Origin of the sequence: Microcella sp., from assembly GCF_040286215.1 — a bacterium.
Lineage (GTDB): Bacteria > Actinomycetota > Actinomycetes > Actinomycetales > Microbacteriaceae > Microcella.
The window spans coordinates 285,113-340,255 of record NZ_JAVKCK010000017.1; the positions used below are offsets into that span (position 1 = coordinate 285,113).

Annotated in this window: 57 protein-coding genes, 1 tRNA gene and 1 pseudogene (1 of these 59 running past the window's edge); 34 read left to right on the forward strand and 25 right to left on the reverse strand. The window is 69.6% G+C overall.

The genetic code is table 11. The features are described 5' to 3' along the window. The 3 genes from glgA to RJQ01_RS09135 all read left to right on the forward strand — a co-directional run. Positions 1 to 267 carry the final stretch of a glycogen synthase gene (gene glgA, locus RJQ01_RS09125; RefSeq protein WP_350476410.1) on the forward strand. It extends 918 nt beyond the left edge of the window, so 267 of the gene's 1,185 nt are visible here — the last part of the coding sequence; the start codon falls outside the window, past its left edge; its stop codon occupies positions 265 to 267. 26 nt (positions 268 to 293) lie between these two features. After that, complete coding sequence (locus RJQ01_RS09130; protein ID WP_350476411.1) at positions 294 to 1,076, forward strand: ABC transporter ATP-binding protein; 783 nt, start codon at positions 294 to 296, stop codon at positions 1,074 to 1,076. A 127-nt stretch (positions 1,077 to 1,203) separates the two neighbouring features. After that, complete coding sequence (locus RJQ01_RS09135) at positions 1,204 to 1,452, forward strand: type B 50S ribosomal protein L31 (protein ID WP_152582814.1); 249 nt, start codon at positions 1,204 to 1,206, stop codon at positions 1,450 to 1,452. A 110-nt stretch (positions 1,453 to 1,562) separates the two neighbouring features. On the opposite strand, the gene RJQ01_RS09140 is transcribed toward RJQ01_RS09135, so the two are convergent. Continuing rightward, a complete protein-coding gene (locus RJQ01_RS09140; RefSeq protein WP_350476412.1) occupies positions 1,563 to 2,255 on the reverse strand; it encodes a 3'-5' exonuclease in 693 nt (230 codons plus the stop codon). Between the two features lie 9 nt (positions 2,256 to 2,264). Beyond that, positions 2,265 to 3,986, reverse strand: coding sequence for a maltose alpha-D-glucosyltransferase (gene treS, locus RJQ01_RS09145; RefSeq protein ID WP_350476413.1), 1,722 nt, complete (start codon positions 3,984 to 3,986; stop codon positions 2,265 to 2,267). A gap of 93 nt (positions 3,987 to 4,079) precedes the next feature. Here treS and RJQ01_RS09150 point away from each other — a divergent pair, with 93 nt between their 5' ends. Together RJQ01_RS09150 and RJQ01_RS09155 are read left to right on the forward strand one after the other, a co-directional pair. Next, on the forward strand, positions 4,080 to 4,964 hold the full coding sequence (locus RJQ01_RS09150) for an alpha/beta fold hydrolase (protein ID WP_350476414.1): 885 nt from the start codon (positions 4,080 to 4,082) through the stop codon (positions 4,962 to 4,964). Beyond that, positions 4,961 to 6,052, forward strand: a complete 1,092-nt coding sequence (locus RJQ01_RS09155; protein ID WP_350476415.1) for a glycosyltransferase family 4 protein — start codon at positions 4,961 to 4,963, stop codon at positions 6,050 to 6,052. The genes RJQ01_RS09150 and RJQ01_RS09155 overlap by 4 nt, the downstream gene beginning before the upstream one ends. Before the next feature lie 4 nt (positions 6,053 to 6,056). On the opposite strand, the gene RJQ01_RS09160 is transcribed toward RJQ01_RS09155, so the two are convergent. The 3 genes from RJQ01_RS09160 to RJQ01_RS09170 are packed head-to-tail and all read right to left on the reverse strand — an operon-like array spanning position 6,057 to position 8,060. After that, on the reverse strand, positions 6,057 to 6,521 hold the full coding sequence (locus tag RJQ01_RS09160; RefSeq protein WP_350476416.1) for a YbaK/EbsC family protein: 465 nt from the start codon (positions 6,519 to 6,521) through the stop codon (positions 6,057 to 6,059). Beyond that, the gene (locus tag RJQ01_RS09165; RefSeq protein ID WP_350476417.1) at positions 6,521 to 7,171 is read right to left on the reverse strand and encodes a histidine phosphatase family protein; all 651 of its coding nucleotides are present in this window, start codon (positions 7,169 to 7,171) and stop codon (positions 6,521 to 6,523) included. The genes RJQ01_RS09160 and RJQ01_RS09165 overlap by 1 nt, the downstream gene beginning before the upstream one ends. Positions 7,172 to 7,211: 40 nt before the next feature. Further along, complete coding sequence (locus tag RJQ01_RS09170) at positions 7,212 to 8,060, reverse strand: Sir2 family NAD-dependent protein deacetylase (protein WP_350476483.1); 849 nt, start codon at positions 8,058 to 8,060, stop codon at positions 7,212 to 7,214. Positions 8,061 to 8,173: 113 nt separating this feature from the next. Here RJQ01_RS09170 and RJQ01_RS09175 point away from each other — a divergent pair, with 113 nt between their 5' ends. Continuing rightward, entirely contained in the window at positions 8,174 to 9,004 is an 831-nt protein-coding gene (locus RJQ01_RS09175) for a TrmH family RNA methyltransferase (protein ID WP_350476418.1), read from the forward strand. Positions 9,005 to 9,014: 10 nt separating this feature from the next. Then, entirely contained in the window at positions 9,015 to 10,241 is a 1,227-nt protein-coding gene (locus RJQ01_RS09180; RefSeq protein ID WP_350476419.1) for a D-alanyl-D-alanine carboxypeptidase family protein, read from the forward strand. Positions 10,242 to 10,262: 21 nt separating this feature from the next. Here RJQ01_RS09180 and RJQ01_RS09185 read toward each other — a convergent pair whose 3' ends face one another. After that, positions 10,263 to 11,039 carry an SGNH/GDSL hydrolase family protein gene (locus RJQ01_RS09185; protein WP_350476420.1) on the reverse strand — a complete coding sequence of 259 codons (777 nt, stop codon included), beginning with the start codon at positions 11,037 to 11,039 and terminating at the stop codon, positions 10,263 to 10,265. Positions 11,040 to 11,210: 171 nt separating this feature from the next. On the opposite strand from RJQ01_RS09185, the gene RJQ01_RS09190 reads away from it, so the two are divergent. The 4 genes from RJQ01_RS09190 to RJQ01_RS09205 all read left to right on the forward strand — a co-directional run bounded on the left by RJQ01_RS09190 (position 11,211) and on the right by RJQ01_RS09205 (position 15,954). Further along, the gene (locus tag RJQ01_RS09190; protein WP_350476421.1) at positions 11,211 to 11,474 is read left to right on the forward strand and encodes a GlsB/YeaQ/YmgE family stress response membrane protein; all 264 of its coding nucleotides are present in this window, start codon (positions 11,211 to 11,213) and stop codon (positions 11,472 to 11,474) included. 90 nt (positions 11,475 to 11,564) lie between these two features. Then, positions 11,565 to 12,863: a DNA polymerase IV gene (locus RJQ01_RS09195; protein ID WP_350476422.1), complete on the forward strand. Its 1,299-nt coding sequence runs from the start codon at positions 11,565 to 11,567 to the stop codon at positions 12,861 to 12,863. A 35-nt stretch (positions 12,864 to 12,898) separates the two neighbouring features. Further along, on the forward strand, positions 12,899 to 14,674 hold the full coding sequence (locus tag RJQ01_RS09200; RefSeq protein WP_350476423.1) for a DEAD/DEAH box helicase: 1,776 nt from the start codon (positions 12,899 to 12,901) through the stop codon (positions 14,672 to 14,674). A 206-nt stretch (positions 14,675 to 14,880) separates the two neighbouring features. Then, positions 14,881 to 15,954, forward strand: coding sequence for an alanine racemase (locus RJQ01_RS09205; protein WP_350476424.1), 1,074 nt, complete (start codon positions 14,881 to 14,883; stop codon positions 15,952 to 15,954). Here the strand turns inward: RJQ01_RS09205 and RJQ01_RS09210 are convergent. Genes RJQ01_RS09210 through imuA' form a run of 3 tightly spaced genes read right to left on the reverse strand, consistent with a single transcriptional unit; the run spans position 15,951 to position 21,895 of the window. Continuing rightward, positions 15,951 to 19,493, reverse strand: coding sequence for an error-prone DNA polymerase (locus RJQ01_RS09210; RefSeq protein ID WP_350476425.1), 3,543 nt, complete (start codon positions 19,491 to 19,493; stop codon positions 15,951 to 15,953). The two genes, RJQ01_RS09205 and RJQ01_RS09210, sit on opposite strands and share 4 nt — an antisense overlap. Before the next feature lie 45 nt (positions 19,494 to 19,538). After that, complete coding sequence (locus RJQ01_RS09215) at positions 19,539 to 21,122, reverse strand: DNA polymerase Y family protein (protein WP_350476426.1); 1,584 nt, start codon at positions 21,120 to 21,122, stop codon at positions 19,539 to 19,541. Then, positions 21,122 to 21,895 (reverse strand): DnaE2-dependent mutagenesis accessory factor ImuA', encoded by a 774-nt coding sequence (gene imuA' / locus RJQ01_RS09220; protein WP_350476427.1) that lies wholly within the window; start codon positions 21,893 to 21,895, stop codon positions 21,122 to 21,124. The genes RJQ01_RS09215 and imuA' overlap by 1 nt, the downstream gene beginning before the upstream one ends. A gap of 198 nt (positions 21,896 to 22,093) precedes the next feature. Between imuA' and RJQ01_RS09225 the strand changes: the two genes are divergently transcribed. After that, entirely contained in the window at positions 22,094 to 22,351 is a 258-nt protein-coding gene (locus tag RJQ01_RS09225; protein ID WP_350476428.1) for a hypothetical protein, read from the forward strand. Between the two features lie 118 nt (positions 22,352 to 22,469). Here the strand turns inward: RJQ01_RS09225 and RJQ01_RS09230 are convergent, their stop codons facing one another. Beyond that, positions 22,470 to 23,348 carry a hypothetical protein gene (locus tag RJQ01_RS09230; RefSeq protein ID WP_350476429.1) on the reverse strand — a complete coding sequence of 293 codons (879 nt, stop codon included), beginning with the start codon at positions 23,346 to 23,348 and terminating at the stop codon, positions 22,470 to 22,472. Here RJQ01_RS09230 and RJQ01_RS09235 point away from each other — a divergent pair. Continuing rightward, positions 23,337 to 23,690: a DUF2834 domain-containing protein gene (locus tag RJQ01_RS09235; protein ID WP_350476430.1), complete on the forward strand. Its 354-nt coding sequence runs from the start codon at positions 23,337 to 23,339 to the stop codon at positions 23,688 to 23,690. The two genes, RJQ01_RS09230 and RJQ01_RS09235, sit on opposite strands and share 12 nt — an antisense overlap. 92 nt (positions 23,691 to 23,782) lie before the next feature. Here the strand turns inward: RJQ01_RS09235 and RJQ01_RS09240 are convergent. Further along, a tRNA-Leu gene (locus RJQ01_RS09240) sits at positions 23,783 to 23,867 on the reverse strand. A gap of 92 nt (positions 23,868 to 23,959) precedes the next feature. Between RJQ01_RS09240 and RJQ01_RS09245 the strand changes: the two genes are divergently transcribed. Both RJQ01_RS09245 and RJQ01_RS09250 read left to right on the forward strand, forming a co-directional pair. Continuing rightward, positions 23,960 to 25,285 carry a M20/M25/M40 family metallo-hydrolase gene (locus tag RJQ01_RS09245; RefSeq protein ID WP_350476431.1) on the forward strand — a complete coding sequence of 442 codons (1,326 nt, stop codon included), beginning with the start codon at positions 23,960 to 23,962 and terminating at the stop codon, positions 25,283 to 25,285. 46 nt (positions 25,286 to 25,331) lie between these two features. Then, complete coding sequence (locus RJQ01_RS09250) at positions 25,332 to 26,168, forward strand: undecaprenyl-diphosphate phosphatase (RefSeq protein ID WP_350476432.1); 837 nt, start codon at positions 25,332 to 25,334, stop codon at positions 26,166 to 26,168. Here the strand turns inward: RJQ01_RS09250 and RJQ01_RS09255 are convergent, their stop codons facing one another. Next, positions 26,169 to 27,098: a proteasome assembly chaperone family protein gene (locus tag RJQ01_RS09255; RefSeq protein ID WP_350476433.1), complete on the reverse strand. Its 930-nt coding sequence runs from the start codon at positions 27,096 to 27,098 to the stop codon at positions 26,169 to 26,171. A gap of 78 nt (positions 27,099 to 27,176) precedes the next feature. Between RJQ01_RS09255 and RJQ01_RS09260 the strand changes: the two genes are divergently transcribed. The 10 genes from RJQ01_RS09260 to RJQ01_RS09305 are packed head-to-tail and all read left to right on the forward strand — an operon-like array spanning position 27,177 to position 37,666. Then, the gene (locus RJQ01_RS09260; RefSeq protein WP_350476434.1) at positions 27,177 to 27,866 is read left to right on the forward strand and encodes an HAD family hydrolase; all 690 of its coding nucleotides are present in this window, start codon (positions 27,177 to 27,179) and stop codon (positions 27,864 to 27,866) included. Next, positions 27,863 to 28,852: a tRNA (adenine-N1)-methyltransferase gene (locus RJQ01_RS09265; protein WP_350476435.1), complete on the forward strand. Its 990-nt coding sequence runs from the start codon at positions 27,863 to 27,865 to the stop codon at positions 28,850 to 28,852. Before RJQ01_RS09260 ends, RJQ01_RS09265 begins: the two co-directional genes overlap by 4 nt. Before the next feature lie 35 nt (positions 28,853 to 28,887). After that, positions 28,888 to 29,865, forward strand: a complete 978-nt coding sequence (locus RJQ01_RS09270) for an FKBP-type peptidyl-prolyl cis-trans isomerase (protein WP_350476436.1) — start codon at positions 28,888 to 28,890, stop codon at positions 29,863 to 29,865. 23 nt (positions 29,866 to 29,888) lie between these two features. Beyond that, positions 29,889 to 30,866: a helix-turn-helix transcriptional regulator gene (locus tag RJQ01_RS09275; protein WP_350476437.1), complete on the forward strand. Its 978-nt coding sequence runs from the start codon at positions 29,889 to 29,891 to the stop codon at positions 30,864 to 30,866. Next, the gene (locus RJQ01_RS09280) at positions 30,859 to 31,836 is read left to right on the forward strand and encodes a helix-turn-helix transcriptional regulator (protein WP_350476438.1); all 978 of its coding nucleotides are present in this window, start codon (positions 30,859 to 30,861) and stop codon (positions 31,834 to 31,836) included. Before RJQ01_RS09275 ends, RJQ01_RS09280 begins: the two co-directional genes overlap by 8 nt. 42 nt (positions 31,837 to 31,878) lie before the next feature. Then, a complete protein-coding gene (locus tag RJQ01_RS09285; RefSeq protein WP_350476439.1) occupies positions 31,879 to 32,118 on the forward strand; it encodes a twin-arginine translocase TatA/TatE family subunit in 240 nt (79 codons plus the stop codon). Between the two features lie 3 nt (positions 32,119 to 32,121). Then, positions 32,122 to 32,916: a twin-arginine translocase subunit TatC gene (tatC, locus tag RJQ01_RS09290; protein ID WP_350476440.1), complete on the forward strand. Its 795-nt coding sequence runs from the start codon at positions 32,122 to 32,124 to the stop codon at positions 32,914 to 32,916. A gap of 6 nt (positions 32,917 to 32,922) precedes the next feature. Next, positions 32,923 to 35,370, forward strand: a complete 2,448-nt coding sequence (locus RJQ01_RS09295) for a DEAD/DEAH box helicase (RefSeq protein WP_350476441.1) — start codon at positions 32,923 to 32,925, stop codon at positions 35,368 to 35,370. Beyond that, entirely contained in the window at positions 35,370 to 36,932 is a 1,563-nt protein-coding gene (gene lnt, locus RJQ01_RS09300) for an apolipoprotein N-acyltransferase (RefSeq protein WP_350476442.1), read from the forward strand. The genes RJQ01_RS09295 and lnt overlap by 1 nt, the downstream gene beginning before the upstream one ends. Next, positions 36,929 to 37,666 carry a polyprenol monophosphomannose synthase gene (locus tag RJQ01_RS09305; protein WP_350476443.1) on the forward strand — a complete coding sequence of 246 codons (738 nt, stop codon included), beginning with the start codon at positions 36,929 to 36,931 and terminating at the stop codon, positions 37,664 to 37,666. Before lnt ends, RJQ01_RS09305 begins: the two co-directional genes overlap by 4 nt. A 12-nt stretch (positions 37,667 to 37,678) precedes the next feature. Here RJQ01_RS09305 and RJQ01_RS09310 read toward each other — a convergent pair whose 3' ends face one another. The 4 genes from RJQ01_RS09310 to RJQ01_RS09325 all read right to left on the reverse strand — a co-directional run bounded on the left by RJQ01_RS09310 (position 37,679) and on the right by RJQ01_RS09325 (position 40,307). After that, a complete protein-coding gene (locus RJQ01_RS09310) occupies positions 37,679 to 38,047 on the reverse strand; it encodes an RNA polymerase-binding protein RbpA (RefSeq protein WP_350476444.1) in 369 nt (122 codons plus the stop codon). A 101-nt stretch (positions 38,048 to 38,148) separates the two neighbouring features. Next, positions 38,149 to 38,910: a glycerophosphodiester phosphodiesterase family protein gene (locus RJQ01_RS09315; protein WP_350476445.1), complete on the reverse strand. Its 762-nt coding sequence runs from the start codon at positions 38,908 to 38,910 to the stop codon at positions 38,149 to 38,151. A 3-nt stretch (positions 38,911 to 38,913) separates the two neighbouring features. Continuing rightward, positions 38,914 to 39,831, reverse strand: a complete 918-nt coding sequence (locus tag RJQ01_RS09320) for an SPFH domain-containing protein (RefSeq protein WP_350476446.1) — start codon at positions 39,829 to 39,831, stop codon at positions 38,914 to 38,916. Next, complete coding sequence (locus RJQ01_RS09325) at positions 39,828 to 40,307, reverse strand: NfeD family protein (protein WP_350476447.1); 480 nt, start codon at positions 40,305 to 40,307, stop codon at positions 39,828 to 39,830. The genes RJQ01_RS09320 and RJQ01_RS09325 overlap by 4 nt, the downstream gene beginning before the upstream one ends. Before the next feature lie 86 nt (positions 40,308 to 40,393). Between RJQ01_RS09325 and RJQ01_RS09330 the strand changes: the two genes are divergently transcribed. From RJQ01_RS09330 to RJQ01_RS09345, 4 genes are all read left to right on the forward strand, one after another. Then, positions 40,394 to 41,164 (forward strand): SDR family oxidoreductase, encoded by a 771-nt coding sequence (locus tag RJQ01_RS09330; RefSeq protein WP_350476448.1) that lies wholly within the window; start codon positions 40,394 to 40,396, stop codon positions 41,162 to 41,164. Next, complete coding sequence (locus RJQ01_RS09335; RefSeq protein WP_350476449.1) at positions 41,164 to 41,622, forward strand: NUDIX hydrolase; 459 nt, start codon at positions 41,164 to 41,166, stop codon at positions 41,620 to 41,622. The genes RJQ01_RS09330 and RJQ01_RS09335 overlap by 1 nt, the downstream gene beginning before the upstream one ends. Before the next feature lie 234 nt (positions 41,623 to 41,856). Beyond that, complete coding sequence (locus tag RJQ01_RS09340; protein WP_350476450.1) at positions 41,857 to 42,219, forward strand: DUF2200 domain-containing protein; 363 nt, start codon at positions 41,857 to 41,859, stop codon at positions 42,217 to 42,219. A gap of 3 nt (positions 42,220 to 42,222) precedes the next feature. Beyond that, positions 42,223 to 42,600, forward strand: coding sequence for a YchJ family protein (locus RJQ01_RS09345; protein WP_350476451.1), 378 nt, complete (start codon positions 42,223 to 42,225; stop codon positions 42,598 to 42,600). Positions 42,601 to 42,742: 142 nt separating this feature from the next. Here the strand turns inward: RJQ01_RS09345 and trpD are convergent, their stop codons facing one another. Continuing rightward, a complete protein-coding gene (trpD, locus tag RJQ01_RS09350; protein WP_350476452.1) occupies positions 42,743 to 43,807 on the reverse strand; it encodes an anthranilate phosphoribosyltransferase in 1,065 nt (354 codons plus the stop codon). A 78-nt stretch (positions 43,808 to 43,885) separates the two neighbouring features. Here trpD and ctaE point away from each other — a divergent pair, with 78 nt between their 5' ends. The 4 genes from ctaE (at position 43,886) to qcrB (ending at position 48,107) form a co-directional block, all read left to right on the forward strand. Continuing rightward, on the forward strand, positions 43,886 to 44,515 hold the full coding sequence (gene ctaE / locus RJQ01_RS09355; RefSeq protein WP_350476453.1) for an aa3-type cytochrome oxidase subunit III: 630 nt from the start codon (positions 43,886 to 43,888) through the stop codon (positions 44,513 to 44,515). Positions 44,516 to 44,588: 73 nt separating this feature from the next. Next, positions 44,589 to 45,389: a cytochrome bc1 complex diheme cytochrome c subunit gene (qcrC, locus tag RJQ01_RS09360; RefSeq protein WP_350476454.1), complete on the forward strand. Its 801-nt coding sequence runs from the start codon at positions 44,589 to 44,591 to the stop codon at positions 45,387 to 45,389. 34 nt (positions 45,390 to 45,423) lie between these two features. Then, the gene (qcrA, locus tag RJQ01_RS09365) at positions 45,424 to 46,488 is read left to right on the forward strand and encodes a cytochrome bc1 complex Rieske iron-sulfur subunit (protein WP_350476455.1); all 1,065 of its coding nucleotides are present in this window, start codon (positions 45,424 to 45,426) and stop codon (positions 46,486 to 46,488) included. Then, on the forward strand, positions 46,485 to 48,107 hold the full coding sequence (gene qcrB, locus RJQ01_RS09370) for a cytochrome bc1 complex cytochrome b subunit (protein WP_502885254.1): 1,623 nt from the start codon (positions 46,485 to 46,487) through the stop codon (positions 48,105 to 48,107). The genes qcrA and qcrB overlap by 4 nt, the downstream gene beginning before the upstream one ends. An 82-nt stretch (positions 48,108 to 48,189) precedes the next feature. Here the strand turns inward: qcrB and RJQ01_RS09375 are convergent, their stop codons facing one another. From RJQ01_RS09375 to RJQ01_RS09405, 7 genes are all read right to left on the reverse strand, one after another. Then, positions 48,190 to 48,873: a GNAT family N-acetyltransferase gene (locus tag RJQ01_RS09375; protein WP_350476456.1), complete on the reverse strand. Its 684-nt coding sequence runs from the start codon at positions 48,871 to 48,873 to the stop codon at positions 48,190 to 48,192. Then, positions 48,762 to 49,190: a GNAT family N-acetyltransferase gene (locus RJQ01_RS09380; protein WP_350476457.1), complete on the reverse strand. Its 429-nt coding sequence runs from the start codon at positions 49,188 to 49,190 to the stop codon at positions 48,762 to 48,764. Before RJQ01_RS09380 ends, RJQ01_RS09375 begins: the two co-directional genes overlap by 112 nt. A gap of 1 nt (position 49,191) precedes the next feature. Continuing rightward, positions 49,192 to 49,608, reverse strand: coding sequence for a cytochrome c oxidase subunit 4 (locus RJQ01_RS09385; RefSeq protein ID WP_350476458.1), 417 nt, complete (start codon positions 49,606 to 49,608; stop codon positions 49,192 to 49,194). 10 nt (positions 49,609 to 49,618) lie between these two features. Next, positions 49,619 to 51,355, reverse strand: coding sequence for an aa3-type cytochrome oxidase subunit I (gene ctaD, locus RJQ01_RS09390; RefSeq protein WP_350476459.1), 1,737 nt, complete (start codon positions 51,353 to 51,355; stop codon positions 49,619 to 49,621). Positions 51,356 to 51,361: 6 nt separating this feature from the next. Further along, positions 51,362 to 52,231 (reverse strand): aa3-type cytochrome oxidase subunit II, encoded by an 870-nt coding sequence (gene ctaC, locus RJQ01_RS09395; protein WP_350476460.1) that lies wholly within the window; start codon positions 52,229 to 52,231, stop codon positions 51,362 to 51,364. Between the two features lie 168 nt (positions 52,232 to 52,399). Next, a complete protein-coding gene (locus tag RJQ01_RS09400; protein ID WP_350476461.1) occupies positions 52,400 to 52,747 on the reverse strand; it encodes a HesB/IscA family protein in 348 nt (115 codons plus the stop codon). A gap of 44 nt (positions 52,748 to 52,791) precedes the next feature. Continuing rightward, positions 52,792 to 54,231 (reverse strand): dipeptidase, encoded by a 1,440-nt coding sequence (locus RJQ01_RS09405; protein ID WP_350476462.1) that lies wholly within the window; start codon positions 54,229 to 54,231, stop codon positions 52,792 to 52,794. 46 nt (positions 54,232 to 54,277) lie between these two features. Between RJQ01_RS09405 and RJQ01_RS09410 the strand changes: the two genes are divergently transcribed. Beyond that, positions 54,278 to 54,880 (forward strand): DUF3043 domain-containing protein, encoded by a 603-nt coding sequence (locus RJQ01_RS09410; protein ID WP_350476463.1) that lies wholly within the window; start codon positions 54,278 to 54,280, stop codon positions 54,878 to 54,880. On the opposite strand, the pseudogene RJQ01_RS09415 reads toward RJQ01_RS09410, so the two are convergent. After that, positions 54,877 to 55,143: pseudogene (locus RJQ01_RS09415) on the reverse strand (quinone-dependent dihydroorotate dehydrogenase); the annotation flags it as partial. The gene RJQ01_RS09410 and the pseudogene RJQ01_RS09415 overlap by 4 nt on opposite strands.

Genomic DNA, 55,143 nt, shown 5'->3' on the forward strand with positions numbered 1-55,143 from the left:
ACCGCCACGGGCGGCATTCCCGAAGTGGTCGACGACGGCGTGACCGGCCTGCTCGTTCCCATCGACCAGGTGCACGACGGCTCCGGTACTCCTCTCGATCCTGAGCGCTTCGTCGCCGATCTCGCCGCGGCCCTGACGCAGATCGTGAGCGATCCGGCAACGGCATCAGCGATGGGTGCCGCTGGCCGCGAACGGGCCGAACGCGAGTTCTCGTGGTCGAGCATCGCCGAGCGCACGAACGCGCTCTACCGCAGCCTCGTGCACTAGCCCGGGTGCTCTACGCTGGAGTCATCATGGCTGGCGTTCTGCACTTCGACGATGTCTCTCTCACCCGCGATGGTTCGGCGATCCTCTCGGAGATCACGTGGCAGGTCGGCTCCGAGCAGCGCTGGGTCGTGCTGGGGCCCAACGGTGCGGGAAAGACCACGCTCCTTCAGCTTGCCTCCTCTCTGCTGCACCCCTCGAGCGGTAGCGCCACTGTGCTCGACGAGCGACTCGGCTCGAGCGACGTGTTCGAGCTGCGTCCGCGCATCGGCTTCGCCTCCACGGCGCTCGCGCGGCGTATTCCGCAGGACGAGCGCGTGCTCGACGTGGTGATGACGAGTGCGCATGCCGTCACGGGACGGTGGAACGAGAGCTACGACGACGTCGACGTCCGGCGTGCTCAGCGCGTGCTGCGCGAGTGGCGCCTCGACTCGTTCGAGGACCGCCGCTTCGGCAGTCTCAGCGACGGGGAGCAGAAGCGGGTCCAGATCGCTCGAGCGATCATGACCGATCCCGAGCTGCTGCTGCTCGATGAGCCGGCCGCGAGCCTCGATCTCGGTGCGCGTGAAGAGCTGCTGCAGCTGCTCGGCGCCTATGCCTCCTCGTCGGAGTCGCCCGCAATGGTGATGGTCACCCACCACGTGGAGGAGATCCCCGCAGGCTTCACCCATGCGCTTCTGCTGACCCACGGCTCGATCACGGCGAGCGGACCGCTCGCCGAGGTCATCACGAGCGAGAAGCTCACGAGCGCCTTCGGCCTCGACCTCGTCGTCCAGCGCGACGGCGATCGCTTCACTGCGCGCGCCGCGTAGCGCCCCCGCTGGTTCCTGCTCTGCTATCGTTGACCCTTGGCTCTGCCGCTGGCGCGGCGCCACCGAGACCCTGTCTCATCCCAGACCTGCAGCACCCTGATTTCGAGTGAACACAAGGACAACCAGCATGAAGACTGACATCCACCCCGAGTACGCGCCGGTGGTCTTCCGCGACCTCGCGTCGGGTGAGACCTTCCTGACCCGTTCCACGGTCAGCAGCGAGAAGACGATCGAGCTCGACGGCGAGACCTACCCGGTGATCGACGTCGAGATCTCGTCCGCCTCGCACCCGTTCTACACGGGCAAGCAGCGCATCCTCGACAGCGCCGGCCGCGTCGAGAAGTTCAACCAGCGCTTCAAGGGCTTCGGCAACTAGTCGGCGTTCAGCGCCTCTCGAAGGGTCCCGCCGAGAGGCGGGGCCCTTCGTCGCTCCCGCCATCCGCACTCAGCCGACCTCATCCGGTCGCGCACTGACGCTGCAGCGGGCTAGGAGCGGCGCACGGGCCAACCGCGATCGGCCGTGAAGTGCCGGTCACGCTGCCGGCGCATATAATCCTCGAAGCTGTCGGCCTGGGCATCATGCCAGGCGACCTGAGCAGCGTGGAGTTCGGGGAGAGTGCCGGGCAGGGCCGCAGCGTGCTGCGCAACGATGGCGCGCGCGACGTGCCCTGCCGCGATCGCGTCGATGCTCGCGTCGTGCGCGCCTTCCAGCAGAACGCCGTAGTGCGCGCAGGCCGCTTCGAGTGTGCGCTTGCCCCGACGGTACCGGTCGACCGCCTTGTCGATCACGAGCGGATCGATGACGGGGGAGACGGCCGGGATCGGCTCGAGGCCGTGCCGCCCAGCCTCGTGCGCCAGGAGCGTCAGGTCGTACGGGGCGTTGTAGACGACGAGGGGCAGGCCTCGGCCGAGGTGCGCGCGCAGCTCGGCGAGAATCTCACGCACGACCTCTGCGGCGGGGCGCCCATCAGCGCGCGCACGCTCGGTCGTGATGCCGTGCACGGCCGCGGCGCCCTCCGGGATCTCGATGCCCGGGTCGGCGAGCCAGGACCGCGAGGAGGCGACGGCGCCCGTGGCGTCGAGAACCCCCAGGTAGGCGGTCACGATGCGCGCCGTGCGCACGTCGACCCCCGTCGTCTCGAGATCGAATACGGCGAGGTCGCCCAGAAGATCGGTCACGGGGCCAGCCTAGGCGGGGCCGGCGACACCCCGTTCGCCGACATGCAGCCAGTAGAAGCTCTGGCTGCCGAGCGTCAGCGTGAGCCGGCCGTCGTCGCCGATCGCGGGGAAAGCTGAGCCTCCGAAGAGATCCGAGAGCATCCGGCCCTCGAGACCGGGCAGATCGATCGTCGCCGAGACTGGATTGTGGGCGAAGGAGAACACGCAGAGGATGCGCTCGGCGGGATCGCCGAGCTGGCCGCCGGAGCCCTCGTACTCGCGCACGAAGGCGAGCACCGACTCGTGGTCAGTTTCGAGCACGCGCATGGTGCCCAGACCGAAGGTCGGGTGGGCCTTGCGCACGTGGATGACGTTGCGAATCCAGTGCAGGAGCGAGCGCGGCTGCGCGAGCATACTCTCGACGTTGATCTGGTTGTAGTGGTAGACGAGCGACTGCACGACGGGGAGGTAGAGCTTTCCCGGATCGGCATGGGAGAAGCCCGCGTTCCGGTCGGGAGTCCACTGCATGGGCGTGCGGGAGCTGTCACGGTCGGGGAGCCAGATGTTGTCTCCCATGCCGATCTCGTCCCCGTAGTACAGGAACGGGCTGCCGGGGAGGGCGAAGAGCAGGGCGTGCGCGAGCTCCAGCTCGGCGCGCGAGTTGTCGAGCAGGGGAGCCAATCGGCGTCGGATTCCGATGTTCGCGCGCATGCGCGGGTCGTACGCGTACCAGCCGTACATCGCCTGCCGATACTCCTCGCTGACCATCTCGAGGGTGAGTTCATCGTGGTTGCGCAGGAACACGCCCCATGCGCTGCCGGGGGGCGCCGCGGTCTCCTCGCCGAGCTGACGCCGCAGCTCCGTCGCCTGCTGCGAGCGCAGCGCGTAGAAGATGCGAGGCATGACGGGAAAGTCGAAGGCCATGTGGCACTCCGGCTCCTCAGCCGTGCCGAAGAATTCCGCGACCTCGTTCGGCCACTGGTTCGCCTCGGCGATGAGCACTCGGCCGGGGTACTCGGTGTCGACCATGGTGCGCAGCTTTTTGACGAAGTCGTGCGTGGCCGGCTCGCCCTCGCCGTTGCCGCCGTCGCTCTCGTAGAGGTACGGGATGGCGTCGAGCCGGAAGCCGTCGACACCCAGATCGGCCCAGAAGCGCAGCACGTTGAAGATCTCTTCGTGCACCTTCGGGTTCTCGAAGTTCAGGTCGGGCTGGTGGGAGAAGAAGCGGTGGAAGTAGAACTGGCGGCGCTCGGCATCGAATGCCCAGTTCGACTCCTCCGTATCCACGAAGATGATGCGGATGTCCTCGTACTTCTCATCGGTGTCGCTCCACACGTAGTAGTCGCCGTACGGGCCCTCGGGGTCCTCGCGGGAGGCGAGGAACCACGGGTGCTGGTCGGAGGTGTGGTTGATCACGAGGTCGATGACGATGCGCATGTTGCGCTCGTGGGCCTTCGTGACGAGCTCGCGGAACTCGTCGATCGTGCCGAACTCAGGCAGCACCGCGGTGTAGTCGCTCACGTCGTAGCCGCCGTCGCGCAGCGGCGACTGGAAGAAGGGCGGGAGCCACAGGGCGTCAACGCCGAGCCACTGAAGGTAGTCCAGCTTGGAGATGAGCCCCGCGAGGTCTCCGGTTCCATCGCCGTTGCCGTCCACGAACGACCGAACCATGACCTCGTAGAACACGCTCCGGCGATGCCAGTTCGGGTCGAGGGTCAGGCCGGGAAGGGTGATCGGTGCAGTGAAGTTCACAACGCTCCTCGGCGCCGGGGGCGGACAGTGCTCACCACTGTAGACCGGCTCGAGAACCGCTTCCACATCCCGGGCCGACCTAGACTGATTCGGATGTCCGCCCCGTCTCCCTACGCAGCCCGCCTCGAGCGCATCCCGCGCCGCGGCCGCGAGGTCGATGTGCTCGGATCCCGCACTCATCTGGTCGAGTACGGACCGGAGGACGCGGAGCGCACCGTTGTGCTCGTGCACGGATTCCGCGGCGACCACCACGGCCTTGAGCCGGTGGTCGCGTACCTGCCCGAGTTCCGCATCCTCTCGCCCGATCTGCCGGGTTTCGGTCTGTCGGCGCCGCTCGTCGGCCGCCCCCACGACATCGCCTCGTACGCGACCTGGCTCGATGCACTGCTGCAGGAGCTGGGAGTTCGCGGTCAGGCGACCGTCCTCGGCCACTCGTTCGGATCGATCGTCGCGAGCGCGGCGATCGCAAGCGGCACGCCCACGCCGAGGCTGGTGCTCGTCAACCCGATCGGCGCCCCCGCGCTCTCCGGACCTCGCGGCATCCTCACCCGGCTCGCGGTGGCCTTCTACCGCGCGGGTGCGGCACTGCCGAGCCGACTCGGCTTCGCGGTGCTGCGCAGCCGGGCCGTCACCCGCATCATGAGCGTCACGATGGCGAAGACGCGGGACCGCGAGCTACGACGTTGGATCCACGCCGAGCACGATCGCTACTTCTCGGGCTTCGCGACGCGGGACATGCTGTTGGAGGCGTTCCGCGCGTCGGTGTCGCACGACGTCTCCGAGTTCGCCGCGTCGGTTGCCGTGCCGAGCTTGCTCGTGGCGGCCGCCGATGACGACATCACGCCGATCGCGCGGCAACGGGAGCTCGTGACGCTCTTCCCCGAGGCCCGCCTCGTCGAGATTCCCGACGTCGGCCATCTCATCCACTACGAGACTCCCGAGGCGGCGGCCACAGCGATCCGCGAGTTCCTCGCGTGAGGATCATCGTCGACTGCCGCTACGTGCGCTTTCCCCGCCACGACGGCATCAGCCGATTCACCGCCGGCATCGTGGATGCCCTGCTCCCGCTCCTCAGCGCATCCGAGTCGCTCGAGCTGCTGGTGAGCGACGAGCGCCAGCTCGCCATGCTGCCCGAGGGTCTGCCCTGGCACCGGGTGAGCGGGCCGACGAGCGTCCGAGAGCCGGTCGTCGCGCTGCGGGTGAACCGCTTCGCCCCCGACGTCGTGTTCTCGCCCATGCAGACCATGGGAGCGCTGGGTCGGCGCTATCCGCTCGTGCTGACCCTGCACGACCTCATCTACTACGCGCACCCCACGCCGCCGCGCGACCTGCCCTGGCCGGTGCGCCTCGGATGGCGCCTCTACCACCTGGCCTGGTGGCCGCAGCGTCTGCTGCTCAACCGCGCCGACGCGGTCGTCACGGTGAGCGAGACAACACGATCTCTCATGCTCGAGCACCGACTTACGCGGCGAGACATCACGGTCGTGCCGAACGCCGCAGGTCGGCCGGAGACGGTGGAGCCGCGCATCCTGCCCACGGGTATCGAGCTCGTGTACATGGGGTCGTTCATGCCCTACAAGGGCGTCGAGACCCTCGTCGCCGCCCTCCACCTCCTGCCGGGTGCACGCCTGCACCTGCTGAGTCGCATCCTGCCGACAGATCGCGCGCTCCTGGAGAGCGCGGCGCCGCGGGATGCGCTCGTCGTGCACGACGGGGTGAGCGACGAGGAGTACGCGGCGCTGCTGGACCGCGCCACGGCGCTCGTGAGCGCTTCGCGCGACGAGGGCTTCGGCATCCCGCTCGTGGAGGCCATGGGGCGCGGTACACCCGTCGTCGTCAGCGACATCCCGATCTTCCGCGAGATCGGCGGCGAGACGGCGCTGTATGCGACGGTCGGGGATGCTCAGGCTTTCGCCGCGCGCATCCGCGAGCTTCTCGAGCCGGGGGAGTGGGAGCGGCGATCCGCCGCCGCACCGGTGGAGGCCGCGCGATTCGACTGGAGTCGCTCGGCCGCTGTGCTGCTCGAGCTGCTGCGTGAGCAGGCCGAGCACGGCAGGAGCAGCTGAGCGCTCAGCGCGTGCCGACCGCGGCGAGCGTGCCGCCGGACCACGCCAGCAAGTCGAGCGGCGAAGCCGGGAACACCGTCTGGGCATCGCCCGCGGCGGACCACACCGTCTCGAACCGCAGCAGCGACTCGTCGACGATCGTGCGCACCGGCACGGGATGCCCGATCGGGGGCACGCCCCCGATCGAGAAGCCCGTGGCGCTCTTGACCGTGCGCGCATCCGCTTTCGAGATCTCCGCCTGCACAACCGCGCTCAGACGCTCGAGGTCGGCAAGGTTGTCGCCCGAGACCAGCACGAGCACGGGCTCGCCGTCGGCGAGGAACACGAGAGACTTCACGATCGCGCCGACCTCGCAGCCCACCGCAGCCGCGGCCTCTGCAGCCGTGTGGGTCGAGTCGGGCATCCGCTGCGGGACGAGGCCCAGGTGCGCCGTCGCCGCGGCGAAGCGCTGCGCCCCCGAGCCTGCCACTAGGCGCCCGCCGTGTGCTCGCGCTCCCGTTCGCGCCTGGCCAGCGCGTTCTGCTCGAGGAAGTCCTCGGCGAGGGGGAAGATCGACTGCTCGTCGATGGGGTCGTCGAAGCGCACGAGCTCGAGTCCGCCGTCCGCGTGCTGGAACGAGTGGACGGAGCCGTTCGTGATCGGCTCGCGGTGCCGACCAGGCGCGACGGACTCCAGGACACTGCGGATGACCCCGCCGTGGGCGACGACGATGATCGCCTCGCCGGGGTACGCCGCGGCCAGCCTGTGCAGGCCCGCGAGGACACGGTCGGCCACCGCCTCGCGCGGCTCCCTCCCCGGCACCTCCGCGCCGTCGGGGAACCGCGCATCCAGATCCGCACCCGTGAGCCCCTCCGCTTCGCCGTAGTTGCGCTCGACGAACGCCGCGTCGAGCTCGGGCTCGCCGAGCCCCGCCTCCTCGGCGATCAGCCGCGCGGTCTCCGCCGCGCGCACGAGAGGAGAGGCGACCACGCGGCTCCACGCGCGACCGGCCACGACGCGGCCCGCCGCACGAGCCTGCTCGCGCCCCGTGTCGTTGAGCGGAATATCGGTCGCCCCCTGGATGCGCCGAGCGCGGTTCCAGTCGGTCTCGCCGTGGCGCACGAGCGCGAACGCAGTCACAAGGCTCCCTCCGCCGGGCGGCGGAGGTCGCACGCACCGGTCAGGCGCGCAGAGCCTCGCGCAAAGCGGCGAGCGTCTCGGTCGTGCCCGCCTCGATCTTAACCGCTGCGCGCGCGTCGGCCTTCGTCGCGCCGCGATTGACGATGATCGTGGGAATGCGCTTGCGGCCCGCCTGCACGACGAGGCGGATTCCCGAGTTGACGACGAGAGACGACCCGAGGATGAGCAGAGCATCCGCGCGAGCCACAAGGCCGCGGGCCTCCTCGAACTTGACGGGTGGCACGAACTCCCCGAAAAACACGATGTCGGGCTTGAGCGTGCCGCCGCACACCGAGCACTCCGGCACCTCGAACAGGCTGATGTCGTCGACCTCGGCGTCGCCGTCCGGGTTGATCCGGTGGTTGTCGCCCGCCACGAGCCAGGGGTTCAGCGTCGCGATGCGGTTCGCGACCGCGGCCCGCGAGAAGGTCTGGCCGCAGTGAAGGCAGCGCACGCGGTCCATGCTGCCGTGGAGGTCGACGACGCGGCGCGAGCCGGCGCGCACGTGCAGGCCGTCCACGTTCTGCGTGATGACGCCCGTCACGGTGCCGTCGGCCTCGAGCTGCGCGAGCGTCTCGTGACCGGGGTTGGGGCGGGCCTGCGCGAAGCGATCCCATCCCAGGTGGCTGCCCGCCCAGTAGCGCTTGCGGTACGGCTCATCGGCGAGGAACTGGCTGTACGTCATGGGAGTGCGCACGGGCGCGCCTGCTCCGCGATAGTCGGGAATGCCCGAGTCGGTGCTCATGCCCGCTCCCGTGAGCACGGCGATGCGGCGACCGGCGAGGATCTCAGCGGCCTGGGAGAGCGAGGCCTGCGCGAGGGCGTCAAGAGGTCGAGCATCCGCCGCCATCATGCTCACGGTCGCCTTCCCCCTGCCTCGTCGATTCTGCCTACGAGACTAAACGCCAGCGGTTTCCGATATGTTTCCACGGGCTGGGACACGCCTTTCGAAGGGGGCCGCGCATGCGCATCGAGCGACTCACGACGCTCGATGGCGCGGGCCTGCACGACTACGCGCGCCTGACCGACGTTGCCCTACGCCGCGTGCAGGAGCCCGCAGGCGGGCTCTACCTCGCGGAATCACTCGCCGTCATCGGCCGCGCACTCCGCGCCGGGCATCGGCCGCGCTCTGTGCTCACGAGCGAGCGATGGCTGGACGACCTCGAACCGCTACTGCACGGACACGACGTCCCCGTCTACGTGGGAGCACCGGGGCTGCTCGAGGAGCTCACCGGCTTCCACCTTCATCGCGGCGCCCTCGCGAGCATGCACCGCCCCGAGCCGCGCGACCCCGCCGAGCTGCTCCGGGATGCCCGGCTCGTCGTCGTCGTCGAAGACGTCGTCGACCACACCAACGTCGGGGCGATCTTCCGCTCAGTCGCAGGCCTCGGTGCTGATGCAGTGCTCATCACTCCACGCTGCGCCGACCCGCTGTACCGCCGCAGCGTGCGGGTGAGCATGGGCACCGTGCTGCAGGTGCCGTGGGCGCGTCTGCCCGAGTGGCCGGAGGGCGCGACGCTGCTGCACGAGCACGGCTTCACGATCGCGGCGCTTGCGCTCGACGACCGAGCGGTAGGGCTGCGCGACTTCGCCGCGACCCGACCGCCGCGCATCGCCCTGCTGCTCGGCTCGGAGGGCGACGGCCTGAGCCGACCCGCTCTCGACGTCGCCGACGTCGTCGTCACCATTCCGATGCTGCACGGCGTGGACTCGCTCAACGTCGCCGCCGCGAGCGCCGTCGCGCTCTACGCGCTCGGCGACCCCGTGAGCTCCGCACCGGGCCCCTCTTCGTAGACTGATGAGCGTGATTCGCCACCGCCGCACTGTGCGCGTGATCGGTGCCGCCGCCCTCCTCGGGCTCGGCGTGAGCACGCTCGGCTACGGCGCGTACGCGGCGCTCGCCCCGGTGCCTGCCGCGCAGCCCGCTCTGCAGGCCTTGCCCGCGCTCAGCACGCCCGAGCCCGAGGTGAGCATCCCCGGCTACGGCGCCGCCGCCTTCGGCGCCGCCGACGGGCGCCAGGTGTACGCGAGCCGCGGCCTCGACGAGGTACGGCCGATCGCCTCGATCACCAAAGTCGTGACCGCCCTCGTCGTGCTCGACGCTCGGCCGATCGAGGCCGGCACAGACGGCGCCACGATCACGCTCACTGCGGCGGACACCGCGCTCGTCGACCGTTATCGCGCCCTCGACGGCACCACAGCACCCGCGCCGGTCGGGACGACCGTCAGCCAGCGCGACATCATCGAGCTCATGATGGTCGCCTCGGCCAACAACTACGCCGAGACTCTCGCCACGTGGGCCTTCGGCTCGGTCGCCGAGTACCTCACCGCTGCGCGCGTCTGGCTCGATGAGCATGACCTCGCCTCGGTCTCCGTCGGCGACAGCACAGGGTTCTCGCTCCTCAATCGTGCGAGCCCCCGCGCTCTGCTCGACCTGGGGCGCCTGGCCCTCGCCGACCCGGTCGTCTCCGCCGCCGCGGCGATGCCCGAGGTCACGGTGCCCGGCGTCGGCAGCTACGAGAATCGCAACCTGATCGTCGGTGTCGACGGGGTGACCGGGCTCAAGACCGGCACGCTCATCGAGGCCGGTGCGTGCCTGTTGTTCTCCGCTCGCGAGGTCATCGAGGGGCGGGAGGTCGACGTCGTGGGCGTCGTGCTCGGCGGCCCCGACCACCCCACGGTCGCCGACGACGTGCGTGCGCTCCTGGCGAGCGCCCGCGACGACTTTCATGAGATCACCCTCGCCACGACGGGCCAGCTCGTCGCACGCTACGAGACCGAGTGGGGCGCCACAGCCAGTCTTCACGTCTCCGACACCCTCGACGACCTCGTGTGGGGCGAGGTGCGCGCCATCGCCGCGGTGCGCGCTCCCGCGCTGCAACCGGGCGGGCCACTGCCTGACCCGGGCAGCATCACCGTGCGCTACGGCGATCGTCGGGTGAGCATCCCGCTGGAGTGGCGCGGAGCGCTCGAGGCCCCCGGCCTCGCCTGGCGCCTCGCCCAGCCCCTCGAGGAGGCGCTGGGCCGCTAGCATCCGCCCGAGGCCAGCGTCTCAGCCGTGCGGGTGCGAGGCGTCCGGCCTCTTGGGCGCAATGAAATCGCCGGAGGACTGATGGCGGATACGCCGCACCACCCACGGCACGAGATACTCGCGGGCCCAGCCCAGATCCTCGACCCGCGCCTGGCGCCAGCTGCGCCGCGGAAGGGGCTCGGGGTGGCGCGGCTCCAGATCGTGCTCCACGCCCAGCGCCTCGAGCGCCATGATGGCGATCGTGTGGTGGCCGAGGGGCGAGAAGTGCAGGCGGTCGCGGTCCCACATCTGCGGGTCGCGCAGCTCGCGCAGCTTCCACATGTCGGCGACGATCGCGTCGTGCTTCGAGGCGATCGCGCGAAGGTTCTCGTTGTAGATCGCCACCTTGCCGCGCATGCGCCTCAGCACCGGCGTCATGCCGATGTCGGGGCCGTTGAACATGAGCACCGTGGCGCCGTTGCTGCGCAGCTGCACGACGAGCTCCTCGAACCTCTCGGCCACCTGGTCGGGGTCGGTGCCGGGGCGGATGATGTCGTTGCCGCCCGCAGACACCGAGATGAGGTCGGGGCGCAAGGCAAGAGCCGGCTCGACCTGATGATCGGCGATCTGCGTGAGCAGGCGCCCCCGCACAGCGAGGTTGGCGTAGGCGAAATCGTCGCTGCGGAGCGCCAGCTGCTCTGCCACGCGATCCGCCCATCCGCGATGCCCGCCGCGGCTCTGGGGCTCCGGATCGCCGATGCCCTCGGTGAACGAGTCTCCGATCGCCACGTAGCGCGACCAGGGGTGAAGCTGTGCCATGCGTCTACTGTGCCAGAGCCCGCGATACGACACGCCCTGAGAATTTCCTGGACGCAAGATGCCCCCGAACGGGGGTAAACCTGCTTGACTCTCCGCTGAGCGTTTCCACCGGAACGCTCGACAAACGGCTGATACTCGATCTGAGTGCGGTCACAACGAAAGGAGCGCCCTATGGGATTCCTCGCATTCCTCCTCATCGGACTCATCGCCGGAGCGATCGCCAAGGCGATTCTGCCGGGCAAGGGCCCGGGCGGCTGGCTGGCCGCCCTCGTCATCGGCATCATCGGCGCCCTCCTCGGAGGCTGGCTGGGCGGGCTCATCTTCGGAGTCGACCTCGGCGGTTTCTTCTCCATCGAGACCTGGCTGCTCGCGATCGGCGGCTCGCTGATCGTGCTCGTCATCTACGGTGCCATCACGGGTCGTCGACGGGCCTGACACAGGTCACCTCGAACACCCGCAACGGGCGGGGCGCTGCGGCGCCCCGCCCGTCGCGCTGTGTGAGGATGCTCCCGTGAGGACGCGAGCGTGAGCAAGCAGGACGGCAGCGGGCGGCAGGTCACCGCCGAGCCCACCGACGACACGAGCGCGAGCATCCTGCATCTCGACATGGATGCCTTCTTCGCCTCCGTGGAGCTCCTCACGCGGCCGGAGCTGGCCGGGAAGCCCGTCATCGTCGGGCATCGTGGTGCGCGCTCCGTCGTTACGGCGGCGACCTACGAGGCCCGGCGCTACGGCGTCAACTCCGCCATGCCGATGAGCATCGCACTGCGACGATGCCCGGGCGCGGTCGTGCTCGAGCCGCACTATGAGCGCTACCAGGAGGCTTCGCGCGCCGTGATGAGCATCCTCGGCGACGTCACGCCGCTCGTGGAGCCCCTGAGCATCGACGAGGCCTTCCTCGACGTGAGCGGCGGCCTCGCCCTCTTCGGCCCGCCGTACGCGATCGCCCAGGGGCTGCGCACCCGCATCAGACGGGAGACCGGCCTCGTGGCCTCCGTGGGCGCGGCCGCGACGAAGTTCGTGGCGAAGCTCGCCTCGAGCCGCGCCAAGCCCGATGGGGTTCTCATCGTGCCCGAGGCAGAGACCGCGGAGTTTCTTCGACCGCAGCCGATCAGCGCCCTCTGGGGCGTCGGCGCTGCGGTCGCCGAGCGGCTCGACCGCATCGGTGCGCGCACCGTCGGCGACGTCGCCGACCTCCCGATGCCGTCGCTCGAGGCGGCCGTCGGCGCCGCGGCCGCCGCGACGCTGCACGCGCTCGCGAACGGCATCGACCCCCGCGCCGTCACCCCCACACGACGAGAGAAGTCCATCGGGCACGAGACGACCTTCGAGAGTGACCTTCACGATCGCGCGGCTCTCGATCGCGAGCTGCTGCGGCTCTCCGACCTCGTAGCGCGGCGGCTGCGCCGCGGCGGCTGGGTCGCGCGCACAGTGGCGATCAAGGTGCGGTTCGGCGACTTCACGACCCTCACCCGCTCGCAGACGATCGCGGAGCCCACCGAGGTCGCACAGCGCCTGGCGACCGAGGCGCGGGCGCTCTTCGCCGCCGCGCCGACCCAGGGCAGGGGCATCCGTCTGATCGGCGTCCGCGCCGAGAACCTGCTGCCGACCGGAGCCGTGCCGCGCGGGCTGTGGGACGACGACGAGACCTGGCGCGAGGCGGAGGGCACGATGGACGCGCTCGCCGAGCGCTTCGGACGCGGCGCAGTGCAGCGCGCGTCCCTGCTGTCCACCACGCCCCGACGGCGATCGGCGCTGTCGGGGCAGGATGCGCCGCCCGAGCCTCCCCGATCGCCACCCCCACCCGCACCTCCACCCGCGTGAGCAGCGTCGGCACCCTCGGCTAGCATCGAGGTCGCATGTCTCCGACCTTCCGCCGCGCACCCCACGTGGGCACCTTCGCCGCGGAGCACCTCTCACCCTCCTACCCGGAGCGCGCAGCGCGGGGAACAGCCGACCGGCTGCGCGCGTGGCAGGCCGAAGCACTCGACGCATACTTCGCGCGTGAACCGCGTGACTTCCTCGCCGCGGCGACCCCGGGTGCCGGCAAGACGACCTTCGCCCTTCGTCTGGCGGCCGAGCTGCTCGCGCGGCGCACCGTCGAGCGGGTCATCGTCGTCGCCCCCACCGAGCACCTGAAGAGGCAGTGGGCCGATGCGGCACACCGTGTCGGCATCCGCCTCGATCCCGCTTTCCGCAACGCCTCCCGCATGATCCCGCGGGCGTTCCACGGCGCTGCCGTCACCTATGCGCAGGTGGCCGCCCAACCCTTCGTGCACCGCGTGCTCGTCGACCAGGTGCCGACGCTCGTCATCCTCGACGAAGTGCATCACGGTGGCGACGCCCTCAGCTGGGGCGAGGCCATGCGGGAGGCGTTCGGCGGCGCGGCGCGGCGCCTGTCCCTGACCGGCACGCCGTTCCGCTCCGACACGGCCCCCATCCCGTTCGTCGCATACGTCGATGGCGGCGACGGCATCCGCGTCTCCCGCACCGACTACAGCTACGGCTACGGTCGCGCGCTACGCGACGGGGTCGTACGCCCCGTACTGTTCCTCTCCTACGCGGGGCGCATGCGCTGGCGCACGACCACCGGCGACGAGATGGAGGCCGTCCTCGGGCACGGCGACACCGCCGACATCACCGCGCAGGCCTGGCGCACCGCGCTCGACCCGGAGGGGCAGTGGATGCCCGGCGTACTGCGCGCCGCCGACACCCGCCTGACCGAGGTGCGGCGGGCCATCCCCGACGCGGGAGGTCTCGTCATCGCGAGCGATCAGGCGACCGCGCGCGCCTACGCGGGACTGCTGGCCGGCGTCACGGGGGAGCAGCCGACCGTGGTGCTCAGCGACGAGGGAGGAGCATCCGAGCGCATCGCCGAGTTCGCCGAGTCCGACGCACGCTGGCTCGTCGCCGTGCGGATGGTATCGGAGGGGGTGGACGTGCCGCGGCTCGCTGTCGGGGTCTACGCGACGAGCGCCTCGACCCCGCTGTACTTCGCCCAGGCGATCGGGCGCTTCGTGCGAGCGCGGCGCCGCGGCGAGGTCGCGTCGATCTTCATTCCCAGCGTGCCGACCATTCAGGCTCTCGCGAGCGAGCTGGAACGCGAACGCGACCACGCGCTCGACCGTGAGGGCGGCGAGCTGCTCGACGACTCCGCGCTCGAGGCGGCGGAACGGGAGGAGCGCGCGAGCGAGGCCGAGCTCGCCGAGTACACCTACCGTGCACTCGAGTCGTCGGCAACCTTCGACAAGGTGCTCTACGAGGGCACTGAGTTCGGTCAGCTCGCCGAGGTCGGCAGCCTCGAAGAGCTCGACTTTCTGGGCCTGCCGGGCATCCTCGAGCCCGATCAGGTGCACGAGCTGCTGCGCAGCAGGCATCAGCGCCAGGCACGTCGTGCCGCCGAGCGCCCCGCCTCGCAGCCGGCGCCTCAGCCCCTCTACCGTTCGCTCAAGGAGCAGCGCACGCTGCTGCACAGCCTGGTGGGCCTGCGGGCGAAGCTCACCGGTCAGCCGCACGGCATCATCCACGCGGAGCTGCGCCGTGTCTGCGGCGGCCCCGCCGTCGGGCAGGCCACGGTCGCCCAGCTGCAGTCGCGCATCGAGCACCTGCGCCGTCAGCTCGCCACCGGCGCCTGACCCCCCGGTCAGATCTGACGCGAATGGGCGCTCACGTGCCCGGGTGGCGCCATTCTGTGTCAGTTCTGGGCGCCTTCGCTTCGAGATTCTGCGCTCGGTGCGCACGCCGGAGCGCCGCAGCGCCCCCAGATTGGGCGACAAGTGTCGCAATCGACTCATGTGAGCGCCCATTCGCGTCAGATCTGGCACAGGGGGAGGATGGGGGGATGCGCGATACCCCGTACCTCGTGGTCGACGATCACGTGCTCGAGAGCAACCTGGCTGCGATGGCGGCGCACGCTCGCGCCCTCGGGGTGGCGCTTCGGCCGCACGCGAAGACGCACAAGACGATCGAGCTCGCGCGACGGCAGCTCGCCCACGAGGCCGTGGGGCTCACGGTCGCCACCGTCGGCGAGGCCGAGGTCTTCGCCGACGCGGGCATCGATGACCTGTTCATCGCTTATCCGGTGTGGGCGGAGGGGCCTCGCGCCGAGCGCCTCCGCCGCCTCGCCTCACGGGTGCGGGTGCGGGTCGGCGTCGATTCCGTGGAGGGGGTGAGGATGCTCGCGCAGGCAGTGCAGGCCGGTCACGACGGTGCGCCCTCGCTCGCTGTCGCGGTCGAGGTGGACAGCGGTCACCACCGCAGCGGCGTCGCCGCGGCGGAGGCCGCCACCATCGCGCGCGCGGCGCTCGACTCTGGGCTGTCGGTGGACGGCGTCTTCACGTTCCCCGGCCACTCCTACGGTGCGGACGCCGCGGACCCCGCGGCGGGGGACGAGGCCGCTGCCCTCGGGGCGGCGCGGGATGCGCTCCGAGGAGCGAGCATCCCGTGCCCGGTCGTCAGCGGTGGGTCGACGCCCAGCGCCCGAGCCGCCGACGGTGCGGTGCTCACGGAGCTGAGGCCGGGTGTGTACCCGTTCGGCGACGCGCAGCAGTGGGAGCTCGGCACGATGACGCAGGACGCGATCGCCCTTACCGCTCGCGCGACCGTGGTGAGTCGTCGCGACGGCGTCGCGGTGCTCGACGCCGGCAGCAAGGTGCTGGGCGCCGACCGCGCGCCGTATGCGAGCGGCTTCGGTCGCCTGCTCGACCATCCGGAGGCTCGCATCACGGCGCTCTCGGAGCACCACGCGACGGTGGCATTCCCTCCCGGCGCCAGGATTCCGGCGCGGGGGGAGACGCTGCGCGTCGTGCCGAACCACGTCTGCAACGCGGTGAACCTTGTCGACGAGCTCATCGTCGAGCGGAACGGGGTCGAGGTCGGCGCATGGGCGGTCGCTGCGCGCGGCCGCAACAGCTAGCGGAAGTCGCGGCTCGGCATCCTGACACGCAGCGGCAACTGCTCGACGCGGTCGGCGACGATGTTCACCACGCCCTCCGCTGAGCGCTCGAGGGTGCCGCGCACGATGAGCGCACGGCTCTCGCGCACCGTGCGTCGGTAGCGGGTCCACAGCCCCACCGAGCAGATGACGTTCACGAGCCCCGTCTCGTCCTCCAGGTTGAGGAAGGTGATGCCGCTCGCCGTCGCGGGGCGCTGACGGTGGGTGACGACGCCCGCGACCTCGACGCGGCGGTTCGGCTCGGCCGCGCGCAGCTCGCGCGCGCTCAGCACTCCGCGCTCGCGCAGCAGCTCGCGCACGAAGCGCACGGGGTGGTCGCCGGGCGCGATGCCGGTCGAGACGAGGTTGGCGACCATGGTCTCGTAGCCGTCGAGCTCGGTGAACAGCGGCGGCTGCACCGCCGTGACGATTCCCGGCAGGTACTCGGGCCGCGCCTGCGCGGCCGCGCCCGCCGCCCACAGCGCCTCACGCCGGGAGAGCCCGAGCACGTCGAAGGCTCCGGCGGTTGCGAGCGCTTCGACCTGCGCGGCGGTGAGCCCCGTGCGGTAGACGAGCTCGGTGAGATCCCGGTATGGGCCGCCCCGCTCGCGTTCGGTGACGATGCGCTCGGCGGTGGAACGGCCGATGCCGGTCACCCCGGCGAGCCCGAGTCGCACCGCGAGATCGCCGTCGCGGCGGTGCCGCGCGCAGTCGGCGAGGTCGCCGTTCGTCGAGGCGGGATCAAACGCGGGCACGGGCGGCTGTCGGCTCCGGATGCACTGCTCGAGCCCCGTCGGAGGCGCGCGCCGCGCATCCGGAGCCACCGGCTCGTGCGCCGAGGCGATGACCAGATCGAGGCGCTCGAGGCCGGCGTCGACCTCGGAGCGGAGGATGCACGGCGTGCGCACCTCGACGCCGTGGCGCTCGGCGTCGGCCGTGAGCGAGGCGGGGGAGTAGAAGCCCATCGGCTGGGCGCGCAGCAGCGAGGCGAGGAAGACGCCGGGGTAGTGCAGCTTGATCCACGAGCTCGCGTAGACGAGCAGCGCGAAGCTGAGCGAGTGGCTCTCGGCGAAGCCGAAGTTCGCGAAGGCCTGGATGCGCCCGTAGATGTCGTCGGCGAGCTGCCCGGTGATGCCGTTGCCCGCCATGCCCGCGTAGAGGGTCTCGCGCAGCGACTCGATGCGCTCGAGGCCGCGCTTGCTGCCCATGGCGCGGCGCAGCAGGTCGGCGTCGTCACCCGTGCAGCCGCCCACCGCCATGGCCACCTGCATGAGCTGCTCCTGGAAGACGGGCACGCCGAGGGTGCGCTCGAGCGGACCGATGAGCTTGGGATGGTCGTAGGTGATCGGCTCCTTTCCGAGCTTGCGGCGCACGAAGGGGTGCACGGCGCCGCCCTGGATGGGGCCGGGGCGCACGAGCGCGATCTGCACGACGAGGTCGTAGAACTGTCGAGGCTGCAGGCGCGGCAACAGCCCCATCTGCGCGCGGCTCTCGACCTGGAACACGCCGATCGAGTCGGCGCGGCACAGCATGTCGTAGGTCGCCTGCTCCTCCTTCGGCAGGGTTGCGAGCTCCCACCGCTCGCCGAGGTGCTCGTCCATGAGGTCAAAGGAGTGCTGGAGGGCGGCGAGCATGCCGAGGCCGAGCAGGTCGAACTTGACGAGGCCCATCCAGGCGCAGTCGTCTTTGTCCCACTGCAGCACGGTGCGGTTCTCCATTCGGGCGTGCTCGATGGGCACGATCTCGCCGACGGGCCGGTCGGTGAGCACCATGCCGCCCGAGTGGATGCCGAGGTGGCGGGGGTACGTGAGTACCTGCTGGGCGAGGTCGACGACAGGGGCGGGGATGTCGTGGTCGTCGCTCGAGAGCACGGCGCCCCAGCGCTCCACCTGGCGGCTCCAGGCGTCCTGCTGACCCGTCGAGTAGCCCAGCGCGCGCGCCATGTCGCGCACGGCGTTCTTGGGCCGGTACGAGATGACGTTGGCGACCTGGGCGGCGTTGCGGCGGCCGTAGCGCTCGTAGACGTACTGGATGACTTCCTCCCTGCGGTCGGAGTCGAAGTCGACGTCGATGTCGGGCTCCTCGTCGCGCAGCGCGGAGAGGAAGCGCTCGAAGGGCAGCCGGTAGCCGATCGAGTCGACGGCCGTGATGTCGAGCAGGTAGCAGACGGCCGAGTTCGCGGCCGAGCCGCGGCCCTGGCAGAGGATGCCGCGCGAGCGCGCGAACTGCACGATCTCGTGCACGATGAGGAAGTAGCCGGGGAAGTCTTTCTGCTCGATAACGTCGAGCTCGCGCGCGATGCGAGCGCGATCGTCGTCGCTCGCATCGGGATACTTGCGGGGCACGGCCGCCCACACGAGCTCGCGCAGCCAGCTCATGGGCGTGTGGCCGGGCGGCACCTCCTGCTTCGGCAGTTTCGGCTTAGCCTGACGCAGGCTGAAGCCGAGCTCGGCCGCGAGCTCGACGCTGCGCTCCACGGCGCCGGGGTAGCGCGCGAAGAGCCGCTGCATCTCGGCACCGCTGCGCAGGTGGGCGGTGCCGGCCGCGGGCAGCCAGCCCTCCATCTCATCGAGACTGCGGCGTGCCCGCAGGCCGGCGAACGCGGTGGCGAGCGGGTGGCGGGCGGGGGTCGCGTAGTGCACGGCGCCCGTCGCGACGATCGGCAGCCGGCGCTCGGCGGCGAGGGCGGCGAGCACATCGTTGTGCACGGTGTCGAGGGGGCGGCCGTGATCGAACAGCTCGACGACGACGCCGGATGCTCCGAACCGGTCGACGAGAGCGTCGAGCTCGGCGCCCGCTGCCGCGATCTGGGCCCGATTCGGCCGCGCGCGGGCGATCGCATCCGGTGCAGAGGCATCGCGGGCGGGGTCGCGACCCTCCAGCGCGGAGCGCACGGCGCCCTTGCGGCACCCGGTGAGGATCACCCAGTGGTCGGCGCCCGTGGCGTCGCCTCCTCGCCCGGCATGCTCGGCGAGTGTGTCGAGGTCGTACACCGGGCGACCCTTCTCCCCTCCCGCGAGCTGCGCTTCGGTGATGGCGGCGGCGAGGCGGTGGTAACCGGCCTGGCCGCGTGCGAGGACGAGCAGGTGCGTGCCCTCCGGGTCGGGCACGCCCTGCTGAGGGCCGGTGAGGCCGAGGGAGAGCTCGGCGCCGAACACGGTCGTGAGGCCGTACGGCTCGGCGGCCTCGGCCATGCGCACGACACCGTAGAAGCCGTCGTGGTCGGTGAGGGCGAGCCCGCTGAGCCCGAGGCGCGCGGCCTCCTCGAGCAGCTCTTCGGGGCTCGAGGCACCGTCGAGGAAGCTGAAGGACGAGTGGGCATGCAGCTCGGCGTAGGGCACGACCGTCGCGGGGTCGGGCGGTTCGATACCGGCTCGACGGTAGGGTGCTCGCTTCGGAGACCAGGCGGGGGAGTCGCCGCCGTCGGCGCCGGGGGGCGGTGCTGTGCCGGGGCGGTTGCCGTTGCGCAGGCTGCGCTCGAACTCGCTCCACGGGATCGGCGGATTGTGCCAGCCCGCCATCAGCGCCCGCCCTGCGTCACGGCAGAGCACTCGGGCAGTGCTGCCTCAGTCATAGCGCGCCTCTGCCCACCATGAGTCGCCGTCGAGCACGAGCAGCCAGGCGACCCCGGCGGAGTCCACGACCTGCAGGCGGTGCAGCAGGCGCCGTCGCGGGGCGTCCCACCACCGCTCGTCGAGCGGCCACGGCCCCGCCCACGAGCTCACCGGGCGCGCAGCACCCCCCGCGCCCGGGGCGAAGCCCGCGGGGGGTGCGCTGAGCCGCATCCTCTCGTCGACGCTCACCGGGGCGCCTGACGCGTCCAGCACCGTCACTGCATGCCGAGAGGGGAATACCGTGCCGGGGGTCGGCTGGGGCAGCGCACCCGGCCAGGGCCGGTCCACGGGGCGAGGGCTGACGAGCCGGTCGCCCCAGGGCACGAGGGCGCCCCGCTCGGCGAGGGTGCGACCGCCCGTGCGCTGGGCCGTGAGCACAGCCTCGTGCCCGAGCAGACTCTGCACGCGCGAGAGGGCGTGGTGCACGCGCTCATCGGGTGCCGCGCCCCACAGCCCGGGTTCGTGATGGGCGAGGTCGTCGACGCTCTCGGGCACGATCGTCACGCGCGTGATGGCCGAGCGCAGGCCCGGCCCGCGATCACTGTCGGCACGTGCGCCGAGGGTGCGCGTCTCACCGCTGAGCTGCCAGCGCACGCGGTCGACGATCTCGCTCGCGCGGAACGAGCGGGGGTGCAGCCAGGCCCGCTCGGTCTCGGTGCCGTGCTCGTCGCGGAACCCGATGCGGATCGCCGTGGCGACGAGCAGCCGCCGCGTGAGGCTCTCGACGAGGTCGTCGGCGAGCTGCCGCACGGCGAAGGCGAGCTGGTCGACGCGGTCGAGGGGCGGTTCGAGTTCGAGCACCCGTTCGAGGTCGGGCGGGGGAGTGCGCGGCACCAGCGGTGTCGCGTCGGCGGCGCCCGCGAGCGCGTGCCGGTGGGCGCCCGCCGCGCCGAAGCGGTCGCGCACGGCCTCGGCAGGCAGTGCGGCGAAGTCGCCGAGCGTGCGCAGCCCGAGCCGGCCGAGGAGCGTCGCGAGATCGGGGTCGCCGAGGGTCGTCACCGGAAAGGGGGCGAGGAAGGCGGCGACGGCATCGCGCGGCACGATGCGCACGCTCTGCCCGGGCGCCGTCGATGCTGGCGCGGTGCTGCGGGCGGCGAGCTCGGCGGCGAAGGGCCCGTCGGCGATGCCGAGCCGGGCATCCGGAACCCCGTCGACGATGAGGGCTCCGCGCAGGGCGAGAGCCGCGGCCTTCTCTCCGCCGTAGTAGCGGGCGGGCCCGCGCGCGGCGAGGGCGAGCAGGCCGGGGCGCACGACCTGCACGCCCGCGACGAGGGATTCGACGACGTCGACGAGGGGCGAGAACTGACGGTGGTCGCGGTCGTCGTCGGCGGGGACGATGCGCAGCTCGGTGCACAGCGACTGAGCTTCGCGGCGTCGCTGCCCTGCCCGCACTCCCTGGTCGCGGGCGGTCGCCGAGCACGCGAGGATGCGGTTCTGCCGCACCACTGCGACAGGCTGGCCCGGTGCTGCGAGCCCGTCGCGCGCGGCGGCGATGATCGGCCAGTCGGGCACCCACGCCACGATCGTGCGGGTCATCAGCCCGCCCTGAGCGTGCGGGGGCTGCCCCAGCGGTCGTGCGCCCGCTGTGCCGCATCGCCGCGCGCGCCGGCATCCTCACGATCGAGGCGCCGGATGCCCAGCTCACCGTCGGGTAGCAGCAGTCGCCCGCTGCGGGGGCGCGGGCTGCGTCGCGAGCTCACGGTGATCGTGACCTCCCGCTCGCTCAGGTAGCCGTGACCGTCGCCGAGGCCCGACCAGCGGCTGTCAGTGATGCTGATCATGGCCTCCGCCTGCGGCCAGGCTCCCGTCACGAGCAGGGTGGAGCCGCGCTCGCGCACACGCCCCGCGAGCTTCGCGATCGCGCCGTCGCTCGCCGCCCTACCTGGCCGCACGACGATGACGCTCAGGGCGTCGGCGATGGCCGCGGTCACGGTGAGCCACTGGTCGCCGGGGTGCGGCACGAGCACGAGCCGGTCGAGGTCGATGCCCATCGCTTCGGCCGCCTCGATACCGAACTCAGGCATGCCGACGACGCCGCACCACGCCCCGGCCGCCGAGGGGCCGGCCAGCAGCGCCATCGTGAGGGCGCTCGAGGGGCTCAGCGTGTAGACGGCGCCCTCCTGCAGGCCACCGGCGGGCAGCAGGTCGGCGAGAGCCTCGTGCGTGGGCAGAAGACGCGTATCGAGGCGCGTGCGCTGCAGGGAGTCGATGCGGGCCTGCAGCGCCTGCACGGTGTCGACGGTCTGAACCCTCGCCGCACCCATACCGTCGACGGGGTCGTCGACGGAGGAGAGCGCGAGGGCGGGCATCTCTCCATGATCGAACATACATTCGAATATGGCAACTGCCACCGACACTCGAGCGGCGTGTCGCGCGACCGGGCCCCGGCCCCGCAAGGATCGCGTGCGTGAGCACCTCCGAGATTCCTGTCAGGACGCGGCCGGAGCACGCTCGGCCCGCCAGACTGGAAGCGACCGTCCCACCGGCGAGGGAGAGGAAGCAACCCGATGCAGAGCGAACTGGCCGCCAGAATCTTCGGCGATCGCGCCGACCCGAGCGAGCGGCTGCAGCAGCTCTTCGACGACTACTCGACCACGATGGGAGCCCCACCCTCGGCGCGCGAGTGGACCGCGAAGGTGCTGCGCGATCGCAAGATCGACGCCAAGCTCGACCCTGAGGACGCCGTCGTGGCCCTTCGCCGCGCCTACCCGCGCCTCACGCCGAAGGTCGCGCGGTACCTCGTGGAGGATGCCCGCCAGCGCTGAGCCCGCCCGCGCGCACCCTCGAGCAGCCCGGAGCCTCCGATGACGGAGACCACACCTTCTTCCGCGAGCGCCGCTTGCAGCGCCCGCACCGTTTCACGCGGGGGAGTGCGCGAGGCGGTCACGGCAGCTCGGCGACCCGGCGTCGCAGGAACGCCGCGCCCGCGTGGTCGTGCACGAGGTCGCCCTCGACGACGACGTCGTAGTCCCGAGCGAGCACGCCGTCGGCGGGCCGCACATCGAGGTGCGCGACCGGGATGCCGCGCGCGTGCACGGCGTCGGCCATGCGGTAGTCGGAGCGCGAGTCGCCCGCCGACCACCAGCGCTGCGCCGTCACACCGTGCTCGGCGAACCAGTCGAGCGCACGGTCGGCGCCGCGATCTTTGTCGAGCAGCACTGACTCCACGTCGGTCGAGATGATCGTCGAGTCGATGCGCCACGGCACCCGGCCGTGCGCGTCGTGCGCCGCGCGATCCCGGTAGCGCAGGCCGAGGCCGGCCGCGACGAGCAGCTCGTAGACCTCCGCCTCGAAGCGCCCCTGCGCGAGCTGGTAGGCGGCGGGGGAGACATCCGTGCGCGCCTCGAGCGAGATCATGACGTGCTTGGCGTCGTCGACGAACATCGTGTCGGCGTACTGCTCGCGCGCGTGCCCCTCGACCTGCTCGCGCACCGGCTCCGGCACGGCGAGCTCGCGGTCGATCTCGAGTTCGCCCATGCCCTCGGCGGTGATCGGCGCCCAGCAGCCGCCCTTCTCGAACACGCCGAAGACGTGCGATCGAGCATCCAGGCCGCCGTCGACGAGTCGCGCGACCACCTGCTCGCGCATGAAGGCGTCGCTGCGGCCCGTGATGAAGGCGATCGGGATGCCCGCTGACGCGAGGGTCAGCAGGTCGTCCACGATCGAGCCGAGCGCGATGCGCCGTGACTCGGGGCTCGCGATCGGCCCGTCGACGTCGAGCAGCAGCCCGAACGGGGCGATCATGGTGTCATGACTCGTCACTGGACTGCTCCTGCCATCCTGTTCCTCATCATCGCGATCGTCGGTCTCGTCGGTACCTGGACATACAACATCCAGGCCATCCTGCAGCAGAACGACTTCCTCGGCGACTGGTTCGCCAACGGCCCCGCGGTCGGCTCGCTCACCATGGATCTCCTCATCATGGCAGTCGCCGCGTGCGCGTTCATCGTCATCGAGGGCCGCCGGCTCGGCATGCGCCACCTGTGGGCGTACATCGTCTTCTCGGGCCTCACGGCGATCGCTTTCACGTTCCCGCTCTTCCTCGCGAACCGCGCGCGTCGCCTCCACGAGATCTCGCAGGAGTCGGTCGTGGCCGCGGAATGACGAACGGCCCCGGGCTCGTCGCCTCGGGGCCGTCCACGGCATCTCAGCCGCACTGTCTCAACCAGTTCGCTGTTCACCCACGGGGTGAACCGTGCGCGAGGGGGGACTTGAACCCCCACGCCCTATCCGGGCACTAGCACCTCAAGCTAGCGCGTCTGCCATTTCCGCCACCCGCGCTGGTTGTGGTCGCACCGCTCGCGGCGGCTCGACCGAGGTATGACATTAGCACGGAATGGGCTCTCGACAGCACGGCGGGTAGCGTGGTGACCATGGCCTCCGAGCACCTCGACGACACGGCGCGCATCGCCCGCGATCTGATTCGTTTCGACACGACGAACTACGGCGAGGGGCGCAGCAAGGGGGAGACCGAGGCGGCCGAGTACGTCGGTGCGATCCTCGAGGGTCTCGGGCTGGAGACGGAGTACATCGACTCGGCGACCGGCCGCACGAGCGTCATCACGCATGTCGAGGGCAGCTACGCGACAACCGTCGACACGCAGCGCGGCGAGCGCCCCGGCCTCGTCGTGCACGGCCATCTGGATGTCGTGCCCGCCGACCCTGCGAACTGGTCGGTCGATCCCTTCGCGGGCGAGATCCGCGACGGCATGCTCTGGGGCCGCGGTGCGGTCGACATGAAGGACATGGATGCCATGATCCTCACGGCGCTCGACGAGATCCTCGGCGAAGGTGGACAGCCGAACCGTGATCTGACGATCGCGTTCTTCGCCGATGAGGAGAACGGTGGCGCCTACGGCTCGCACCACATCGTTCAGCACCGGCCCGAGCTCTTCTCCGGGGCGACCGAGGCGATCAGCGAGGTGGGCGGATACTCGGTCGACATCGGCGGCACCCGCGCCTACCTGCTGCAGACGGGCGAGAAGGCTCTCGTCTGGGTCAAGCTCATCAGCCGTGGCACTGCCGCGCACGGCTCGCGCGTCATCCACGACAACGCTGTGACGAAGCTCGCGGAAGCCGTCGTGCGGCTCGGCCGTCACGAATGGCCGCTTCACCTCACGTCGACGACTGAGCTGCTGTTGAGCGAGCTCGGTCGCATCCTCGAGGTCGATGTGGAGACGCTCGGCCCCGACGAAGTCATGCTCCGCACCGGCACGGCGGCAGGCTTTCTCACCGCGACGGTGCGCACGACCAGCAATCCCACGCTGCTGAGTGGCGGGTACAAGCACAACGTCATCCCCGACCGTGCTGAAGCGCTCATCGACCTGCGCATGATGCCCGGGGAGGAGGACGCGATCATCGCCGAGGTGCAGCGGCTGGTGGGAGACGACATCGAGATCGAGGTCATGCACCGCGATCTGGGTCTCGAGAACCCGTTCTCCGGGCCCCTCGTCGACGCGATGGTGGGAACGCTGAACCGTCACGATCCGGAGGCGGAGGTGCTGCCGTACCTCATGAGCGGCGGCACGGACAACAAAGCTCTGAGTCTTCTCGGCATCACCGGCTACGGCTTCGCGCCGCTGCGCCTGACGCCCGAGCTCGATTTTCCCGCGATGTTCCACGGCGTCGACGAACGCGTGCCGCTCGAGGCGCTCAGCTTCGGGCACCGGGCGCTGACCGACCTGCTCACGCACTACTGAGCCGCGTCACCCTCCACCGACCCTCGTTCAGAACGGACGCCGCCGCGTGTCATTCCTCGAAGCCCTCGTCCTCGGACTCATCCAGGGCCTCACCGAGTTCCTCCCGATCTCCTCCAGTGCTCACCTGCGGATCGCGGGGGAGGTGCTGCCGAGCGCGACCGACCCCGGAGCGACCTTCACCGCGATCACCCAGATCGGCACCGAGGCCGCAGTGCTCGTGTACTTCTGGAAGGACATCACGCGCATCATCGGGGCGTGGTTCCGGCATGTGACGCGGCGCGGCCTGCCCGCGAGCGACCCCGACGTGCGCATGGGGTGGCTGATCATCATCGGAACCGTGCCGATCGTCATCATCGGCTTCCTCGCGCAGGAGTACATCCGCTCGGCTTTCCGCTCGCTGTGGCTCGTCGCGATCGTGCTCATCGTCTTCGGCATCCTGCTCGGGCTCGCCGACTGGCTCGGGCGCCGCACTCGCGAGCTCACGCAACTGACGTATCCGCACGGCCTCGCCTACGGTGCCGCGCAGACCCTCGCGCTCGTCCCCGGCGTCTCGCGGTCGGGCGCCACGACCTCGATGGGGCTCGCTCTCGGCTACACGCGCCCCGCGGCCGCACGCTACGCCTTCCTGCTGGCCGTGCCGGCGGTCTTCGGCAGCGGCTTCTACGAGCTGCTCACGGCGATCCGCGAGCCCGGCTCGAGCCCGTTCAGCTACGTCGAGATCGCCGCGGCCACGGTCGTCGCCTTCGGCGTGGGGCTCGCGGTCATCGCGGGCCTCATGGCCTACATCTCGAAGCGCTCGTTCCTGCCCTTCGTGATCTACCGTCTGCTGCTCGGCGGCACGCTGATCGTGCTGCTCGCCACGGGCGTCATCGACCCCCTGTAGCTAGACGGGATTCTCGCCGGCGACCCCGCCCGCGGGCGGGTCGTCGCGGCGACGGCGCAGATACCGCTCGAACTCCTGCGCGATCGCCTCGCCGCTCGCCTCGGGCGCCTCGACCGCGTCGCGCGCCGTCTCGAGCTGCGAGATGTAGGCGGTCATCTCGTCGTCCTCGCCCGCGAGAGTGTCGATGCCCTCCTCCCACGCGCGCGCCTCGTCGAGCAGCTCCCCGCGCGGGATGACGACGTCGACGAGCTCCTCGAGCCGGTCGAGCAGGGCGAGGGTGGCCTTGGGGGAGGGCGCGTTGTGCACGTAGTGCGGCACCGAGGCCCACAGCGAGACGGTCGGGATGCCCGCCTCCTCCGCCGCGGAGGCGATGACGCTGAGGATGCCGACCGGCCCCTCGTAGGTCGAGCGCTCGAGCCCCAGCTCGTCGCGCACCTCCGGGTTCTCGCTCGAGGCGTGCACGGCGATCGGCCGGGTGTGCGGCACGTCGGCGAGCAGCGCGCCCAGCAGGATGATGCCGGTGATGTCGGCGGCGAGGGCCTGGTCGATGGTCTCCGTGGCGAACGTCTTCCAGCCGCGCGAGGGCTCCGTGCCGAGCAGCAGGTAGATGTTCTCGTGGTTGTCGCCGCTCACGTCGAGAGGCGAGTCGGTGCTGGGACGCTCGCGGGGCATCCCGTCGTCGCCCACCGGGCCGAACAGAGTGACGCTCGGCCACTGCAGGCGCCGATTGCCCTCCTCGTCGAGCTCGATCATGGGTCGGTTGAGCTGGAAGTCGTAGTAGTCCTCCGGGTCGATGTCGGCGATCGGAACGACATCGAGCACCTCTTTGAGCGAGCGCACCGCGCCGCTCGCCGCCTCGCCCGCATCGTTCCAGCCCTCAAAGGCGACGACCAGCAGTCGGCCGCCGCGGAACAGATCGCTCGTCGTCACACGCTCACTCTCGTCGCCGGATCCCCGAACCTGACCGGGGCGTCGCCCCAGGATAGAACGCAACTAGACTTGCCCGTCGTGACCACTCCGATCCGCCCCGCCGCCGTGCTCTGGGACATGGACGGCACGATCGTCGACACCGAGCCGTACTGGATGCGCGCCGAGATCGACCTCGTCTCCTCGCACGGCGGCGTCTGGACGGAGGAGGACGGCATGCAGCTCGTCGGATCGGGGCTCATCCAGTCGGCGCGCATCCTGCAGGAGGCAGGTGTCGCGCTGCCCGTCGAGGGCATCATCGACGCGCTCACCGATCGCGTCATGGAGCAGATCGCGAAAGCCGTTCCCTGGCGCCCCGGCGCTCTCGAGCTCATCGAGGCGCTGCGTTCCGCGGGCATCCCGGTCGCGCTCGTGACCATGTCGATACGCCGCATGGCGCTGCAGGTCGCGGCGGCGATCGGAGACGACGTATTCGACGTGGTCGTCGCCGGTGATGACGTGAGCAACCCCAAGCCGCACCCCGAGCCCTATCTGCACGCCGCGCAGAAGCTCGGCGTCAGCATCCACGACTGCGTGGCGATCGAGGACTCCCAGTTCGGGCTCGTCTCCGCCATCGCCTCGGGTGCCGCCACCATCGGGGTTCCGCTGCACCTGGAGCTGCACGAGGGCCCCACGCACGAGCTGTGGCCGAGCCTCGCCGGCCGCGGCGTCGACGACCTCGCTGCCGCGCTCGCGCGTCACCAGCACCGGACGACGGGAGTCGAATCGTGACCCTGCGCCGCCAGAGCGGGCCCTTCGTCGAGGGCGACCAGGTGCAGCTCACCGACCCGAAGGGCCGCCTCAACACGATCACGCTCGTCGCCGGCCAGATCTTCCACAGCCACCGCGGCACGATTGCCCACGACGAGCTCATCGGCCTGCCTGACGGCAGCGTCGTGGACAACTCGAGCGGCATCTCATACCTCGCGCTGCGCCCGCTGCTGACCGACTTCGTCATGTCGATGCCGCGCGGCGCCGCCATCATCTACCCCAAGGATGCGGCTCAGATCCTCGGGCACGCCGACGTCTTCCCCGGCGCTCGGGTCGTCGAGGCCGGCGTCGGCTCCGGCGCGCTCTCGATGTGGCTCCTGCGCGCGATCGGCGACCACGGCGAGCTGCTGTCGTTCGAGCGCCGCGAGGAGTTCGCGCAGATCGCCCGCGGCAACGTGAGCGCCTACTTCGGCGCCGAACCGGCGAACTGGTCGGTGACGCTCGGCGATCTCACGGATGCGCTGCCGGAGCGCGTCGAGAGGGCCAGCGTCGACCGCGTCGTGCTCGACATGCTCGCGCCGTGGGAGTGCCTGGAGGCGGTCGCGCACGCGCTCACCCCGGGAGGAGTGCTGCTGTGCTACATCGCGACCGCGACGCAGCTCTCGCGGGTCGCCGAGGCCATCCGAGGCACCGCGTCGTTCACCGAGCCGGTCTCGAGCGAGACGATGGTGCGCGGCTGGCACGTGGACGGGCTCTCCGTGCGCCCCGACCACCGCATGGTCGCGCACACGGGCTTTCTCATCACCGCGCGACGGCTCGCTGACGGAACCGAGCGCTTCATCAAGGCCAAGCGCGGCTCGAAGACCGAGTTCACCGACGACGACGTCGAGCTGTGGACCCCGGGGGCGGTCGGCGACCGCACGGCGAGCGACAAGAAGCTGCGCAGGGCGGCTCGAGAGGCTCAATCGCTCGCCGAGCGCTCGGCGCGACGCCAGCAGATAGAGTGACCTGCGACGCTTCCCGCCCGATCGAAAGAGGTTCCGTGCGCTCCCTGGCACCCGCGCTCATCCTGACCGCAGCACTGGTCGGCTCGCTCGCCGCGTGCACCGCGCCGATCGACGCGGAGTCCTGCACGCCGCAGATCCCCTCCGGTGAACCCGCCTCCTACGTCACGGCCACTGGCGCCGTCGGTACCGCACCGCAGGTCACTTTCCCGACTCCGTTGCGAGCCGAGAGCGCGCTGCAGGCGGTCGTCGCCAGCGGCGATGAGGGCGCCTCGGTCGCGGGCGCCGGCCAGGTCGTGGACTTCCAGGTGAGCCTCTTCAACGGTACAGACGGCGAGCTCATCACCCAGACCTCCTACGACCCGGACGCCGCACCCGTGCGTCGCACGGCGGGCGCCGACACCGACATCCTTGCGAGCGTCGTGCAGTGCGCGGCTGTCGGCTCGCGCATCGCCGCGACCGGCACGATCGCCGATGTGTTCGGCGCGGGCCAGCTCGACCCCGGTCTAGGCCTCGCCGACGACGATGCGGTCGTCATGGTCATCGATATCGAGGCGGTCTACCTCGGCAAGGCCACGGGCATCCCCCAGCTGGGACGCCAGGGCGTTCCGGCCGTGGTGACAACGCCCGAGGGCGTGCCCGGCATCACGATCCCGAACGAGGATGCCCCGAGCGATCTCATCGTGCACACGCTCGTGCGCGGTCAGGGCACCGAGGTAGCGGAGGGCGATTCCGTCGTGCTCCACTACACGGGCGTGCTCTGGAGTACCCAGCGCGTGTTCGACTCGAGCTGGCAGCGCGAGGTGCCGTCGACGTTCACGGCGGCGAGCTTCGAGAACGACCCTTCCGGTGTCGTCCCGGGTCTGGCCGAGGGACTCATCGGGCAGACCGTCGGCTCGCAGGTGATCGTCGTCATCCCGCCAGCGCTGGGATACCCCGCCGGGCAGGCGCCGGCGAGCGTGCCGGACGGCTCGACGATGGTGTTCGTCGTCGACATCCTCGGCCTCGAAGGCTGACCCCGGAAAGCGCCGGAGCACTCGTGGCCCGCACGATTCCCGTCGAGGAGCGCCTCTTCAGCCTCGTGCTGGCGCTGCTCGCCACCGAGCACGGTCTCACGAAGCACGAGATCCTGTCCACCGTCACGGGCTACGCGGCCCGCTACGCGTCGGAGCGCGATCGGGGCAATCTCGAGCGGCAGTTCGAGCGCGACAAGGAAGAGTTGCGCGATCTCGGCGTGCCCTTGGAGACCTTCGATGCGCACGGTGCGGAGAATGACACGAAGTTCCAGCGCTACCGCATTCCGGCCGACCGCTATCAGCTGCCCGACGCGGTGCGCTTCACCGCCGACCAGTACGCGCTCCTCGGTCTGGCTGCGCAGGTGTGGCGCGAGGGCTCGCTGTCTCAGGACTCGCGTCGCGCGCTCACGAAGCTGCGGTCGCTCGGCCTCGCGCTCGACGACGCCGTCATCGGCATGGCGCCGACGATCCGCACCCGTGACGCCGCGCACGAGCCGCTGACGCTCGCGATCGACCGCGGGCAGCAGGTCACCTTCCGCTACCTCAAGCCGGGTCGCACGACGGCGGAGCTGCGTCGTGTCTCGCCGCTGGCCCTGGTGCATCACGAGGGACGCTGGCACCTGCAGGCCCATGATGATGTCGCGGATGCCGCGCGCACGTTCCTGCTGCGCCGCATCGTGGGCCAGGTGTCGGTCGTCGGCGCCGCGACCCGGCGGCCGGCCGCGGACGAGCCGGCCAGGGCGCTGGCGGAACTGCGGGAGATCTGGCAGCGGACGGTCGCCGTCGTGCGCCCCCGCTCAGGCAGCGAGGCCGATGTCGTGCTGCGCAACCGCGCAGAGACGCGCGCCCTCGACGACGCGCTCGAGGTGCGCACGACCGATCTCGACGTCCTGGCCGACGAGCTCACCGCCTTCGGGGCGGACGTCGTGGTCGTGGAGCCCGCCACGCTGCGCAGCGCGGTGCGGGAGCGCTGGCAGGCGATCCTGGAGCGTCATGGCTGAGCGCGCGCCCGCACCGAAGGCAGGGGACAAGCTCACCTTCCTCCTGGCACTCGTGCCCTACCTGATCGATCAGGTGCGCGTGAGCGTCGACGAGGCCGCAGCCCACTTCGGCGTGCCGCCGCAGCGCGTGCGCGACGCTGTGTCGCTCATCACGACGAGCGGCCTGCCCGGCGACGACGGGGCGTACTCGCACGCCGATCTGTTCGACATCGACTGGACGGCGTATGAGCAACGCGGCGTCATCACGATCATCCGCGCACCCGTCGACGAGATCCCGCGGCTGTCCTCTCGGGAAGCCGCCGCGCTGCTCGCTGGCCTGCAGGTGCTCGCCGCGAGCCCGAGCTTCGCCGCGCGCACCGACGCTGTGGAGCTCATGGAGCTCCTCGGCCGCGGTGCGTCGGAGTCGATCGCGCCCGTCGCCGTCGCCCCCTCGGCCCCCGACGATCTCCGCGGGCTCCTCACGCGCGCGCTCGATGAGGGGCTGCGGGTACGCCTCGACTACGTGTCGACCCGCGGCGAGCGTCACCATCGGGAGGTCGATCCGATCCGCCTCGACGGCCTCGACGACGTCTGGTACCTGAGGGCATGGTGCCTGCTGAGGGACTCGGAGCGCACCTTCCGACTCGACCGCATCGCCGGGGCAGAGCTGATCGGGCCCAGCGCCCAGCACGAGGCCGTCGCCGTCGACCCGGCGCAGCTGTTCCGCCCTGCACCGAGCGATCAGCGGGTCACCCTGCGTCTACCCGTCTCCTCCCTGACCCTCGTCGCCGACTACCGCGGCCCCGACGACGAACTGCACGTCGACTCTGACAGCGGAGTGGCCACGCTCACGCTCATGGTCGGACACGACGGCGTTCTCGGCAGGCTCGTCAGCAGCGCGCCGGGGTCGATCGAGATCGTGGCTCCGCCGGAGGCGCGCGCGACGGTCGCGGCGTGGGCACGCACGGCTCTTGCCGAGGAAACCGTCTAGACTCGTCGCACACTGCTTCTCGAGCACAAAGGACCAGAGAACATGCCGGCAAACCTTGGAGGCTGGACGGGCCTCATCCTCCTCCTCGTCGTGATCCTGCTCTTCGCGGCGCCCAAGCTTCCCCAGCTCGCCCGCAGCCTCGGTCAGTCGATGACGATCTTCAAGAAGGAGATCAAGAACAAGGACGGCGAGCCTGCCGCCGACGCCAGCGGCGACGCCGCCTCGACACGGCAGGATTCGACCGGTTCCGGCGAGGGCTCCGACTCCTCCAACACGAAGTAGCGCGTGTCAGGCCGCACGCCGCGGCCCCGGAATCCCGAGGGCCGCATGTCCCTCGGCCAGCACCTCGTCGAGTTGCGCAAGAGGCTCACGCGCGCCGGGGCGGCGATTCTGATCGCCGCGATAGCGGGGTTCATCGTGGCCGAGGACATCTGGCGCGAGCTCAGCAGGCCGCTCGTGCGAATCGCCGAAGAGCAGGGTCGCGAAGCGCAGATCAACTTCACCGCGATCACCGAGGCGTTCGACACGCGCATGGTGATCGGTCTCACGTTCGGGATCGTCGTCGCGTCACCGATCTGGCTCTACCAATTGTGGGCGTTCATCGTTCCCGCGCTGCACCGCAAGGAGAAGGGTTACGCCATCGGCTTCCTCGCGGTGTCCGTGCCCCTGTTCCTCGCAGGGTGCACAGCCGGCTGGTTCGTCTTTCCGAACATTGTCACCCTTCTCACCAGCTTCGCCTTCGATGACTCCACGACGCTGCTCACCGCGCGCTTCTACCTCGACTTCGCTCTCAAGCTCATCATCGCGATCGGTGTTGGCTTCGTGCTGCCCGTTGTGCTCGTCATGCTCAACTTCGCCCGTGTGCTCATGGGGTCGAGCATCCTCAAGGGCTGGCGCGTCGCGATCCTCGCGATCACGCTCTTCACGGCCCTCGCGACCCCCGCCGCCGACATCCTGTCCATGTTCGTCCTCGCGATTCCGATGGTCGGCCTGTACTTCCTCGCTGCGGCCGTCGCCGTGCTCAACGATCGCCGCGTTGAGCGGCGCGAGGCGAAGCTCGCTGCCGCCTACGACGAGTAGGGCGGGATGACGATAGAGCCCTCTCCGGCCGAGCGCTACGCCACCGCGCGGACGCTGCGCGGCCTGCCGCGCCTGCGGGCCTTTCGCGACGGCCTGCCACTCGACCTCGACCCCTTCCAGCTGGCGGCCTGCCAGGCGCTCGAGGAGGGACGCAGCGTGCTCGTGGCCGCACCGACCGGCGCGGGCAAGACGATCGTGGCCGAGTTCGGCGTGTTTCTCGCGATGTTCGAGCCGAAGGCGAAGATCTTCTACACGGCGCCGATGAAGGCGCTCAGCAACCAGAAGTACACCGAGCTCGTCGCCGAGTACGGCGCGAGCGAGGTCGGCCTGCTCACGGGCGATACGAACATCAACGCGAGCGCCCGCATCGTCGTCATGACGACCGAGGTGCTGCGCAACATGCTCTACGCCGATTCGCCGTTGCTCCTGGATCTCGCGTACGTGGTCATGGACGAGGTGCACTACTTGGCCGACCGCTTCCGCGGGGCGGTGTGGGAGGAGGTCATCATCCACCTGCCGCTCGCGGTGCGCCTCATCTCGCTGAGCGCGACCGTCTCGAACGCCGAGGAGTTCGGAGACTGGCTGCAGGCGGTGCGCGGCGACACCGACGTCATCGTGAGTGAGACCCGACCGGTGCCCCTCACGCAGCACGTGCTCGTGCGCTCGAAGCTGCTCGACCTGTTCGACTCCTCGGGGCAGGCGGCGACGAACCGCGTGAACCCCGAGCTCGTGCAGCTCGCGCGTGCCGGTGGGGCGAAGGTGCACCGCGGTCGCGGCCATCATCCGAAGCGCTGGGAGAAGAGGGCGGGGCGCACGGGCGGGTTCGGAGACGAGGGCCGGATGGACCGCGCGGCGGTCGCGGGGATGCTGGGCGCCAGGAATCTGCTACCGGCGATCTTCTTCATCTTCAGCCGGGCGGGCTGCGATGCGGCCGTGCGCCAGCTTGTCCGCTCGGGTGTGCGGCTCACCGATCAGGCCGAGCGGGACGAGATTCGTGCGATCGTCGAGGAGCGCTGCCGCACGCTGCGCGACGACGATCTGGCCGTGCTCGGATACTGGGAGTGGCTCGACGGCCTGCAGCGCGGCGTCGCCGCCCATCACGCGGGTCTGCTGCCGGCCTTCAAGGAGGTCGTGGAAGAGCTGTTCCAGAAGAAGCTCCTGCGTGTGGTCTTCGCGACCGAGACGCTCGCCCTCGGCATCAACATGCCGGCGCGCACGGTTGTGCTCGAGAAGCTCGAGAAGTTCAACGGCGAGGCACGCGTGCCCATCACACCGGGGGAGTACACGCAGCTCACGGGCCGAGCCGGCCGACGCGGCATCGACACCGAGGGCCACGCCGTCATCCAGTGGACCGGCGGGCTCGACCCGCAGGCGGTCGCCTCTCTCGCCTCCCGGCGCACCTACCCGCTCAACTCGAGCTTCCGACCGACCTACAACATGGCGGTCAACCTCATCGAGCAGTTCGGCCGCGACCGCGCACGCACGATCCTCGAGAGCAGCTTCGCGCAGTTCCAGGCCGATCGTGCCGTCGTCGACCTCGCGCGCACGGTGCGCAAGCAGCAGGAATCGCTGCAGGGATATGCGACGGCGATGGAGTGCCACCTCGGAGACTTTGGCGAGTACTCGAGTCTGCGCCGCGAGCTGAACGACCTGGAGAAGGGCTCGACAGGCCCGGGCAAGGGCGCGTCGCAGGCCGACCGCCTGCGCCGCCAGAAGCAGATCGAGGGTGTGCGCAAGCGTATGCGCACACATCCCTGCCACGGATGCGCCGATCGTGAGGCGCACGCGCGCTGGGCAGAGCGCTGGTGGCGGCTGAAGCGTGAGAATGACAAGATCAGTCGCCAGATCTCCGGCCGCACGGGTGCCGTCGCCGCGGTCTTCGACCGCGTCACGCTCGTGCTCGAGAAGCTCGACTACCTGACGAAGGACGAGCACGGGCGCACCGCTCTCACCGTCCACGGCCGCTCCCTGCGCCGCATCTACGGGGAGCGCGATCTGCTCGTCGCCGAGTGCCTGCGTCGCGGACACTGGAAGGACCTCGATGCTCCGGCCCTCGCCGCCATGGCGAGCGCGATCATCTTCGAGGCGCGTCGTGACGACGGTCAGGCACCCGAGTACAACCTTCCGCGCGGGGCCTTCCGCCCCGCCCTCGAGCGCACCCAGGAGCTGTGGGCGCGGCTTGACGACCTCGAGCGCGATCACCGCCTGCCCGGCTCGATCCCGCTCGCCACCACGCTCGCCCTGCCCCTGCAGCGTTGGGCGCAGGGGGCGAGCCTCGATGCCGTCCTGCGCGACGCCGATATGGCAGCGGGCGACTTCGTGCGATGGACCAAGCAGACCATCGACCTCCTCGACCAGATCTCCCTCGTCGCCGACGGCGGCGTCGGCCGTACCGCGCGGTCGGCCCTCGATGCGATCCGGCGCGGCATCGTCGCCTACAGCTCGGTCGCCTGATGGACCACGGCACCCTGGCCCCCGCACCACGCGCATCCGCGTGGTCGCTCCCCGTTGCGCCTCGGCTCCCGCTCGCCCTCCTGATGGGCGCTGCCGGGGGCTGGATGACCGACCTCGGGTTCCCGGACGGCGCGGCGTGGCCCTTCACCATCGCCGGTGTCGCCCTCGTGCTGGCAAGCCTGCGGGGCCGCAGCGTCGGCGGCGCTCTCTTGGTCGGTGCCGTGAGCGGCTTCGCGTTCTACGGCACTCTCATCGAGTGGCTCACCATCTACCTCGGCGTGGTGCCGTGGCTCGCCCTCACCCTGGCCCAGGTGTTCTTCACCTCCCTCGGTGCGGTCGTCATCGCTCTGGCGTGGCGCTGGGTGCCGAAGGCCTGGCCCGGTACGGCGGGGCGGCTTCTGCTGACCCCGGTGATCGTCGCCGGCGCCTGGACGCTGCGGGAGGCCGTCTCGAGCGTCTTCCCGTTCGGCGGCTTCGCGTGGGGCCGGCTCGCACACAGCCAGGCCGAGGGTCCCCTCGCGCACTGGGCGGCGTGGGTCGGATTCTCGGGGTTGACGTGGCTTCTCGCCACGCTGGCCGCGCTGATCGTGGTCGTGGTGATCGAGTCGCGCGAGGGTCTGCTGCGGCGCAGCCTCCTCGTCGTCGGCGTCACGGCCGCCGCGCTCGTCTGGCCCGCGTTCCCCGTGGCCATCAGCGGCACGACGACCGTCGCCGCGGTGCAGGGCGACTCCGATGCGGGGCTGTTCGCCGGGCGCGAGCCCGGCGACATCTTGCGGGATCACTACGAGGCCACGGTGCCACTGTTCGACACCGGGCTCGCACCGGACATGGTCGTGTGGCCGGAGAACGCCTCTGACCTCGACCCGCTGCGCAGCGAGCTCTCGGCCGCGGTGCTCGACGAGGTGAGCGACCGCCTCGACGCACCCGTTGTCGTCGGCACCATCACGGTCGCCGACGAGAAGACCTACAACAGCGCACTCCTCTGGCGGGCCGGTGAGGCGGCGGTCGACCAGTACGACAAGGTACGACCCGTGCCCTTCGCCGAGTACCTGCCGGCGCGGGACTTCTTCTACCCGCTCGCGCCCGAGCTCTTCGACCTCGTTCCGCGCGACTTCGCCTTCGGGCAGCGCGACACCGTCTTCGACATCGACGGCGTGATCGCCGGCATCGCGATCTGCTTCGACATCGTCGACGACGACCTCGTGCACCGCATGGTCGACGAGGGCGCCCAGGTGCTGCTGGCACCCACCAACAACGCCGACTTCGGGCGCACCGATCAGAGCGTGCAGCAGCTCGGCATCGCGCGTCTGCGGGCGATCGAGCAGGGCCGCAGCCTCGTCAACGCCTCCACGGTCGGCGCGAGTGCGATCGTCGCACCCGACGGCTCGACGATCGTCGACCTGCCGCTATTCCAGAAGGGAACGATGGTCGCAGAGGTACCGCTGAGCGACACCATCACGCCAGCCCACGCGCTCGGGCGCACGGTCGAGTGGTTCGCGATCCTGCTGACACTGTCGAGCAGCATGGTCGCCGGAGCACTCGCGCGACGGGAGCGCTCGTGAAGGGCGCGCTCGTGGTCGTGCCCACCTACAACGAGGCGGCGAGCATCCGCACCATCACCGCCCGCATCCGGGACGCCGTGCCCGACGCGGACGTGCTCATCGTCGACGACGCGTCGCCGGATGGCACGGGGGCGATCGCGGATGAGCTGGCCGCGGGCGATCCCGGCATCGCGGTGCTCCACCGACCGCTCAAGAGCGGCCTCGGGTCCGCCTACCTGGACGGGTTCGCCCGTGCTCGCACGGGCGGGTACCGGTATGTGGTCGAGATCGACGCGGACGGCTCGCACGACCCGCTCGAGCTGCCGGCGATGCTCGCCCTCGCGGAGTCGGAGCAGCTGGATCTCGTGATCGGCTCACGATGGGTGCCGGGCGGCGCGGTCGTCAACTGGCCGTGGTCGAGACGCTTCATCTCCCGCACGGGCAACCGGTATGCCCGCTCCATGCTCGGCTCGCGCACGCGCGACATCACGGCGGGGTTCCGCGTCTACCGTGTGAGCGCCCTCGACGGCCTGGACCGCGCCGTCGTGTCCTCGCAGGGCTACTGCTTCCAGGTCGAGCTGGCCTGGCGAGTCGAGAGCGCAGGAGGCCGCGTGCGCGAAGTGCCGATCCAGTTTGTGGAACGTGTGAGCGGGCGCTCGAAGATGGGGCCGGGGATCGTCGCGGAGGCGCTCTGGCGGGTCACCGTCTGGGGGGTCGCGAGACGGCTCGGTCGGTCACCCCTGCGGGACGCCTAGGCCGACGCGGAGCTAGGCACCCTTGCGCGTGGCGCCTCCACGGCGCTCGCGCAAGAGTGCGAGGCGATCCTCGAGAAGCTCCTCGAGCTCGTCTCGGGTTCGGCGCTCGAGCAGCATGTCCCAGTGCGTGCGCGCGGCCTTGATCTCGCTCTCGACGAGATCGACGGGAGTGCCGTCGGGGGAGAGCAGCACGCCCTCCTTGCCCGACTTGGGGGACTGCCAGCGGTCGGGCAGCTCGGCGTCGGAGGCGAAGATCACGTCGAAGGTCTCGCCGTCGGACGTGCGGAACTGGACGCGCTGGCGGGACGCGAACTCGACGCCCTCCTCGGTCTGCATGCTCTGGGAGCCGAGTCGCATGCCTCGCAGTGTCCGATCTGCCATCGCGCACCTCCATCAGTTGGCGGAAAGTTCATGTATAGGTATAGAGCCCACAGGCCCTTCGCGGCCTGCGCACCGGGGGTTTCCCAGAGACTTGCCAGCGCTTACGGACGTGAGCGAACCGCATCGACCGCGAGATCCGCGCGATCCGTCACGATGCCGTCGACCCCGAGATCGAGGAGGCGGTGCATCGCGTCGACGTCGTTGATCGTCCAGACGTGCACCTCGACGCCCGCCGCATGGTACTGGCGGAGTCGCGCCGGAGTGACAGTGGAGAGGCCGAGGGCGCGTTCGGGAATCTGCACAGCCTGGATGCCCCGCAGCAGGCGACGCACGGCCGGTCCTCCGCGCACCGTGGCGGCGAGGAGCGCGCCCGCGAAGACCGGCCCCGAGGCGCTCGTCGCGACCGCGGGCAGCAGCGCGAGCGCCGCGCGCCGTCGCCGCTCGCTGAACGAGGTGAGGAGCACGCGCCGCTCCGCGCGCAACGAGCTGATCATCTCGACGGCAGAGGGGATCGCCGCCGCCGCCTTGAGGTCGATGTTGAACCGTGCGTCGGGAAAGGCGTCGAGGGCCTCGGCGAGCGTGGGCATGTGCTGCCCATCGCCGAGGTCGAGAGAGCCCAGCTCAGCCGCGGTGAGGTCGCCGACCCTCTCGGGCCTGCCGAGCACGCGGGAGAGGTCGGGATCATGGGCGACGACCGCGACGCCGTCGGCACTCGCGTGCACATCGGTCTCCAGGTAGTCGACGCCGTGCGCGAGCGCGTGCGCGAAGGCGAGCAACGTGTTCTCCGGCGCCTCCAGCGCGAGCCCCCGGTGCGCGAGCACGCGGGGGCCGGCGGGGGAGAAGTAGTGGTCCTCCGGCGACACCGCTCAAGCCTTGGGCGGGGTGCCGCCAGGGCCGAAGAAGCCCTGACCGATGCCCTTGAGCGCCTCGGTGAGCTCGCTCGGGATGATCCACATCTTGTTGGAGTCGCCCTCGGCCAGCTTGGGGAGGGTCTGCAGGTATTCGTAGGCGAGCAGTTTGCTGTCCGGGTCGCCTTCGTGGATCGCGGCGAACACGATCTTGATCGCCTCCGCCTCAGCCTCTGCGCGCAGCACCTGCGCCTTAGCATCACCCTCCGCCTTGAGGATCGCGGACTGCCGGGCACCCTCGGCCTCGAGAATCTGAGACTGCTTGGTGCCCTCCGCGGTGAGGATGACGGCGCGCCGATCGCGCTCGGCGCGCATCTGCTTCTCCATCGAGTCCTGGATGCTCACGGGCGGGTCGATGGCCTTGAGCTCGACGCGGTTGACGCGCAGACCCCACTTGCCGGTCGCCTCGTCGAGCACGACACGCAGCTGACCGTTGATGTTGTCGCGACTGGTGAGCGCCTCTTCGAGGTTCAGACCGCCGACGACGTTGCGCAAGGTTGTGACGGTCAGCTGCTCGACGCCGGCGAGGTAGTTCGCGATCTCATAGGTTGCGGCACGGGCATCCGTGACCTGGAAGTAGATGACCGTGTCGATCGAGACCACGAGGTTGTCCTCGGTGATGACCGGTTGCGGGGGGAAGGAGACGACCTGCTCGCGCATGTCGACGAGCGGCCGCATGCGGTCGATGAAGGGTACGAGCAGGTTGAGGCCCGGCTGAAGCGTCTTGTGGTAGCGACCGAGCCGCTCCACGACGCCTGCGTAGGCCTGCGGCACGATGCGGATCGCGCGGATGAGGACGACGACGACGAAGATGCCGAGGACGACGAGAAGGGCGATCACGAAGATCTGCCCGATGAACTCCGAGGGAGCGATCACGAGGGGTCTTTCCTTTCTTCCGGGGCGACCTCCACGGTCGCTCCATCGACGCGGGTGACGACCACGCGGTCGCCCTCCGCGAGACTGAGGTGCTGGGTCAGGTCTGCGGCGAGCCGCGCCGTCCAGGTCTCGCCGTTGGCGAGCTTCACCTGCCCGCCGGAGTCGCTCACGGGCAGCACGACGCGTGCGCGCATGCCGTACAGGGCGTCGACATTGCTCTTGGCCGGATCCGCTCCCTTGCGCAAGGTCTGCAGTAGCAGGGGTCTGATCGTGAACAGGAGCAGGGCCGAGAGAACCGCCGCCGCGCCCACCTGCAGCCACCACTCGGCGCCGAGCAGGTTGAGGCCGAGACCGCCCAGAAGCGAGCCCGCCGCGATCATGAGGAATGTGAACTCGAGCGTGACGACCTCGATGATGACGCAGATGATCACGAAGACCAGCCAGATGATCCAGAGATACTGCGTCAGATCGATCACGATGCCCTCCTCGCCGGCGTGCGGCTCACGCTATCACCGGGAGGTGACCGTTGATCGGGCGCCGTGAGCCGGTAGGGTCGAGAACCGTGAACAGCCCTCTGCAGCCCGGCCAGCTCGCCGGCACCACCGCCCTCGTCACCGGATCCTCGCGCGGCATCGGCGCCGACACGGCGAAGTACTTCGCCGCCGCGGGTGCGAACGTGGTCATCAACTACCGCTCGAAGGCCCCGCGGGCCGAGAAGCTGGTCGCCGAGCTCGAGGCGGGCGGCACGGAGGCGATCGCGATCGGCGCCGACCTCACCGACCCCGCCTCCGTCGAGTCGATGATGGAGGCGATTCGCTCCCGCTTCGGCACGCTCGAGATTCTCGTGCTCAACGCGTCGGGCGGCATGGAGTCGGGTATGGGGGAGGACTACGCCCTGCGTCTCAACCGCGACGCGCAGGTGAACGTCCTCACGGCTGCGCTCCCGCTCCTGGGGGAGGGGTCGCGCGTCGTGTTCGTCACGAGCCACCAGGCGCACTTCATTCGCACGACCCCGACGATGCCGGAGTACGAGGCCGTCGCGCTCTCGAAGCGTGCGGGTGAGGATGCTCTGCGCGAGCACATCGACACGCTCGCCGACCGCGGCATCGGCTTCACGGTCGTCTCGGGCGACATGATCGAGGGCACCATCACGGCGACCCTCCTCGAGCGCGCGGCGCCCGGCGCAATCGACGCTCGCAAGGAGGCCGCCGGTCGGCTTTACAACGTGAGCGAGTTCGCCGCCGAGGTCGCCCTCGCGGCGGTCGAGCCGGTGCCGGTCGACAACACGCGCCTCGTGGGTGACGTGCGCTCGTTCACCGCGGCGAGCCAGTAGTGGTCGCGGCGCGCGGCCTGCGCCGAGCATCCCGCATCATTCTCCTGGACGAGGAGGGACGCGCTCTGCTCTTCCTGACCGCGGCGCCCGACTCGACGCGGTTCGCGCGGTGGATCACGCCGGGCGGGGGAGTCGACCCGGGGGAGTCGCACGCTCAGGCCGCCGTGCGCGAGCTCTTCGAGGAGACCGGGCTCGTCGTCGACAGCGTGGGCGAGCCCATCTGGAGCCTCGACTTCGATGTCGCCTGGGACGAAGCCGACCACGACCGAGGCCACGCCGAGTACTACCTCGTGCGGTGCGAGCGCTTCGAACCGGTCTCGACGAATTGGACGGCCGACGAGCACGTCGACGTGACCGCACACGGCTGGTTCACCGGCGACGAGCTGCTGCGCGCCGGGCAGCCGTTCGAGCCCTACGACCTGCCCGCGCTGCTGCGACGATTCGCTCACGACGACTGACTCGGTCGCTGACTCAGTCCGTGACGACGCAAGGGTTATCCGCGCCTCCGACGGCGCAACTCGCACGGTGTCAACAATTCTGCCCGCCTGAGAGGGTGAGTGCTGTCCGCACCGGTACGACGCTCGCGGGAACAGTATCCGATAATGCACATTATGTCAGTTAGAGCGCGCGGTCGGCGCCGTTGATCGACAGCCTCCGGAGCGGTGCACCCCCCTCCCGGTAGCATTCCCCGCATGGCCACCGCACCGGCGACGCTCGAGCGCGTCGCACGCATGTCGTTCGGCCAGGTGTACCCGCTCTACCTCGCGAAGCTCGAGCGCAAGGGTCGCACGCAGGATGAGCTCGATCAGGTCATCACGTGGCTGACGGGTTTCGATGCTGCGCAGATCGCCGAGCACGTGGCCGAGCAGACGACGTTCGCCGAGTTCTTCGAACGCTCGACCTTCCAGCCCAAGGCCTCGCTCATTACCGGGATCATCTGCGGGGTGCGCGTTGAGGAGATCGACGAGCCCCTCATGCAGCGCGTTCGCTACCTCGACAAGCTCGTCGACGAGCTCGCGAAAGGCAAGGCCATGGGGAAAGTGCTGCGGCACTGAGGGATGACCGCACTCTGCCCCTGCCTTAGCGGACTCCCCTACGACGGGTGCTGCGCTCGACTGCACCGCGGAGACGCGCACGCCGCGACGGCTGAGCAGCTCATGCGCTCGCGCTTCTCGGCCTTCGCCGTGGGCGACGCCGACTATCTGGTCACCACGTGGCACCCCTCAACGCGACCACCGGTCCTCGAACTCAATGCCGAGCTGCGCTGGTACCGACTCGACATTCTTCGCACGACGGCGGGCGGGCCGCTCGATCGCGAGGGCACGGTCGAGTTCGAAGCCTTCTACCGCTCCCCCGAGGGAGCCGGGTCTCAGCGTGAGAACAGCAGCTTCGTGCGCGAAGACCGCCACTGGTACTACCTGCGCACTCTCGACTGACCGGGGCGACCCGCACACCTGTCAGTCGACAGCGCGCACCGAGGGCCGTCTCCCCCACGACCGAGCGCGTCGCGCCAGAACGCGACAGCCGCGACGTCATCGTCGACCTGGATGACCAGCCGAAGCTGGCGAGCAGCCAAGCTCAGGCACGCCCCGACTGGGTCGCCTGCGCCCAGGCGTCAAGCTTGGCCGCGGCGCGACCCGAGTCGACGGCGTCAGCGGCCACCGCGAGCTGCTCGCCCAGACGCTCGACGAGCGGCCTGCGCACCTGGTCGGGATCCTGCGCGAGCGCGAACGAGACGAGCCCCGCCGCCGCGTTGAGCAGCACGATGTCGCGCACGGGGCCCGACTCCCCCGCGAGCACGGCGCGGGCGAGGCCCGCATTGTGCTCAGGCGTCGACCCCAGCAGATCCTCGATCTGCGCCGTCGCGATGCCGAGCTCGGAAGGGTTGAGATCGTGCTCCGTCACCGAACCGCGCGAGACCTCCCACACGTGGGAGTGCCCGGTCGTCGTCAGCTTGTCGATGCCGTCGTCGCCGCGGTACAGCAGCGCCGTCGCGCCGCGCGTGCGGAACACGCCCACCATGAGCGGCACGCGATCGAGGTGCGCGACGCCGACGGCGGACGCCTCCGGGCGGGCCGGATTGCACAGCGGACCCAGAATGTTGAAGACGGTCGAGACGCCGAGCTCGCGCCGAGCCGGACCGGCGTGGCGGAACCCAGGGTGGAAGGTCGGCGCGTGCAGGTAGGTGAGTCCCACCTCGTCGAAGACGCGCGCGACGCCCGCCGGGTCGAGCTCGAGGTCGATACCGAGCACCCCGAGCACGTCCGACGCGCCCGAGGCGGAGCTCGCTCCCTTGTTGCCGTGCTTCGCGACGGGCACGCCGGTCGCCGCGACGACGATCGACGCGATCGAGGAGACGTTCACGACGGCGCCGTACGGGTCTCCTCCGGTTCCGACGATGTCAAGAACCATGGGCGGGATGCTCACCTCGCGTGCGCTGGCGAGCGCAGCATCCCGAAATCCCACGATCTCGTCGACCGTCTCGCCCTTCGCCCGGAGAGCGACGAGGAAGCCGGCGAGCTGCGCCTCGGTCACCTCCCCCGCCATCACCTGGCGCATCGCCCAGGAGGCGTCGCCGATCGAGAGATCCTCGCGGTCGAGGAGTCTCGTGAGCACAGCCGGCCAGGTCAGCGTCGCAGACATGGCCCCAGGCTACTGAATCGATCGTCTTGGGCATGTCGTCGGGCCCGAACCATCAGGATCATCGGTCATAATGGTTGAGTGACCAGCACCTCTCTCTCCAGCTCGCTCAGCGCGCCCACGATCAACCGACCGAATGTCGTCGCCGTGGGCACGATCGTCTGGCTGGGCAGCGAAGTCATGTTCTTCGCCGGCCTGTTCGCCATGTACTTCACCCTCAGGTCGACCTCCCCCGATCTCTGGACGGCGGGGACAGAGAAGTTCAACATCCCCTTCGCGGCCACCATCACGACGATCCTGGTGCTCTCCTCGGTCACCGCGCAGTTCGGCGTGTTCGCCGCCGAGCGACTGCAGCCACGCCGCACCGGCTGGAAGCCCACCCAGTGGGGCATGATCGAGTGGTTCTTCCTCACCTACGCCATGGGCGCGGTCTTCGTCGCCGGCCAGGTGTACGAGTACGCCGTGCTCGTCAGCGAATACGTCACTCTCAACTCCGACGCCTTCGGCTCGGCCTTCTACCTCACCACGGGCTTCCACGGCCTCCACGTGACCGGCGGCCTCATCGCCTTCCTCCTGGTGATCGGCCGCGCATATGCCGTGAAGACCTTCACACATCAGGACGCGACCAGCGCGATCGTGGTCTCCTATTACTGGCACTTCGTCGACGTGGTCTGGATCGGCCTCTTCCTCGTCATCTACATCCTGCAATAGCCGACCGGCAGCCGACGCTCCTCACCGCTTCGACGAGACGCCCCCCATCAGACGAAACGAGACGCAGCACACCATGGCATTCACCTCCGCAGCCTCCCCCCGTCGCGCTGGCCGCCGCAGCCCACTCGCGATGGCCGCACTCCTCGTGGTCGGATTGCTCGCCACGGGCGGGGTGTACGCGCTCGTGACGACCTCAGCGACCGCCGAGACGCGGGCGGCGAGTGCCGAGCTCGTCGACGAGGGCGGCAAGCTCTTCGCTGCGAACTGCGCAAGCTGCCACGGCCTCGCCGCCGAGGGCACGGCGGCCGGCCCGAACCTCATCGGCGTCGGCGCTCTCGCCGTCGACTTCCAGGTCGGCACGGGGCGCATGCCGATGGCCGCGTCGGGCCCGCAGGCGGAAGTCAAGCCCGTGCAGTTCACGCAGGAGCAGATCGATGCCATGGCCGCGTGGGTCGCAGAGCTCGCGCCAGGACCGGCGATTCCCGCCGACCGCTACCTCGCCGGCGACGGCGACGCGTCGAACGGCGCGGAGCTGTTCCGCATCAACTGCGCGATGTGCCACAACGTGGCCGGCGCCGGTGGTGCGCTCACCGAAGGCAAGTGGGCACCCGGCCTGGCGAACATCGACCCCGTCCACGTCTACGCGGCGATGGTCACGGGCCCGCAGAACATGCCCGTCTTCAGCGACCTCAACCTCACGCCGGAGGAGAAGAACGACATCATCACCTACCTCCGGTACCTCGACGAGAATCCGTCGGTGGGTGGCTTCGACCTCGGAAGCCTCGGACCCGTCTCAGAGGGGCTGTTCATTTGGATCTTCGGACTCGGCGGACTCGTCGCGGTGACGATCTGGCTCACCGCGAAGTCCAACTGAGATTCGATCTCACACTCTGACGAAAGGATTGGCAATGGCGGAGGTTCAGGACGGAGCCGTGGGTTCCGCGGTGCAGAAGCTCGACGACCAGTCGCCCGCCCCGGCGACCGCGGTCGTGCGCTCTGACCGCGTTCCCAACCCCGGGTTCCCGCCGGAGCGCCCTCGCGTCACCGATCTCGACCCCAAGAAGGCCAAGGCCGCTGAGCGCACTGTCACCGCGCTGTTCTTCCTGTCGATCATCGGCAGTGCCTTCGCCGTCGCTGCGTACGTCCTGTTCCCCATCGATGAGGGGGCGCCGAGCACCATCCGATTGAGCAACATGTTCATCGGCATCGGCATCACGCTCGGCCTCCTTGGCATCGGAATCGGTGCCGTGCACTGGTCGAAGGCCCTCATGCACGGCCACGAGGAAGTGGAGATGCGTCACCCGACGCGCGGCTCCGACGAGTCTCGCGAGAAGGCCGTCCAGATCTTCCGGCAGTCGAACGAGGAGTCAGGCTTCACGCGTCGCAGCCTCATGCGCAACACTCTGATCGGCGCCGTCGTGGCGACGCCCATCCCCGCCGTCGCGCTGTTCCGAGAGCTCGCCCCGCACGAAGACCCCATTGCCCTTCTGCGACACACCATGTGGGATACCGGAGTGCGCCTGGCGCGCGACCCCTCCGGCACGCCCATTCTGGCCTCCGACGTCACCATCGGGTCGGTCTTCCAGGTCATCCCGGAGGGTCTCGCCGACCTGGAGTCGCACCGCATCGAGGAGAAGGCCAAGGCCGCTGTCCTCCTCATGCGCCTCCCCATAGACGAGCTGAACGAGCGCGAAGATCGCCGCAGCTGGTCGTACGACGGCATCGTCGCCTACTCCAAGATCTGCACGCACGTGGGCTGCCCCGTTGCTCTCTATGAGCAGCAGACCCACCACCTGCTGTGCCCCTGCCATCAGTCCCAGTTCGACGTCGCGAATCACTGCGAGGTCATCTTCGGACCGGCGGCTCGCCCTCTTCCCCAGCTCCCGATCACTGTGGACGACGAGGGCTACCTGGTCGCGCAACGCGACTTCGAAGAACCTGTGGGACCGAGCTTCTGGGAGCGTGAACTGTGAGCACCACTGCCACCGCACCCGCCGCCGGCACAACCGAGGTCGCGCCGTCGCGCGGCATGCGGTTCACCGGATGGGCGGCCAACTACATCGACGAGCGCACGAGCGCGTCGACGGCGGTCAAGACGATGGGTCGGAAGATCTTCCCCGACCACTGGTCGTTCATGCTCGGCGAGGTCGCGCTCTACAGCTTCATCGTCATCCTGCTCAGCGGCACGTTCCTCACCTTCTTCTTCGACCCGTCCATGACGGAGGTCGAGTACGAGGGCTCCTACCTGCCGCTGCAGGGCATCCCGATGTCGGTGGCTTACCACACAGCGCTCGACATCTCGTTCGAGGTGCGCGGCGGCCTTCTCATGCGCCAGGTGCACCACTGGGCGGCCCTGCTGTTCGTCGCTGCGGTGGGTCTGCACATGCTGCGGGTGTTCTTCACCGGGGCGTTCCGCAAGCCGCGCGAGCTCAACTGGGTGGTCGGCTTCCTGCTCTTCTTCATGGCGATGGCTCTGGGCTTCACGGGTTACTCGCTTCCGGACGACGTGCTCTCCGGCAACGGGCTGCGCATCATCGACGGCATGATCAAGGCTGTCCCCGTGGCAGGCGGCTGGATCTCGTACCTGCTCTTCGGAGATGAGTTCCCGGGAACCGACATCATTCCGCGCCTCTACGTGCTGCACATCATGCTGCTGCCCGCCATCACGATCGCTCTCATCGGCATCCACATGGTCCTCCTGATCGTGAACAAGCACACACAGTTCGCGGCGCCGGGCCGTACCAATGACAACGTCGTGGGCGCACCCGTGCTGCCGGCGTTCGCCGCGAAGGCCGGTGGCTTCTTCTTCATCGTCTTCGGCGTGATCGTGCTCATCGCGTCCTTCTTCACGATCAACCCGATCTGGAACTACGGACCGTACGACCCCTCCCCCGTCTCGGCAGGAACCCAGCCGGACTGGTACATCGGATTCGCGGACGGGGCACTGCGCCTGATCCCGTCCAACCTCGAGTCGGTGATCTTCGGCTACACCTGGTCGTGGGGTATCCTCATCCCGCTCGTCGGCCTGCTCGTCTTCCTCGGGCTCGTCGCCGTCTATCCGTTCATCGAGGCCTGGGTCACGGGCGACAAGCGAGAGCACCACATCGCCGAGCGTCCCCGCAACGCCCCCACGCGCACGGCGATCGGAGGCGCGGGCGTCATGTTCTACGCAGGCCTCTGGGCTGCCGCGAGCTCCGACCTCATCGCCACCCACTTCCGACTGTCGATCGAGGGCGTCATTCTCGCGCTCCAGCTGATCACGGTGCTCGGCCCGATCATCACCTACTTCGTGACCAAGCGCGTCTGTCTCGCGCTGCAGCGCAAGGACCGCGAGATCGCGCTGCACGGATTCGAATCGGGTCGCATCGTTCGCCTGCCGGGCGGCGAGTACATCGAGGTTCACGAGCAGCTCGACGACTACGAGCGCTGGAAGCTTGTGAGCTTCGACGAGTACCAGCCGCTCATGGTGCGCCCCGACGATCGGGGCCGCATCACAGTGCGCCAGCGCGTCCGCGCAGGGCTCTCCCGCTGGTTCTTCGAAGACCGCATCGCGCCCGTCACGGCGCGCGAGCTGGAGCAGCAGAAGCACTAATTCCTCGACCGCGCAGCGGGGCGGCGCCGCCCAGGAGATCATTCCGAGGTGGCGCCGCCCGGCTGCGGTGACGGGAGCCCGCTCAGGAACGCGAGCGTGCGCGCCACTCACGACTGAGCACCGCGTAGCGCTCGAGAGTCGTCCACTCGCCCTTGAACCAGTCACCCTCGACCGCCGCGCCCTCGAAGCGCCACCCCAGAGCGCTCACGAGGCCCCTCATTCCATCGTTGCGCGCATCCAGCTGGGCGATGATGCGATGCGCCCCCGCACGGTCGACGAGCCAGTCCGTCAGCACCTCCAGTGCTTCGCGGGCGTAGCCACGACCCTGGTGGGCCGCCGCGATCGTCACACAGATCTCGTAGCTGTCCGGCTGGCCCGCGAGAGCACAGAGCCCGACGTCTCCGACGAGCGCCATCTCGCCATCTGCCTGCACCGCATCGATCGCGAGTTGAGCCCACTCCCCCTCCGTCGGCAGGATGCCGTGCGCGGGCTGAGCGGCGAGGAGGCTGCGGGCGTCGGCTAGGTCGAACTCCGGTGTCCATGACTGGAACGCGGCGACGGCGACGTCGCGACGATAGGCGACGAACTCGTCGAGGTCTGCTGCAACGAGCAAGCGCAACCGCACGCGCGCACCGCTCAGCGCACCGTCCGCGCTCAGAACACCCGTCGCATGTACTCGGCGTTCTGCGTGTAGCCGAGACGGTCGTAGAAGCCGCCGGCGCGCCGGGCGGCGACGGTGAGTTGACGAACTCCCCGACTGACGCACTCAGCCTCGACAGCATGCACAAGCTGCGTACCGAGGTCCTGACCGCGCACTGCCTCGTCGACGGCGATCTCTTGCAGCTGCGCCGAGAGTCCGTTCGTCGACAGAAGCCTCGCCACGGTCGTCAAGGCGTAGCCGCTCACTGCTCCCTCGTCGTCTTCAACGACGAGGAGAAAGGCCCCTGAGTCGTCGGTGGCGTCGACCAGCGCCGTGAAGCTCTGGTCGAACGCCGCGCGCACCGGAACGAAGGCAGCGCCCAGCTGCTGCACGAGCGCGAACACCGCGTCCGCATCTGCGGAGGCGGCAGCACGCACGGTCATCTCAGCGCCCGAAGTTGCCGCGGTAGTACTCGTACACCCAGCCCACGAGGGCGATGAGCGCGATCACCGAGGCGTACCCGACGATCCAGAAGTCGATGGCGAGGCCCAGGAACACGAGAGCGGCACCGCCGGCGAGCAGCACCGGCCACCAGCTCCACGGAGGGAAGAAGCCCTGCTCTGCTTCGCCGTCATCGATGTCGGCATCCCCGCGATCCTCGGGCAGCTCTCCTCCCTGGTTGCGGTACACGAGCCGCAGGTAGAAGGCGATGAACACGGACAGGACGGCGCACAGGCCCAGCGATACGGCTCCCACCCACTCGACCTGACCGGTGTCGAGAATCGACCACCCCACGTAGATCGCGGTCAGAGCGAGAAAGAAGACCAGCAGGATCCAGAACAGGTTGATGTTCGTCTTCATGGCTGGTCGCTCACTTCACCTTGTCGTCGCTGATGTCGTACGTGGCGGCATCCGGAGCGTCCTTCGCGGGGCCGATGCCCATGGGCATCCCCGCCTCCGGGTGGTTCAGGTCGAACGCCGGCGACTCCGACCGGATGCGCGGGATCGACGTGAAGTTGTGGCGCGGCGGCGGGCAGCTCGTCGCCCACTCAAGCGACCGGCCATAGCCCCACGGGTCGTTGACGGTGACCTGAGGAGCACGGCGGGCGGTGATGTACACGTTCAGCAGGAACGGAATCATGGATGCCGCGAGCAGGAACGAGCCGAACGTCGAGAGCTGGTTCATCCACGTGAAGCCGTCTTCGACAAGATACGTGGCGTAGCGGCGCGGCATTCCCACCACACCGAGCCAGTGCTGCACGAGGAACGTCGCGTGGAAGCCGATGAAGAGAGTCCAGAAGTGGATGTGGCCGAGACGCTCGTTCAGCATCTTGCCCGTCCACTTGGGCCACCAGAAGTAGAACCCGGCAAACATCGCGAACACGACGGTACCGAAGACCACGTAGTGGAAGTGGGCGACCACGAAGTAGGAGTCTGAGACCGCGAAGTCGAGCGGCGGCGACGCGAGAATGACACCCGTCAGCCCGCCGAAGACGAAGGTGACGAGGAACCCGAGGGCCCAGACCAGAGGAGTCTCGAACGTCACGGAACCGCGCCACATCGTGCCGATCCAGTTGAAGATCTTCACACCCGTGGGCACAGCGATGAGCATGGTCATGAGGGCGAAGAACGGCAGCAGTACAGACCCGGTCACGTACATGTGGTGTGCCCACACCGTGATCGAGAGGGCGGCGATCGCGATCGTGGCGTACACGAGCGTCTTGTATCCGAAGATCGGCTTGCGGCTGAAGACGGGGAAGATCTCGGAGACGATGCCGAAGAACGGCAGAGCGATGATGTAGACCTCCGGGTGGCCGAAGAACCAGAACAGGTGCTGCCAGAGGATCGCTCCCCCCGTCGCTGCGTCGAACACGTGCGAGCCGAACATTCGGTCGGAGCCGAGCGCGAAGAGCGCCGCGGCCAGGACGGGGAACGCCATGAGGACCAGCAACGAGGTCACGAGGGTGTTCCACGTGAAGATCGGCATGCGCCACATGGTCATGCCGGGCGCGCGCATCGTGATGATCGTCGTGATGAAGTTCACGGCACCGAGGATCGTTCCGAATCCGCTCAGACAGAGCCCGAAGACCCACATGTTGCCGCCGAGCCCCGGCGTGAAGGTCTGGGATGACAGCGGGGCGTAGGCGAACCACCCGAACGAGGCGGCCCCTTGCGGTGTGAGGAAACCCGCGACGGCGATGAGCGAGCCGAACGAGTAGAGCCAGTAGGCGAAAGCGTTCAGACGCGGGAAGGCGACGTCCGGGGCGCCGATCTGCAGCGGCATGAGCACGTTCGCGAAACCTGCGAAGAGCGGCGTCGCGAACATGAGGAGCATGATCGTGCCGTGCATCGTGAACAGCTGGTTGTACTGCTCCTTCGTCGCCACGACCTCGAGGCCCGGGGCGAAAAGCTGCGCGCGGATGACGAGCGCCATCACTCCGCCGATGAGAAAGTAGACGAAGGAGGAGATCAGGTACATGTACCCGATCGTCTTGTGGTCGGTCGAGGTGATCCAGCCGACGAAGACGTTGCCCTTGCGTCCGACGGTGGGAGAGACGTGGCCTGGTTCGCTCGTCGAGACGTTCGGCCTGGGTGCGGTCGTGGTCATGCCCGCTTACTCCTCTTCCGTGGTGCCGGTCGTGCCCGGCAGGTTCGCGTTGGTGTTGAACTCTGCACCGAGCCTGCCGACATTGCCCTGTGCCCGTAGCGCGTCCATCTGAGCGTCGTACTCCTCCTGCGAGACGACCTCGACGTTGAAGAGCATGAGCGAGTGGTACTCGCCGCACAGCTCTGCGCACTTGCCGGTGTACGTGCCCTCCTTCTGAGGGATGAAGTACCAGTAGTTGGTCTCGTTCTCCCCCGGGAACATGTCCTTCTTGTAGAGGAAGTCGATGATCCAGAACGAGTGCAGCACGTCGCGCGACTCGATGAGGATCTCCACCTTCTTGTTCACCGGCAGGTAGAGCGTCGGCAGGGAGTCGACGTCGATCTCGTTGTTCGGCCCCGTCTCCTGAGCCTGGATGCCTTGGTAGAAGACGTCGTCGGTGATGTAGTTGAAGTCCCACGCCCAGCGCTTGCCGTACACCTCGATCGTGACGTCGGGGTCGGCCAGAGGTGCTTCGATCTCGGCCTGGTCACGCGCGGTGAAGGCGAAGAAGCCGAGCACCAGGATCAAGGGAACAACGGTGTAGAAGATCTCGATCGGCATGTTGTAGCGCAGCTGCGCGGGCAGGCCGGTCTGGCCCTTGCGCCGGCGGTACACGATCGCTGCCCAGATGATGAGCCCCCACGTGATGGCACCCACAGCGAGCAGCACGATCCAGGAGGTCACCCAGAGACCGATCACACGGTCGACTTGGTTGGTCGTGCCGGGCTCGGTCGGCAACCAGCCGAGGGTCTGCTGCGTCGTGCAGCCCGCGAGTGCGACCGTGGTGATGATCGCGAGCGGTATGGCCGTCAATCGAAGACGTCGGTTGGAGCGCACCGGTGACCTCTCGAGCTGGGGAGCGGGGAACCGTTTCAGTCTACGTCACTGCATCCTGCGGAACGGCCCTGCGACGCTCCGAAACGGTGGGCGAAGCGGTGCCGACAGAGAGAAAGGCACCCTCACGAGGTGAGGATGCCCTGCTCGACGCACTGGCGCGGAAGAGCCTCAGTGGAAGCTGTCTCCGCACGCACAGCTGCCGCCTGCGTTGGGGTTGTCGATCGTGAAGCCCTGCTTCTGGATCGTGTCCTCGAAGTCTATGGAGGCGCCCTCGAGGTAGGGGACGCTCATCTTGTCGACGACGACTTCGACGCCGTCGAAGTCACGGCGGCTGTCGCCCTCGAGCATGCGCTCGTCGAAGTACAGCTGGTAGATGAGCCCCGAGCAGCCTCCGGGCTGCACCGCGAGACGCAGGCGGAGGTCGTCGCGGCCCTCCTGCTCGAGCAGGGCGCGCACCTTGGCCGCCGCCGCGTCGGTCAGTGAGACGCCATGGGCACTGGTCATCGTGTCGGTCATGAGACCTCCTAGGTGGTGAGAAGACTGACCCTCAGTGTACGCCGTCAGTCTGCGTCCCGCGGCAGGCTCACGGCGCCGTCCAGGCGCGCGAGCAGGAGAGCCTCAGTCAGGATCGCCCGATGGAAGACGCCGAGGTGGAGGGACTCATTGGGGCTGTGCGCCCGCGTCTCCGGATCCTCGACGCCGGTCACGAGCACCTGCGCCTGGGGAAAGGTCTGAGCAAGCTGGGCGATGAACGGAATTGAGCCGCCCACACCGGTCAGCTGCGGCACCTCGCCCCAGGCCTCCTCCATCGCCGTCAGCACCTCGTCGACGGCCCAGCCGGCCGTGTCGACGAGGAAGGGGTCGCCCAGGTCGACGGCCGCGAAGGACACATGGGCCCCGAAGGGCGCGTGGTGGCGAATGTGGCGCTCGATCGCCGTGAAGGCGTCCTGAGCGCTCTGACCCGGTGCGACTCGGCAGCTGATCTTGACGGTGACAGAGGGCAGGAGCGTGTTCGAAGCGTTCTGCACGCTCGGTGCATCGATGCCGGTCACGGTGATGGCCGGTTGCGCCCAGAGCCGGTGCAGGATCTCCCCACGGCCGATGGGCGACACTCCCTCGAGCAGAGCCGCGTCCTCGCGAAAGCGCTCCACCGCGACGGCCGGAACGTCCTGCGTATGCGAGGTGAGACCCTCGACGGCGACAGACCCGTCGTCGTCGTGCAAGCTGGCGAGTATGCGCACGAGCGCCAGCATCGCGTCGGGGGCGGCGCCGCCGAGCATCCCCGAGTGGGAAGCGTGTCCCAGGGTCGACACTGTGAGGTGGAAGGCTGCATTGCCGCGCAGGCCAACGGTGAGTGACGGGATCGTCGTCGTCCAGTTGTCGGAGTCGGCGACGACGATGACATCCGCGGTGAGGAGAGCGCGGTGTTGGGCGAGCATCGTCTCGAACGACCGCGACCCGAACTCCTCCTCGCCCTCGATGAACACGACAAGACCCAGGTCAGGGTCGGCGCCCTGAACATCCACCAGTGCTCGAATCGCCGCGACGTGCGCAAGCACACCTGCCTTGTCATCCGCCACGCCCCGCCCGTAGAGACGATCGCCGCGCAGCGTCGGCTCGAAAGGCGGCGAGTGCCAGTCCTCTTCCCGACCGGGAGGCTGCACGTCGTGGTGGGCGTACAGCATGACGGTCGGCCGCCCGGCACGGGGCTCCCGGCGCGCGATGACGGCGGGCTGGCCCCGCTGCTCGGAGCCGGGCACGGGCGCCCGCTCGATGGTGACCGTGTCGAATACGCCGAGCTCTCGCAGGAGCGCCGCGACGGTCTCAGCCGACTCCTGCACGCGCTGGGGATCGAAGCCGTCCCACGACACCGACGGGATGCGCACGAGCGTCGAGAGGTCCGCGATGGCGGCGGGAAGCCCGTCCCGCACGGCATCGGCGAGCCGCAGCCGCACATCGCCGGGGGTCGACGGGCGGGCGGGACGAGGGTCGGAGGTCATGCCGGTAATCTTAAGACCCTGCCCCACAACGGAAGGATGTGCCCCCGTGGCCGCCCGAGACAAGACGAACGCCGAACCCACCGGCTCCGAGCAGGCGAGCGCCGACGCCGTCGAGCAGACTCCAGGACCGGCATCCGCCAGCAAAGGTCGCCCCACACCCACCCGCAAGGAGCGCGAGGCGGCCCGCAAGCGTCCGCTGGTGCCGGACGATCGTCGGCAGGCTCGAAAAGAGGCGCGCGCGAAGATGAACGCCGCGCGCGAGCGCGCCCGCATCGGCATGGCGGCTGGCGATGAGCGCTACCTCCCGCAACGGGACAAGGGCCCGCAGCGCAAGTTCGTCCGCGACTACGTGGACGCCCGCACGAGCCTGGGCGAGTTCCTCATTCCGGTGATGTTCCTCGTCATCATCGCGACCTTCATCCCCTCCCTCGAGGCGCAGACCATCTCGATCCTCGTGCTGTGGGGATTCTTCCTCGTCGCGATCATCGACTCTGTCGTCCTCTCCTGGCTCGTCAAGCGCAAGCTCGCCAAGAAGTTCGGCTCCGCCGAGAAGGGTGTGGGGTTCTACGCCGGCATGCGCGCCCTCCAGTTGCGCGTCCTGCGCCTGCCGAAGCCCCAGGTCAAGCGCGGGGAGTTCCCCGTCGTCTAGGTCGAGGAGGGCTGGTCTCCCCCGACCGTTCGGCGCCGCGCAACGAGGCCGCGCGTGATGCTGCGTGCCCAGAGCGGTCCGCGGTAGAGGAAGGCCGTGTAGCCCTGCACGAGGGTAGCTCCAGCCTCGAGGCGCTCCGCAGCGTCCTCCGCCGTGTCGATGCCGCCGACCGAGATGATGCAGAAATCGTCAGGCACGGCAGCGCGAAGACGGCCCAGCACCGCGAGAGAGCGGGCGGCGAGCGGCGCGCCGCTGAGGCCGCC

Coding starts and splice junctions, on each gene's coding strand:
- RJQ01_RS09130 (WP_350476411.1), top strand. CDS start 294: ATGGCTGGCGTTCTGCACTTCGACGATGTCTCTCTCACCCGCGATGGT.
- RJQ01_RS09135 (WP_152582814.1), top strand. CDS start 1,204: ATGAAGACTGACATCCACCCCGAGTACGCGCCGGTGGTCTTCCGCGAC.
- RJQ01_RS09150 (WP_350476414.1), top strand. CDS start 4,080: ATGTCCGCCCCGTCTCCCTACGCAGCCCGCCTCGAGCGCATCCCGCGC.
- RJQ01_RS09170 (WP_350476483.1), bottom strand. CDS start 8,060: ATGGCGGCGGATGCTCGACCTCTTGACGCCCTCGCGCAGGCCTCGCTC.
- RJQ01_RS09175 (WP_350476418.1), top strand. CDS start 8,174: ATGCGCATCGAGCGACTCACGACGCTCGATGGCGCGGGCCTGCACGAC.
- RJQ01_RS09185 (WP_350476420.1), bottom strand. CDS start 11,039: ATGGCACAGCTTCACCCCTGGTCGCGCTACGTGGCGATCGGAGACTCG.
- RJQ01_RS09190 (WP_350476421.1), top strand. CDS start 11,211: ATGGGATTCCTCGCATTCCTCCTCATCGGACTCATCGCCGGAGCGATC.
- RJQ01_RS09200 (WP_350476423.1), top strand. CDS start 12,899: ATGTCTCCGACCTTCCGCCGCGCACCCCACGTGGGCACCTTCGCCGCG.
- RJQ01_RS09205 (WP_350476424.1), top strand. CDS start 14,881: ATGCGCGATACCCCGTACCTCGTGGTCGACGATCACGTGCTCGAGAGC.
- RJQ01_RS09210 (WP_350476425.1), bottom strand. CDS start 19,493: ATGGCGGGCTGGCACAATCCGCCGATCCCGTGGAGCGAGTTCGAGCGC.
- RJQ01_RS09215 (WP_350476426.1), bottom strand. CDS start 21,122: ATGACCCGCACGATCGTGGCGTGGGTGCCCGACTGGCCGATCATCGCC.
- imuA' (WP_350476427.1), bottom strand. CDS start 21,895: ATGCCCGCCCTCGCGCTCTCCTCCGTCGACGACCCCGTCGACGGTATG.
- RJQ01_RS09225 (WP_350476428.1), top strand. CDS start 22,094: ATGCAGAGCGAACTGGCCGCCAGAATCTTCGGCGATCGCGCCGACCCG.
- RJQ01_RS09235 (WP_350476430.1), top strand. CDS start 23,337: ATGACTCGTCACTGGACTGCTCCTGCCATCCTGTTCCTCATCATCGCG.
- RJQ01_RS09245 (WP_350476431.1), top strand. CDS start 23,960: ATGGCCTCCGAGCACCTCGACGACACGGCGCGCATCGCCCGCGATCTG.
- RJQ01_RS09280 (WP_350476438.1), top strand. CDS start 30,859: ATGGCTGAGCGCGCGCCCGCACCGAAGGCAGGGGACAAGCTCACCTTC.
- RJQ01_RS09285 (WP_350476439.1), top strand. CDS start 31,879: ATGCCGGCAAACCTTGGAGGCTGGACGGGCCTCATCCTCCTCCTCGTC.
- RJQ01_RS09295 (WP_350476441.1), top strand. CDS start 32,923: ATGACGATAGAGCCCTCTCCGGCCGAGCGCTACGCCACCGCGCGGACG.
- lnt (WP_350476442.1), top strand. CDS start 35,370: ATGGACCACGGCACCCTGGCCCCCGCACCACGCGCATCCGCGTGGTCG.
- RJQ01_RS09310 (WP_350476444.1), bottom strand. CDS start 38,047: ATGGCAGATCGGACACTGCGAGGCATGCGACTCGGCTCCCAGAGCATG.
- RJQ01_RS09340 (WP_350476450.1), top strand. CDS start 41,857: ATGGCCACCGCACCGGCGACGCTCGAGCGCGTCGCACGCATGTCGTTC.
- RJQ01_RS09345 (WP_350476451.1), top strand. CDS start 42,223: ATGACCGCACTCTGCCCCTGCCTTAGCGGACTCCCCTACGACGGGTGC.
- trpD (WP_350476452.1), bottom strand. CDS start 43,807: ATGTCTGCGACGCTGACCTGGCCGGCTGTGCTCACGAGACTCCTCGAC.
- qcrC (WP_350476454.1), top strand. CDS start 44,589: ATGGCATTCACCTCCGCAGCCTCCCCCCGTCGCGCTGGCCGCCGCAGC.
- qcrA (WP_350476455.1), top strand. CDS start 45,424: ATGGCGGAGGTTCAGGACGGAGCCGTGGGTTCCGCGGTGCAGAAGCTC.
- RJQ01_RS09380 (WP_350476457.1), bottom strand. CDS start 49,190: ATGACCGTGCGTGCTGCCGCCTCCGCAGATGCGGACGCGGTGTTCGCG.
- RJQ01_RS09385 (WP_350476458.1), bottom strand. CDS start 49,608: ATGAAGACGAACATCAACCTGTTCTGGATCCTGCTGGTCTTCTTTCTC.
- ctaD (WP_350476459.1), bottom strand. CDS start 51,355: ATGACCACGACCGCACCCAGGCCGAACGTCTCGACGAGCGAACCAGGC.
- RJQ01_RS09400 (WP_350476461.1), bottom strand. CDS start 52,747: ATGACCGACACGATGACCAGTGCCCATGGCGTCTCACTGACCGACGCG.
- RJQ01_RS09405 (WP_350476462.1), bottom strand. CDS start 54,231: ATGACCTCCGACCCTCGTCCCGCCCGCCCGTCGACCCCCGGCGATGTG.